We start from the raw sequence: 57,671 nt of genomic DNA on the forward strand, positions 1-57,671 counted from the left end.
GATCCACGTGCCCACCCGGTGGGTGGCAACTGATACCTCGGCTTCTTGTTCGCCGTGTTTTTCCACCTCCACCACCAGGGCGTTTCCGGAGTTATTCTCGCCGCCGTTGGTGTGTAAGACGTGGTAATCAGTAGGCTCCGGTGATCCGGAGAACCACACTTTGCCACTGGACCCAACTGGCTGTGCGGAGTGCGTATCGCCTAAGGCCAGATAATCAATAACGCCCTGAGCAATGTTTTTCTCTACAAGATCCAAGGAGATCTGGTCGAGGCGGATCTCATTGCTGCGGCTTTCTGCCTGGCCGTGGCCAACGGCAATGCGGATATTGCCCGTGGGCTCCAAGGGCTCAATCGCCTCAGCCACGAGGTCACGATCGGAAGATTTCGCCATATATGGTGCTGCGACAATCTCTACACCGGGTAGCACCTCAAACGCTTGGTTATCCCGGGCAACGATCACATGCTCAATGGCTTCGATATGCGAATACATTGAGTCCGCCGTGAGTGGATCGTGGTTGCCTGCCACGAACACCGCGGGCATGCTCAGCTTTTCTAATTCGGCTTTTACCCGGTTAATGGTCTGCAGGGATAAGGAATTTGCGTCGAAGAAGTCCCCGGCGACCACGATAAATTCGCAGCCTTGGGCTTTTGCCAGTTCATGCACGCGCCTAATGGCCAGAATGCGGTCTAAAGCAAAGCGAGGGCTTGCTTCTTCACCTAAGCGCCAGCGGCTCATGCCTATCTGGAAATCGGAGGTATGAAGGAATGTTGTTTTCATACCTTTAACAGGTAGCAAACAACCTCCGATCGCGGGGCTATCTTCCCATCAGATGATCGAACATTTCTTCGAGATCTGCTACTGCGCGGAGTTCTTCCACCGAGGAATACGACACTAATCGCATGGCCTTGTAGAGCAATTGCAGGTCTGAATCTTCTAAGGCAGAGGCCGGCTCCGGATCGGGCAAATCTGGCAGCTCGCCACCTTGCCAAAACGCCTCGGAAGATCCCTGGGATTGCTGCTCGCTATGTTGCTTGGCTTGGCTCAGCACCGCCTGTTCCAACGCCACGATGTTGAGTCCACGCAGCTCAAATACCTCGGTGGGGTATTTTTGCAGCCGCTGCGCGGCCTCAATGGCCACCGCGATCACGTGCTTACAGGTGTAGTTCGGATCAGGGCAGCTACAGCGCAAGCGAAGGTCATCTGCGTGTTCTGCAAGCAGCAGTGCCAGCACTTGCGGGCTTAAATCCCCTTCGCGCGCCCGCTTGATGCCTCCGCGCTCTTGCACCAGAAGCTGAGAAATCTGGGCGATTTCATCGGTGCTGCGGTAGGGAAGGATCAGCGCGACGTCGAAAGGCTCAAGTTGAGAACCAGAAACCTCGGCGAGGATCTGACCGTCGCGAAGCTGCAGGTTCATCACCTTGTTCTGGCGAGCATATTCCTGGCCGCGCTGGATGCGACCGTGATCGGCCAACGCAAGGATGAATTGCTGCAGCATGCCTCCGGCACCGGCGAGGTGGGATTGCACCAATGGTTCTTGGGCAGGCTGCTGGGAACGTGCGCCAAAGTTGGCGTAGATGACGTTGTCTTTTCTCGCCCTGACCATCTATTCCTCCCTGCCTCGAAAGCGCATGAGCTCAATAAGCTGCTCGGGTTCGAGCTCTGTAAGCCAGCCTTCCCCGGCGCCAACGACCGCGTTTGCCAGGTGGATCTTGCCAATAATCACATCATTAATGGCTTCTTCGAGTGTGCCTTGGGCAAGCAACTTGTGCACGCGCACATTGCGGCCTTGTCCAATGCGATAGGCGCGGTCGGTGGCTTGGTTTTCCACTGCCGGGTTCCACCAGCGGTCCATGTGCACCACCACATTAGCTGCGGTGAGGTTTAAGCCGGTGCCTCCGGCTCGTAGCGAAAGAATCATCACCGGCGGGCCATCGGGCGATTGGAACTGCTCAACCATCCGGTCGCGACCCGCTTTCGACACTCCCCCGTGCAAAAAGGGGATCGTCTCTCCATAGAACTCCTCTAAGTAGGGCACGAGCATCTCGCCAAAGGTGGTGTACTGGGTAAAGATCAGCGCCTTTTCCTCAGCCATGCGTGCCTCGGAGAGGATCTCCATGAGTTTTTCCACCTTGCCGGAGCGGTGCCGCCCCCGGTAGGTAATGGCGGAGTGATCGCCCAGGAAGTGGGCAGGGTGATTGCAGATCTGCTTGATTTTGGTAATCGCCGCTAGCACTTTGCCGCGGTCTTCGATGGAAGAGCCGCCGGAAAGTTGGCCTTCTACCCCATGCACGAAGGCCTCGTAGAGCGCGGCCTGTTCTGCGCTGAGGCGCACCGTGATGACTTCTTCGTGCTTCTCAGGTAGATCATCGATGATGCTGGGATCGGATTTGAGGCGCCGCAAAATAAAGGGAGCGCTTAAACCGCGAAGCCGCTCGGCTGTCTCATCGTCGTTATAGCGCTCGATGGCCCTTGCAAAGTGGTTGCGGAAAAAGGAGGCGCTTCCGAGCACACCGGGGTTTGCAAAATCGAGGATGGAATGAAGCTCCGCCAATTTATTCTCAATGGGCGTGCCCGTCAGCGCGATGCGGTGGTCCGCCGGCAACGCGCGCGCTGAGCGTGAGGCTTTGGTGCTGGCGTTTTTAATTGCCTGTGCCTCGTCGAGCACCACTCTGCCCCAGCGCACCTTGGCTAAGTCGGTGGCCTCGCGCTGCAACACCCCATAGCTGGTAATCACCACATCAGCTTGCTCTACTGCTTTAAAGAGCGCATCTGCCCTAGGTCGGCTGGAACCGTGCAGTACCAGTACCTTTATGCTGGGGACAAAGCGATGCGCCTCCTTGGCCCAGTTGCCCACCACCGAGGTAGGTGCTACCACCAGCGTTGGTTTGCGCGTACCCGCTACATCCTTGGACTGCGCAATTTCAATGGCCTCCAGGCTGAGTAATTGCAGCGTTTTACCAAGCCCCATATCATCAGCGAGCACCGCACCAATGCGGTTGCTTGCCATCCAATACAGCCAATCCACGCCACGGCGTTGATATTCGCGCAGTGTGGCATGCACGGTATCGGGCAGCGCGACGCGCTGTGGGGCCGGTGCTTTCTCACCATCGACAACGCCTAGCAGTTCCTGATACCAGGGGTCCCCTCGGAACTCCACCAGTTGATCCTGCTGCTGCATGGCGATTTTGCGCAGTTCTTGGATATCTGATGCTTCAAGTCCGGCGTTGGGATTTTGGGCTAGCTCTTCAAGCTCTGCAGCCTCTGCTGCCAATTCCTCCCAATCGGGATCCTGGTGCAGCTTGGCCAGCTCGGCTTTCATCCGTGCTTCATCAGCACGCCTGCGCAGCATCCGCTTGGAGTTTTCTTGCAAATCGGTGATGTACTGCTGGATGCGCGCCACCTGGGCGGTATCGGCAACCACCCACTGGCCGTCGATACGCAAGAGGCCAGACTTGGAGCGCACCAGTTCACGCATCTGTGCCTCGTCGAGCTCGGTATCGCCTACCGATACTTTCCAGTCATAAGAAACGATCTGCTCAAAGCCGAATTTAGAAATCAGCGGCCCGCCGGCAACACGCACACTGGCTTTGGCTTGTTCCTTGCGGGCAGTCCACGCCTTTGGCAGCAGCACCGTAATGCCGGCGCGTGAGAGCTTTTCTACGTCGTGTTGCACAAAGCGTGCCAATTCATCGGTGGTGATCGCCGAATCCCAATCCCCGACAGTGCTTTGGCTATACACCATGTGCGTGCCCGCCGGCAGCTCTCGGCGGTAGTCCAATACGGGGCTGAGTTTGAGCATCTTTTGGTACTGCTCGCGCAAAAAGGCCACAACTTCGCGGTCGTGTTCTCGAAGCAGCAATGGTTGCGGGCTATCAACTCCAGAACGCACCATAATTTTGATCGGCCACAGCGCCAAACCAAGATCGCTGGATTCCTGGGCTTCTTCTTCCGGCTCTTCAATCAGCACCACCAATTCCAGCTTGGAATTGAGCACGGAATTGCGCCAATCACCAATGGCATGGAGTAATTGGGGGTTCGCACGGTGGAGGGACTCGGAGCGCAGGAGTGCGCGGCTAAAGGCGTGCCACTCGTGCGGGCGTGGGCGCTTGTCTAGATCTTTGAGCAGCGCGTGTGCGATCCAATGGGGCAGGATATCGGCCATATCTTCGGCCACCGTGCTCCCGGCGTTGCGCACCAGCACCCCAGGGGCCGCGGCGGTCATCTGCGCGATCCAACCCCGCTCATTCAAACCGGTAGCCAAGGTCCATTGAGGCCACCAGCGCTTTTCTCTAAAGGCTAATTTGATGCTCAGGCGCCCGGCTCGCACAAATTGTTCGAGGCCTTCAAAGCATCGCACCATCCACCACAGATCGGGTGCGATGGTGGCGCGTTCCTCCTCGCTGGATGCGGTAGAGCGCAAGCCGGCAATAGTGGCAAGTGCCTTGACTGTTTGCTCGGGGGTAAAAGCCACGGTGGGCAACTTGGCAATATTTACACTTCTGCCCTTGGGCGTCATCAACGTCACGGGGTGAAGGTGCGCGCGCCTTCCTTTGATTAAGGCATAGACAGACGGCGGAAAGGCATCCTCTGGCACGGCATCGGCGCTGAGAATTTTATGGCCTTCGACCTGTTCGATCCACAGCATGAGGCCGACGTCATTCGACCACAGTCCGTGCAACAGATACTCAGGCATAGGATCAGTTCTACCAGTTGGGTACCGATTCCACCCAAGCAGCAATAGAACAGGCGTTCTACCTTGGTGTTTGTGCGCCTCCCCCACTAATTGCACCGATCACTGCCTACATGGAAACCTTGGAACGCACCCTCTGTCTATCTCATACCAAGGAGGCGCGATGACGGATACCACGTGGTTTATCATCGCCATCATCATCTACATGGGCGTGATGCTCGCCATCGGTTATTGGAGTTTCCAAAACACCGATGAATATGACGATTATGTTCTGGCAGGCCGCGGCTTGAACCCCTTCGTGGCCGCGCTATCTGCGGGCGCATCGGATATGTCCGGCTGGCTGCTGATGGGCCTGCCCGGCGCGCTCTTCGTCTCAGGCATGTCGGAACTATGGATTGCCATTGGTCTACTCATTGGCTGCTGGGCAAACTGGCGCTGGGTGGCACCGCGGCTTCGTTCCTATTCGGAGGTCGCCGGAGATTCCATTACGTTGCCTTCCTTCTTTGAAAACCGCCTGGCGGATAAATCCCGTGTGCTGCGCGTGGTGAGCTCACTGATCATCATCGTGTTCTTCACCTTCTACGTCTCCTCCGGCATGGTCTCTGGCGGACGCTATTTCGAGTCCACCTTCGGTTCCGGCTACCTCGACGGCATGCTGATCGTTGCCGGCATTACCGTTGCCTATACCTTCATTGGTGGTTTCCTTGCGGTGAGCTACACCGACGCGGTGCAGGGCACCATCATGTTCCTATCGCTGGTCATTGTGCCGGTGATGGCATTGCTGAGCCTGGATGATCCCTCAAGCATCTGGACCTGGGCCACCTCCCATGATTACGGCCCTTATACCAGCGGCATTGGCAACCCTGATTACTTCTCCATGTTCAGTGGCGTATCGGCTGCTGCCATCATCGGCAACCTGGCATGGGGCCTTGGCTATTTCGGCCAGCCCCACATCATCGTTCGCTTCATGGCGCTGCGCTCACCCAGCGATGCGCGCCAGGGTCGCTATATCGGTATGACGTGGATGCTGCTTTCTATCGTGGGCGCCACCTTTGTGGCGATTATCGGCACCGCCTACTTTGGTCAGAACCCCGATGTTGCCGTGGTGGATCGCAATGCGTTCGAGACCATCTTCTTGGATATGGGCCGTGTGCTTTTCCATCCCTTGATCGCCGGCCTGATCCTCACCGCCGTGCTCGCGGCGATTATGTCCACGATCTCTTCGCAGCTTCTGGTTACATCCACCTCGCTGATCGAGGATCTGTTTAAGATCTTCCGCAAGAATGAGCCCTCCCAGCGGTTGATGATTTACCTGTCCCGTTCTGCTGTGGTGGCCGTTGCCATCGTCGCTGGGGTGCTGGCGATTAACCCCTCCGCCTCGATCCTGGAGCTCGTGGGCTTTGCCTGGGCAGGGTTCGGATCGGCCTTCGGCCCGCTGGTGCTGTTGATGCTGTACTGGCGTCGCCTGAGCACCATTGGCGCCATCGCCGGTATGAGCACCGGCGCGATCGTCTCCTTCGCCTGGGGCATGTCGAGCCTCAGCAGCTCCTTGTATGAGATGGTGCCGGGCTTTATCAGCGGCCTGGTGGTCACCGTCGTGGTCTCGCTGCTAACAAAGCAGCCGGATCAGAAGGTACTCCAAGAATTCGACGATGCGGTTCGCCTATCCAAGGTTTCGGCCGCCCATCCCGATATGGATATCGCCCAGGCCAACAACCTCCAGCAGGCAGGCAAGCTCTAATGCGCTAAGGCCGGGAACCCCACGGGCGCGTTTTACGTCAAATATTGATGTGAAACGCGTCTTTTTCTTCCTCCTTGTAGCCACGGCTGTTGTCACGGCCCTGAGTCTGCCTCCTTTCGAGCGGCTCGATCCGGCCATTCACCACATCCCTTTGGTGGCTTCGCGCAGCAAGATCCAAGGTTATGAGCGCGAAAAGTTCGGCCACGGTTGGGCCAGGGCACCGCAGGCCTCATGTGACACTCGCCAGCGGCTTTTAGCCGAGCAGCTTTTCGACGTCCAACGAGGCCCATCGTGCACGCTGCACAGCGGTTGGGGCGATGATCCATATTCAGGCATACGCATTGGCGTTGGCTTGGAGGACGCAGAGCCGATCGAATTAGATCACGTATTTCCTCTAGCAGCGGCATGGGATTTGGGTGCTGCGAGCTGGTCACAGCAGCAGCGGGAGAACTTTGCCAATGATCCACTCAATTTGGTCATTGCCAGCAGAAAGGCAAATCAGGAGAAATCAGATGCCTTGCCGTCGGCATGGTTGCCGCCGAAGCGAAGCGCACGGTGTTGGTATGTCAATCGGCTCGCTTTGGTGGCAGCGCGTTATCAGCTTGCTCTCCCCCGCCAAGATGTGGCGGTGATGCAAAGACAGTGTCTTCTGCGTTAGGGTGCATAAGCTGACATCTTTTATGTCAAACACGCGAAAATTAGAAAGGTTGTAGTGCTTTGAGCTCTCTCCTCGTCATCTTGCACGTGCTTGCTGCCGTGTTGTTCCTCGGTCCTGTAACCGTGGCTGTATCCATGTTTGGCCCTCGTGCCCTTGCTGCTTCCCGCGGTGATGAGCACGCCAAGGGCTCGGTGAAGACCCTGCACCGCATTACCAGCGTCTACGGCATCCTCTCGCTGTTTGTCCCCATGATTGGTATTGCCCTGATGTTCACCGGCGATTACTGGTCTGAGGGTCGTTTCCACGCCTCGATTTTGCTTTCCTTGATCGCTTGGGCAGTACTGTTCTTCCTCATCCTGCCGCGCCAAACCAATATGGCTGGCGCTTTGGGCGCTCTTCCTGCCGATGAGCAGGCAGAAAAGACCTACAGCGTCAACAACTGGCAGAAGGCGAAAAGCCAGGTTGCCATGTACGGCGGTATCTTCAGCGCACTCTGGGTAATCGTGTTCATCTTGATGATGCTCTAACCCAGCAGATACAAAAACACCGGCCAGCGTTACTCGCTTGGCCGGTTTTTTGTTGGCTCCTTTAAGAAGATCCGATGAGCACCCAGGGTGACTTCTTATTCTCTCGGCGAAACTCCAACTCGCTCACAGCCTTCAGGTGTGCGTTTTGGTAGCCGCGGCACCAGTCCACGTCGCTTCGTTCATAGGTCTTAGATTCAAAGCGACCGTCCTCATCCATCATCACCACGATATTTTCGCCCTCATCGGGGCCATACTCAGGTGTGTCGAGGCCTTCGATGCCGATGGCATCTTCTGCCAAAGAGCGCTGATCATAGGGGCAGATCACCGCCACCGTGGTCCACTCGTCGCCATAGCCCTCGGCGACGCTAAAGCGCGCTACTCGCGGATACTCTTGGCCCTTGGAGTGCTCTTTGAGCGCATCTTTTAAAGGGTCGTGCGCGATTAACCAGATGGTGAAAATTGAAAACATCACCGTAAAGACGGCTAGGCCAGCCATGCCGAGGTTGGTGCGACGCACGGTGCCTCCTTTGTACTCACGTTTATGCCATCCGCCTTCGATGCTAGATGCGCTGCACACAAATGCCTAACCCCCAACCCTGCGTTTTGAGAAACTGGATTGGGGGTTTAAAGCCACATGTGGTGCTAGTCGCGCCAGCGGCCACGACCGCCACGGCGGTCATCGCGATCACCACGGTTACCGCGGAAGCCACCGCGTCCACCACGACGATCATCACGCTCGCCCCTGAAGCCACCGCGGTTATCGCGCGGAGGGCGACCATTATCGCGCTCGATGTTGATCAACTGGCCAGAGATCCTGGTATCACGCAGGTTGTCAAGCACATCGCGCGACATGTTCTTCGGCAGTTCCACCAGGGTGTGGTCTGCAAAGATGCTGATTCGACCGAAGTCCTTGTTGCTCAAGCCGCCCTCGTTGGCCAGGGCGCCAACGATGGAACCGGGGCGCACATGTTGGCGCTTACCCACGGCGAGGCGATAGAGCTGCATATCCTGGCTGCGCTCAAAACGGCTGCCACGGTCGCCACGATCACGGCGCTCACCACGGTCGAAGTCGCGGCCACGACGATCCCCACGGTCACGGCGATCAAAGTCACGATCGCGGCGATCACGGCGACGCTCCGGCGGAGCCTCCTTCATCAAGAACTCATCACCTGCACGAGCCTGGGTGGCCAGTGCTGCGGCAATGTCTTCCAAAGGAACATCGTGTTCTTCGGCGTATTGCTTGATCAGACCGCGGAATACTGCCACCTGATCGTCTTCGAGCGACTCGGTGATCGAATCGGCGAACTTCGCCTTACGCGAATCATTCACCTCATCGACGGTGGGCAGATCCATCTCGGTCAAAGGCGCATTGGTGGCGCGCTCAATCGAGCGCAGCATGCGGCGTTCACGCGGGGTAACAAACAGGATTGCCTCGCCGGAGCGGCCAGCGCGTCCCGTGCGACCAATGCGGTGCACATAGCTTTCGGTGTCGTTGGGGATGTCGTAGTTAAAGACGTGGGTGATGCGTTCAACGTCCAAACCACGAGCAGCAACGTCGGTGGCCACGAGGATGTCGAGGCGGCCGTCTTTGAGCTGGTCCACGGTGCGCTCACGCTGCGCCTGTGCAATATCGCCATTGATGGCGGCAGCGGAGAATCCGCGGGCACGGAGCTTTTCTGCGAGCTCTTCAGTCTCGTGCTTGGTGCGCACGAACATGATCATGGCTTCAAACTCGGTCACTTCGAGGATGCGGGTCAAAGCATCGAGTTTGTTGCGGTGCGCCACAGAAAGGTAGCGCTGCGTGATGTTGGTGTTGGTGCGAGTCTCGCTCTTGACCTGAATTTCACGCGGGTCGTTCATGTACTGCTTGCTCAAACGGCGAATACCGTTGGGCATGGTGGCAGAAAACAGGGCCACCTGCTTTTCTTCTGGAGTATCGGCGAGGATGCGCTCCACGTCTTCTTGGAAGCCCATGTTGAGCATCTCGTCTGCCTCATCCAAGACGAGGTACTTCAGCTCGGAGATATCCAGTGAGCCCTTTTCCAGGTGGTCGATCACACGACCGGGAGTACCCACGATGATCTGCGCGCCGCGGCGAAGACCAGAAAGCTGAATGCCGTAGGCCTGGCCACCGTAGATGGGCAGGACGTGGATATCGCCCAGGTGATCGGCAAAGCTTTGGAATGAATCGGCCACTTGGAGTGCCAATTCGCGGGTTGGTGCCAGCACCAGTGCCTGTGGGTGGCGCTTCTTTGCGTCGATACGCGAAAGAATTGGCAAGGCAAATGCGGCAGTTTTACCTGTACCCGTTTGGGCCAGACCCATGACGTCGTTGCCTTCCATCAGCAACGGGATGGTCTGCGCCTGGATGGCTGAGGGAACCTCAAAGCCAACCTTTTGCACGGCCTTTAATACGGCCTTTGGCAAGCCCAGGTTTTCAAACCCGGCTTCTTTTTTACCCTCTTGCTCACGTTCCGCTTCAGCGGCTTTCTCATTGTCCGCTGCAGCGGAGTCGTTGTTCTCAGAAGTATTCGCGCCCTTGTCGCCATCAACATCTTGGATGGCGTTTCCTTGCGATTGATCCTGAGATTCCGACACAAAATTCTCTTCCGGCACGTTCTCGCCGCCGGTGGCGTTATCGGTAATGCTCATTGCTCATCAACGCTACGCTATTGTTCGCAGGATTGCCGAAAAGGAGACACAACCCTCTGAGCCCCAAGTATGAGACGAAGGCCATAGCAAACAGGCTTCAGCGCCAAAACAGCGCCGCAGTGGCAACCGTGCTTGCTGGCCACTGTGGCGCTGCTGGAGATCCCGGCATTTTAAGCGATGCGGCGCGCACCGTTTCCAGGCGTAGCCACCATGAAGGTGGGTTCCGGGAAGTCCTTGTCTAAGGCGGCCTGGACAATGCGTTCAGCTACTGCCGGCACCTCGTCTTCGGCCACAAGGGTGATCACACTGCCACCGAAGCCACCGCCGGTCATGCGCGAGCCGCGTTGCCCCACTGCTTGGAATACGGATTCCAATTCGGGGGTGACGACTTCGTATTGATCCCGCAGTGATTCGTGGGAATCGCGCATGAGCTGTGCAAAGCGGGTGAGATCATCTGCCTCTAGGGCTTTGGCGGCCTCAGCGGTGCGATCGGTTTCCTCTACAACGTGCTTGACGCGCTTGCAGGTCACCTCGGCATCGCGGCCTTCTTCCTCGGCCCACGCCGCGGCACGGACCACGGCATTGTCCACCTCACGCAGGGTGTTCGCACCCATGGCAGCGGTAACATCGTCGATCACGCCGCGCCTAGAGGCGTATTGGCCGTCGTTGAGCGCGTGTGGGGCGTTGGTATCGGCGATCAGCAGCACCAGGCCATGGCCGGAGAGATCGAAAGGCACAAGGGTGGTTTCGCCTTCTTGGAAGTCAATCACCAGTGCTTTTCCTTCTTGGCCGAACAGCGAGGCACGCTGATCCAAGCCGCCGGTAGAAGCACCGACCACTTCGTTTTCGGCGCGGATGCAGGCATCCACGAGCGCGGTGCGTTCGGGTTGCGTGGCGCTGCGGCCGGTGGCCAATTCGAGCGCACCTAGGGCTGCAGAGCATTCCAGGGCCGCTGAGCTGGATAGCCCAGAGCCCACCGGCACATCAGAAACGATGGCCATATCCAAGCCCTCGGCGCAGGGAATCACTCCTGCCTCGATGGCTGCCCAAATGGCGCCAACGACGTAGCCTGCCCAGTTATCTGGGTTGCCGGGGCCTACCTCGTTGATGGGGATTTCAACTTTGGCGGCTTCACTTTGGCCAGGGGCCAGTGAGACTACGCGGTAGGTGGGTTGGCCGGAACGTCGAATCGCGATGGCGGTATTGGCTTGCAGCGCGAAGGGGATGGAGATGCCTCCTGCGTAATCAACGTGATCGCCGATCACGTTGACACGCCCCGGTGCTGCCCACACCCCTTCTGGTTCTTGGGAGAAGTGAGCCTGAAACAGCCTGCTGGCAGCCTGCGCGAGCTCGGCGTCGTCACGAGCGCTCATCCAACGTGCCATGATCACCAAACCTCCTTGAATTTCTTGGCAATGGTTTCTGGGGTGGTGTCATTGATCCATACCCCCTGGGATGATTCCGAACCGGCCAGGAACTTCATGCGGTTCGGGCTGCGCATGAGAGAGAACATCTGCAGGTGCAGGCGTCCATAGGTGCGAAGCTCGGGATCCACGGGAGCCTGGGTCCATCCGGCGATATAGGGGGTTTTGTCTACGCCTTCAAAGAACTGGTCAAAGACGGTGTAGAGCCGCTTGAGCAGTCCGGCGAGCTCTTCGCGTTCTTCTGCCTCAAGCTCGCTGAAATCAGCCACGTGGCGTTTAGGCATCACCATGACTTCTACCGGCCACTTCGCGGCGGCGGGAACGAAGGTAAGGAAGTGTTCGCCTTCCTCAATCACGCGGGTGCCGGCTGCCTTTTCGGCTTGGACAATCGCGTCGAAGAGGTTATCGCCGCGGTTGAGGGCATGGTGTTTGGCCTGCTCGACTACCTGTTGCAACCGTGGGCTTAAAAATGGGTAGGAGTAGATCTGCCCATGAGGATGCTGCAGGGTAACGCCGATTTCCTCACCGCGGTTTTCAAAGGGGAACACCTGCTGCACGCCAGGAATCTTGGACAGTTCGGCGGTTCGGTGTGCCCAGGCCTCGATCACGGTGCGGATTCGCTCCACGCTGAGGTCTTTGAAGGATTGTTGAACATCCTCGGTAAAGCACACCACCTCGCAGCGCGCTAGCGCTGGTTCTTTGGGGAAAAGCTCATCGCCATCAACAAAGTGTTCCCAGTTGCTGGTATCCATGTGCTGAGTAAATGACGGGAAGCGGTTTTCAAATACCACTACGTCATAAGAAGGCGATGGAATCTCCGTGGGCAGCTCCCCCGGCTTGGTTGGCGCCAGGGGGTTCTCATTTGCCGGTGGCATGAAGGTGCGGTTCATCCTGTGTGAGGCGTAGGCAACCCACGCCCCGGTCAAAGGATCACGGCGAATCTCCGAGGAAGTATTGGCGTGTGGCAGGTCGCGGGTATCCTCCAGCACACGGTCGCTGTGTTCGCGATCGTCGAAGTAGATAATCTCGCGGCCGTCGGCAAGCTTGGCTTTGGTAATCGCGACCTGATGCATTACTGGCCTCCGGGAAGTGCGCTCTCGTCGATCTTGGATTCATCCACCACGATGGGCTTCATCTTTGCCCACAGCATGAACGCTGCGCCAACGAGCAGCATGGCGACGCCAGCGTAGAGGTTATCGGCGCTATTTTTCAGCGCTCCGGTGTCGGGATTCGTGCCGGGGTCGAGCACAAAGCTGCAGATCACGAGGACGATGCCGTAGATCCCGATGAGCAGTCCAATGAAGTTGCGGATATCGAAGGCACCCGCAGCATGCTTTTTGTTGTTTGCCATGATTACGCTCCTTTTAGGCGAAGATGACGTTCAAAGCGATGACGAGCACCATGCACAGCACGCCAAGGGGGACGGTACGGCGGTACCAAGGAAGGGCGGCTTCGTTTGCGTCGACAAGCGATTCCTTGGGAGTAACCGAACGGACAAAGCCGACGAGCTCACTATCGGGCTTTGGCTTCGTTGCCATGGATACCACGATGGAGATGATGATGTCGGTAGCGAAAGCGATCGAGGCCGCCACGAAGGCAGTACCTTGACCAGGAAGGTTGACCACGGGGTTTTCGCCAAGTGAGAGCACCCAGAAACCGATGGCGGCGAGGGTACCGGAGACGAGGCCGACCCAACCTGCGGTAGGTGTCATGCGCTTCCAGAACATACCCAGAATGAAGGTGGCAAACAGCGGGGCGTTGAAGAAGCCGAAGAGTGTTTGCAGGTAGTCCATCACGTTGCCGAAGTTCTTGGCCAACAGCGCGGTGAACACGGCGATCACGGTGGCGCAGACGGTGGCCAGGCGGCCGAACTTGAGGTAGTAATCGTCTTCGCGATCCTTGACCACATAGGTTTGCCAGATGTCGTAGCTCATCACCGTGTTAAAGGCGGAGATGTTAGCAGCCATACCGGCCATGAAGGAGGCCAGCAGACCAGCGATAGCCACGCCAAGCAGACCATTCGGCAGCAGGTCACGCATGAGCAGCAGCACTGCGTCGTTGGGGGCGGCCTCGGGGTTCGGGCCGATCAGTTCAGCCACGAGCACGGAGGCGATCATGCCGGGTAGCACCACCAAGAAGGGGATGAACATCTTGGGGAAGGCACCGATGATCGGGGTCTTGCGAGCCGCAGACAGCGACTCGGAGGCCATGGCGCGCTGCACCTCAACGAAGTTGGTGGTCCAGTAACCGAAGGAGAGCACGAAGCCAAGGCCGAAGGTAATGCCGATGATGGAGAGCACCGGGGAATCAAATCCGGAGATCTGCATGCCGGGCCAGGTGTGGAAGTGGGAGGAATCGGCTACTTGTTCTTTGAGTCCAGACCAACCACCAACACGGTTCAAGCCGATCAGGGTCAGCGGCAGCAGGGCTGCGATGATGACAAAGAACTGCAGCACCTCGTTGTAAATTGCAGCCGAAAGGCCACCCAAGGTGATGTAGGACAGCACGATCACAGCGGCCACGATCAAGGTGACCCACAGCGGCCAGCCCAAGAGTGCGTTGACGATCTTAGCCAGCAGGAAGAGGTTCACACCTGCGATGAGCAACTGGGCTAGGGCAAAGGAGATGGCATTGACCAAGTGTGCGCCCGGACCGAAGCGTCGCAGCATGAATTCCGGCACCGAACGAACTTTGGAGCCGTAGTAGAAGGGCATCATCACAATGCCCAAGAACACCATGGCCGGCACGGCACCAATCCAGAAGTAGTGCATGGTTTGGAAGCCATATTGCACACCATTGGCGGACATGCCGATGATCTCCACCGCGCCCAGGTTGGCGGAGATAAACGCCAAGCCCGTCACCCACGCGGGAAGGCCGCGGCCGGAGAGGAAGAAGTCGATAGAGGAAGAGACACGTGCCTTCGCGGCCCAGCCAATGCCGAGCACAAACACGAAGTACAACGCGACCAATAGATAGTCGACCCAACTGGCGTCGAGCCGCAGTGCGGTATCCATACCTGGTCACCTTTACTTTCAACTGTTAATGAGGGGGATATTCAGTTGTGCGTATTTCCTACGCAAGCTAGTTCAGCCGTTGATGCATTACCTGCAGTTTCACTGTGCTGCAGAACAGGCCCGGGTGTTTGAGCGTGGCCAGATCCGTTGCGCTTTTCAGTGCATTTGGCGGTGCGGTCATAGGTTCAACAGCCACTGCCCTACCCCGCCCTGGGTACGTCACACCGAAGGATTCGTCTGGAGTGAAAATCTGGGCCCAATGAAATGCGTCTTCACAGACCATGCGCACTCCTCCATCATCGGAGGTGAGCTCGGCTACCAAGCCACGATCAACGCGGAAGCAATCATCCATGACTACGCCTTGAAGGCTCGTGCCCTGGCGAAGCTTCTTGGCTAAGTCAGACTCTTGAAGGTCGCCACATGGCAGGTTGCGATTGGCATCCAATGGCAATTGCTTTTCGACGTTCACCCTCAAGGTAGATCGATCCGTTTCGGCACCTTTGGCGCTGAGGTAGGTATGCCAGCCAAGAGCGAAGGGGGCTTCGGGGGCTTCAGTTTGGGCAATCACCGTGGCGGTGAGTTCGAAGGGGCTGAGCTGATAGTTCACGCTCAAGGTGATGGGCCACGGCCAACCCTGGGTCGGTGCGATCTCGCAACTCAGCGACGCAACGTTTTCGTAGTGTTGGACTACGTCCCACACTTGCTTATGCACGAAGCCGTGAATGGCGTTATTGCGCTCTGGTTCTGTGATGTCGAGCTGGTGCTCTTGGCCTTCGAATTCAAATGTGCCGTCTTCTGTACGGTTTGGCCAAGGTGCAAGCCACAAACCCGCGGCAAGGGGAGGCTCGTTTGGAGATGTGTAGGTTTCAACCAGAGGGTCACCGTTATAGGTCAGAGACTTCAGCCCTGCCCCTAAGGTGTTGATTTCTGCTGCCATATCGCCGCACTTCAGGTGCACGACATGTGGTTCACACTTCCCCATCGCCTAACCTTTCAATCGCTGGTTCTAGCGGCAGTTCGGCGGAGAGAAGGCTGTGACCTTCCTTTTAGGCCAGCCCTCAGACGTCGGACAACCTCAACACCACCCATGGTAGCGGGACCGCTACAGAGGGTGCAAGGTCTATCTCATTCGAGACCAACTATGCTCTAGATTACTTCCTACCTATCAAGCTGCGAGCTTGGTAATTATCACAACGAAAGCTGATCAAGTTGAAAAAACGGATTCAAGTTACCGGCGCCGTATTCCTGCAAGATAACCGCGTTATGGCTGCTCAACGCGGTGGCGGAAAAGCTCTTGACGGATATTGGGAATTTCCTGGTGGGAAAATCGAGGCTGGCGAAACCCCCGAGGAGGCTTTAGCGCGAGAACTGCGCGAAGAGCTCAAAGTTGAAGCCGAAGTTGGTGAACATCTCACCACAACTGAACATGAATACGATTTTGGCATTGTTGTGCTCTCGACGTATTTTTGCACCTTGCACGGTGAGGAACCCGTGCTCACTGAGCACAAAGAGGTGCGATGGCTTAGGCCGGACGAACTCGAACTGCTCCCCTGGGCGCCAGCGGATATCCCGGCAGTCAATCTGATCAAGCAGCGACTGACCTCGAAGGGCTAGCGCCTTGTTTCCGCTTTCCACAACACTTGAAGATGATCTCACGTTCGGTTTCTTAAACCACACTCATCCAAGCGAGCAGATCTACCACCCGAGGCTGATCGCCAACGAGCAGGACAACACCATGGCTGCAGCGATCAGGCAGGAGCTTCTGCATTGCAAGAGCTTCACGTTCTCGGTCGCGTTTATTACATCTTCGGCGCTAGCCCTGCTGAAGACTGCGCTGCTGAACTTCCAAGGCCGAGGCACGATCATCACTTCCAGGTACTTGGACTTTAACGACCCAGTAACCTTCCGCGAGCTGCGTTTACTTAAAAACGTCGACGTCTATATTCATGACGATTTAGACGCCGGATTCCACGCGAAGGGGTACGTTTTTGAAAAAGCGGACGGGGTCACCGCTATCGTCGGAAGCTCCAACCTCACGGATAAGGCACTGCTTCAAAACCGTGAGTGGAATCTGAAATTTTCCGCGCTGCCCGATGGTGATATCGCGCTGCAGTTGCAGCGCCTTTTAAAGCATCAAGTAGAAAAGTGCATTCCGCTGAGCGAGGAATGGATCCGCCAATACGAAGCTGAACGGCAACCTCCAAAATTCCCGGATCCGACCCGCGACCCCTTGCCACCCCGTGGACGCATTCTGCCAAACCCGATGCAAAGCGAGGCACTCGACAATATTGAAAAGATCCGGGCAGCCGGCAACCGCCGCGCTCTAGTTATCTCGGCTACCGGTACAGGTAAGACGATCTTGGCCGCGTTGGCCGTTCGCGCGGCCAAGCCGAAACGTATGCTCTTTATCGCTCACCGCCAGCAGATTTTGGAAAAGGCACAATCTGAATTTCAGCGGGTCTTGGGCTGCAAAGACAACGAACTCGGGCTGTTTGTGGGCAAGTACAAAGAACTTGATCGCCGTTATGTGTTCGCCTCAGTCCAGTCGCTGAATAGTGCCGGGGTGCTCGAATCTATTGATCCTGAGGCGTTCGATTACGTCATCGTCGACGAAGTGCACCGTTCAGGAGCAAAGAGTTACGTCAAGCTCATCGAAACACTTCAACCAAAATTTTTACTTGGCCTCACGGCAACCCCTGAACGTACCGACGGCTTCAATGTGTTCGAGTTATTCGATTACAACGTTGCCTACGAGATTCGTCTGACAAAGGCCCTGGAAGCTCGAATGCTCGTGCCGTTCCACTACTACGGCGTAACCGACTACAGCTTTTCCGGTACAGACTCCGTCGACGAACACACCGATCTATCACGTCTCGTGGCTGAAGAACGCGTCAAATATGTGCTCCAAATGCTAAGGACCTACGGACACGCCGACGGCGTATGCGGTCTGATGTTTTGCAGTAGAAAAGAAGAAGCAGCCAAACTTTCGGAAATCCTCAACGGTTCAGAACTGAATGGGCGAAAACTTCGCACTGCAACGCTCAGCGGCGACGATTCAATTGAACACCGCAACCGCACCGTTCAACGACTCGAAGATGGGGAACTCGATTACATCTTGACAGTCGATATCTTCAACGAAGGTGTCGACATTCCCGCGGTCAATCAGATCGTGATGCTTCGGCCTACTCAGTCGGCCATTATTTTCATCCAACAACTCGGGCGTGGTCTAAGGAAAGCTAAAAACAAAGACCACCTTCGAGTCATCGACTTCATTGGCAATTACAAAAACAACTACCTCATCCCACTGGCGTTAATGGGAGAGCAAGGCCGAAAAACTGGACGCATAAAACGAGGTGTGGTTGCGACCAAGGGCGATAATTCCATCGCCGGACTTTCCAGCATCAATTTCGATCAGATTGCTGAAGAAAGAATTCTGAAGTCAATCGACAGTGCCCCGCTGCATCATTTAAAAGAGGTAAAGAAGGAAATCCTCGCGATGCAAGATCGGCTCAATCGCGTGCCAAAACTCATCGATTTTGCGTTGAGAGACAGCATCGATCCCGTCACGCTCGCAAACACAACCGGCAGCCTCAAGAATTACTGGGACGTTTTGTACAAAATTGGGCTTCGCCCCACCCCACCGAATGAGGCTCAGGCTAACTTCCTGTATTTCTTTTCCAAGGAATTACTTCCGGGCAAGCGCCCACACGAGTTGCTATTGATGCAAGGCTTGCTCGATCACGGTGAGCTCAGTTCCGTCGAATTTGAGACTCTGCTAGCGAGAAAATCTCTCTCCCAAAATCCTCAACTTCTCGAAAGCACCTACAGGGTTCTGGACTTTAGTTTCTACGCAAAGCCGATTTTTGGCGATACTCCACCCGTCCAACGCGACAGGGACATGCTTCGTCTCAACGACTTATTCATCACCTGCATGGAAGACGAGACCTTCGCACAAGACATCAGAGATATCGTCGAAACGGGATTACTCATCTCCGAGCAATCCTTCAACAACGCCGATACATTGATCTACGAAGAGCGCTATTCTCGCAGAGAAATCGCTCGTCTGCTGAACTACTCAAAAGACAAAAGTGAGACGTTCTTTGGGTATGCCGCGGACCAGGAAACCATGACGATTCCGATCTTTGTCACCTACCGCAAAGACCATCGATTCAGCGAAGAAACGTCCTATGGGGATGAATTCTTATCTCATGACTTACTCAAGTGGTACACCAGGTCTAGACGCCGCATCTCTACACCGGAGGTGAAAAGGATCCTGTCCGGAGATTATCGGCTTCTCCTTTTTGCCCAAAGAAGTAAGGACGATAAGGAAGAGTTTTATTACCTAGGAGACGTGTTTACTCAATCCGCCCGACAGGAAAAACAAGCCTCCGGCCAAGGTGGAGTCGATATTGTGCAAATCGATCTATCGCTTGAAGTTCCCTTAAGCGATGAAATGTTCCGTTACTTCACAGCCAACGGAGAGATGATTGATGCATAGTCAGCCAGGACGCCCCTAGCTTTCCAGCGTTTCTCTTGCGAAGATCCAGTACACCAGGGCGATTGCTGTGATCACGCCGCACAGGATGAAGGCCGCGGGGAAACCGAAGTGTTGAGCGGTCAAGCCCACGGCAATGGGCGAGAGAATCGAGCCGAAGTCTTGAGACATCTGGAAATTCGCCAGCACCTTGCCGCCGGACTTGTCATTGCCCACCACATCGGCCAAGACGGCCTGCTGGGCTGGGTTCAAAAAGCCTGCGCCCGCGCCGGTGAGCGCTGAAAGCAGCAACAGCACCCATACTTCACCGCTAAAGCCCAAAGCGGCGGTGAAGGCACCATTGATGGCAAGCCCGGCCATGAGCACCGGCTTCCTGCCAATCGAGTCGGCAAGTTTCCCGGAAAACTGCAGGGCGAAGGCGTTGCCCGCAGCAAAAGCGGTGAGCGCGAAACCTGCGATGGCAGCGCCATTGCTAAAGGTGGCGGCACAAAACAGCGGCACAACGGCGATGCGGGCGCCGAAATTCGACCAGCCATTGGCAAAGCCGCTGATTAAGGTGCCGCGATAAGCAGAATCTGCGAAGGCCTGCGCAAAGCGCATGGTGGGCAGTTTCTTCTCGCCTTTTGGTACTGCCCCGATATTCGAGGGCATGCGCCACCACACCACGCAGGCCGCCAGGATCACGGTCACGGCATAAATGATGAAGGGGATGCGCATGCCGAGCGAGGCGAGGGCACCGCCGATGACCGGGCCGAGGATATTGCCGAAGAGGAAGCCCGATGCATAGGCCGAGGATGCTCGCCCACGGATTTCAGGTGGCGAGAGTTTAATAATCAACCCCATGGCAGACACCGTGAACATGGTGGAGCCGAAACCTGCGATGGCTCTTAGGACGATGATCTGCCAATAGGCTTGCGCTACGGCAACAAAGCCAGTGGCGATGGCGACGGTAAATAACCCTGTGAGGTAGACCTTGCGCGAGCCGATGGCGTCGACAAGCGAACCCGACACTGGGGCAAAGATGAGGCGAGTGGCGGCGAATACCGATACCACCGCGCCGGCGAGCGCCATGCCAACACCGAAGCTCGCAGCGAATTGCGGGATGATTGGGGCGATAATGCCGAAGCCGATGGCGATGATAAAGGCGGCCATCACCAGAATCCAGATTTCGTGGGGGATTTTGGTGCGCGGAGTATTGGCTTGGCGTATCACTCGACTCAGGATACCCATACTAAGAACTGAAGCTCTGCAGGTGCCCAACCCTACAGCACAGAATAGAACATGTGTTCTATGTATAGCCCGGCGAATCGGAGGGTGCTGGCTATATTCACCACCATGCACAGCATGAACAATCAACACCACAGCAGTACCTTCACCACCGACATCGCCACCGCATGCGCGGTGATTGAACAGCAACACACCGATACGCTGGCCAAGATCCGAAGCATTATCCGCCACCCAAGATCTTTAGCGCGCCCCCAGGCCTCTTGGCGGCCACCGATTATCGCCCTTGATCCACCAACGTCTGCCCACGGACTTCGCGTTGCCATAACCCGAAGAAGAGTTGGCCCAAATGTTCAAGCCAGAGTGCGAGGCTACGGCGAACATCGCCGACCGGCCTATGTACTGGCCTTAAGGTTTTCTTGCCGCCAAGGCCAGGAAGTATCTCCTGTTCTAGCCGAGGCATGGGTGCGCGGAATCGTCGGCGAAGCCAACGCAGGCTGCGTCCACGCACTCAGCGATGAATACACCCCCACATTTTTGTGGATCACCGATGCCCAAGGCCAAGCCCTGCACTCCCCTGCCTCGCTGTTTGCCGCTTTTGCCCAAGCGGCATAACACCACCTAAAAAGCCCCCATCGCCTTTGGGCTTAAGACCAAAAGCGCGGGGGCGCACACACTGCGTGTGAAGGGGTTGTCGCGTGGCGGGGTTGTTAAGACTCTTCTTCGAGGTCGTCTTCGTCTTCGAGATCGTCCTCGAAATCTTCATCATCTTCGCCAAAGATGTCATAGACCTCGGGCTCATCATCGAGATCATCAAGCGGTATAAGCTGCGACTCCCAATCCTCGGCATGATCCGCGGCCAAAGAGAGCACATCAAAGAGTCGATCGGGATCGCTAAAGCTACCAAGCTCGAGCACTTCCTCCGTCATGGCGCCGATTTCTGCGGCGGCCTCGTAGAAGATGCGTTCGCGCTCCTCGTCGGTGATATCTTCAGGATCTTCCAGATCCCACAGGTTATCCACCGCCTCGCCAACCATCTCTTCGAACTCCGCGCCCAAAGTAACAAAACTGACGTGCGCTACCGCCTCGGCATCTTCAACGCTAACTTCCACGATCAACTGGGAGTTATCCGCCACCTCAGCGATCACCACACTCGGATCCATCGGATCCTGCAGGAAGGTCAGATCAGCGATGCGCTCATCGGTAGATTCCAGCAAATCGCGAAGAATCGTCACCACTTGATCGGTGGCGACGTGCTCAGCCACCGTGCGCACAGCGTCTTCCAAAGAAAAGACCACCGAGACCAACGCGGCCTCAAAATCCACATCTTCTTCCGGGCCAGTCGATGCAGCAATATAGACATTGGCCGCGGGCATGATCGGGTCGATCTCTACAAACTGAATTTCCACATCAGAGGTAATAGGTACAAACATCACCTCGTCGTTTACGCGGGACTCAATCCCCTCCGCATCCAGCGCAGCAGCGATGTCTTCAAAGAAACTCATGTTTTGCCCTTCCACGAAGAAGTTAGACCAAAGGCCTGGTTTACCTATTGAAACCATCACCTTGGCCTAAGCCTAGCCTTTTGCTCAGCGGAATGCTTTAGAACAATCAAGCCGCCATGAGCAGCGGGCACTACCAGGGTTGTAGCGCCGCCAACTGCCCCGCGATGCGCTGTTCGCGGTCTTGATGCGGGCAGGAAGTACACACCCCAGCATTCGGCGAATGATAAATCATGCAACAAGAACTGCGGTGGGCAAGCAAATACTCCGGCTCCTCACCGGAAGCAAGCAACTCAGGCACTGCCGTTTGGATAAGTTGGCCGTCTTCTACAGCATCCACGCGAAGCGGCGGCAGGGTCACTTGCTGGCGTGCAGCATCACCGTCGCCATTGCCCGCTGCAGATTCAGCTTCAAGCTCGCTCAATGCAACAGCACCCTCATTGGCTCCCTGCAATAATCCTTCGCGCAACTGCTGGGCCACCTCGAAGGCACGGGCAGTTTCAAACGCCTGATTGCCAGCGCCAATCGCCGGTTGAATCAACCCATCTGCAATGACAGACCATAACGGCGCAGGCCGAAGATCTAGTTGCGAACATAGTGCAGCCACCAATCCTGCAAGGCTAAGACCAAGGCCTTTAGCCGAGGCTTCCACACTGCTGGCCTGGCGGGTAGGGCGGTAACCGAACCAGAAATCGCCGTCTCTGCGAAACAACTCCCCGCTGCGAAGATCCAAGTCCGGCACCACGTCTTCTTCCACCATCAAATGCACCGAAGGGGCTGCGAGATCTCCAAGCAATGTATAAAGCCAAAGCTGGGCAGTGTGCTTTGGCTTCTCCAAGCTAAAGATGGCTCGGCACTGGGCGATCGCTGCATCAACGCAGGTCTTCTCCCCTAGCTGCGCGCTATCAATAGCCACGACGCCGGCGGGATCGCTCGCATCCGGATTGATACTCGGGCTGAAGCGTTCATGCTGTGCAAGCAGCCGACCAATGGCTCGCTCAAGGCGCTCATCACTAACAGTAGAGGTACTCATTGCTTTCGGTCTTTCTTCTTGCGATGCTTCTTCTTCGCCGGCAGCACCTGAGGCTGTGCTTTCACCCTCAAAGGTATCGCACTTCCATGGTGCGCAAGCACCTTGCGCTTTTGTTTCTGCGCTTCGCGCTGGGCCTTTTTAGCTTTACGTTTTGCCTTTTCGGCCTTGCGTTCAGCTTTCGCAGCTTTACGCTCAGCTTTTGCCGCTTTGCGCTCCGCCTTCTTTGCCGCTGCCTCGGCTTTTCTCAACTCCGCTATGTTCGCCTCAGCCTCGGCTTCAAGCCCGTCTTGCGGGCCGGGCACCTCGCTGTGGCTGTTCGGCACCTCACTGTGGCTGTTGGGCACCTCGCTGTGGTTGCTTGGTGCTTCGCCGTGCGGCTTTGTTGCCTGGCTGTGCCGCACCTTGGCTAGGCGCTGTCGGCTGGCAAAAGATCTGGCCTGGAGTTTTGGTGCCTGCGCGGAATCTTCCGGCGAAGCCTTGTCATGGGAGCTTTGGTCCTGCTGCGTGCCGTCTGCCGTCGAAGCAAGGGCCTGGGACGTAGCACTAATGGCGAGTGGCTCAAGTGGTTCCACGGGCTCAAGGCCGAGGGCTTGCATAATCTCAGGTCTACCGATGCCCCACTGCGTCATGTCGTAGCGTTCCCACACCCGGCGAAACGCCGCCCGAGGGTCATAGCTGACGTGGAGTTCGCGGTCGAAAATCAACGTGGCTCGCCCAGGGTGCAGATCATCTGGGCTGCGGTAGCGCGGCCACTCACGTCCCGGGTTGCCATAGTGGATAAAGCGTGACCATAGCCGCTGCATGCTCTGGCTTAACAGCTCTAAATCGGCACGCCCACCAATGTGCAGCTTGGAAGTCTTGGCTGCTTTGAGGTCTCCAAACAGCGGCGTTAATTCCATGGAGTGCCAGGCACCAAGCCCTAGCCAGCGCATGGTCGGTGGGGTGAAATCAAAGCGATACATCCACGTATTTGCTGCCTGCGCGTGCGCTCCTGCGGCATGGACTGCCGGAGCCCAGAAGATGGCGTCGGATAATAGATCGGCAAAGTCGCTGCGGCGTTGGGCGTTTTGATACATATGCAGCACAAGGTCGGTGCCGGCTGGATCGAAGGACTCCAACATGCGCCTGGCTGCTCTGGTGCGGGCAGCAGAGCGTAAATAGAAGGCCTTAGTAAAGGAAGTCTCATCCCCATTGGTGCCGATTAACAGGGGCAACTTGTGCTGCAAGCCTTGGGCAAATACCTCCAGGGGGTGTTCGAATATTACCCGCTGATCTACGGTCGGGCCAAAGCAGGTATTCATCTGGATCAGCTCGCCGGTGCGCCACAGCATCTTTTGCCCGGCGCGCACCAAGTCGGCTGCGTCCACCTGTCTGAGTTGATCGAGCCCGGCATCTTCCAACCCGAGCCTTCGTTGTAATTCAGAGGCCCAAAACTGTGCCTGCACCGAGGAGTGAATGGCTGCAAGCGGTGGTGATTGGGCAATGGCTTTGGCAAAAAGCCCGGCGGCTGCGGGCACGCACATCAAGGTAAGCACTGCGGCACCGCCGGCGGATTCTCCCATGATGGTGACGTTGTCGGGATCTCCGCCGAAGGCTGCGATATTGCGTTGCACCCATTTCAGCGCCAAGAGCTGATCCAGCACCGCCGGGTTGGCCTCACAATCCTGGCCAAGGGAGCGCATATCCAGATAGCCCAGCACGCCGAGGCGGAAATTAATGGATACATACACCACGTCCATGGCCTCTGCTAAGGCATGGCCGCGCAGGATTTGTTCGTGGGAGGATCCGAAAATAAAAGAGCCGCCGTGGAAGTAAACCACTACCGGCAAGGTGGTGTCGGTATCGGGGCGCACAACGTCGAGGTGCAGGCAGTCTTCGCTGCCGCGGACCTTATCGCTTGGTCCGAGTGAAGGCTGTGCCGCCACCGGCCCGTATTCGCTGCAATCGCGCACACCGTCCCAGGGCACTACGGGGTGTGGTGCGCGAAAACGTCTGCTGCCGCCGGTATCTCCCCCATAAGGAATGCCCCGCCACGTTTGTACTGTGACCCCAGATGTTTCGTCGGCAAGCCGAATACCCCCTACAAGCCCCGAGGTCGTAGAGACAACGAGGTCGGGGTGTGCTTCATTGCTTGTCGACGCACCCATGTGTTCTACAGTAGGGCACATGGTGAACATCGTCGACCGTGAAACAGTCCTGTGCATCTCGCTTGCCGCGCGCCCCTCAAACCACGGCGTGCGCTTTCATAATTGGCTTTTTGATCACTACCAGCTCAACTACCTGTATAAAGCCGTAGCGCCCGTGGATATCACCGCCGCTATCGCCGGTGTTCGAGGCCTCGATATTCGCGGGGCTGCCGTGTCGATGCCATATAAACAAGACGTGATCCCGTTGATTGACGCACTCGATCCATCTGCGGAAAGGATTAACGCAGTCAATACCATCGTCAATGATGATGGCCTCTTAAGTGGCTATAACACCGACTACATTGCCGTTGCCTCATTGCTGCGTTCCCATGACGTTGATCCTGGGCTTCGCGTGGCTGTTCGAGGCTCCGGCGGCATGGCCAACGCGGTGGTTGCAGCGCTTGCCGATCACGGGATGCGCGGTGTTGTGGTTGCCCGCAATGAAGAAACCGGCCAAGCCCTTGCGCAACGATACGGCTGGGAGCACAGCCTTGAGGTGCCAGAAGATGCACAGCTTCTGGTAAACGTCACGCCCCTTGGCATGCACGGCGAGCATGAGAACGTTCAAGCCTTTAGCGATGAAGCCGTAGAACGCGCGAGCGTCATCTTCGATGTGGTGGCCTACCCTGTTCACACACCACTGATCCGTGCCGCCGAACGAGCCGGCAAGGCAATCATCCACGGCGGAGAAGTCGTGGCCTTGCAGGCAGCGGAGCAATTCAAGCTCTACACCGGGGTGGAGCCTTCTGCGGAGGCGGTGGATCAGGCTGAGGCCTACGCGCAGCAATAGAGGCGGGGCAGGAAAAGCGGGGCAGTAACGGCGCGGAAGGAATGGCGCGTGCAGTCCGCGCGTGCAGTCTGTGGGGTGAACGCTTGGGGTGACAGGGGCGGTGTGGCGCTGCATTGTGGCTCGCGATGTAGCGATGCGGGGGTGCGTCGAGCCAGTCGGCCTGGGCATCAAAGCTCAGGCCACTGATAACAGTTTGACTACAGTTTCCGCCCAAAGCACTTTTGGGTTGCTCAGCAACGGACTAATTAATATACATTTATATCTCGTGCGAAGCGCCCTGTGATACCGCCCGCAATATCCCCGTTGCTCAGCTTGAACATCCAAAGACGGCAACGCCGACCAATTGCCACTGGTATCCACACACTGCGCACTGAAAGCTACAACGAACAGTTAAAGAGATAAAGGAAAACCCATGGGCATTTTTAAAAAAGCCGCCTCTAAAGTAGGCGACCGCTTCTTGTTTAGTAAGAAAGACAACACGGCCGACGCTGATCTCGATAACGCCGATCTGGACACCCTGGCCGAGAACTCCGGCGCTACCGGCAAGGCCTTGCTGCGCACCCTCGATCGCGCTGCCAAGATGCAGTCTTCTGCCATCGTCAATTATGTGGAGTGGCTGCGTTCGAAGAACCAAGACGCCACGCCTGAGCAGATCCAGCAGAAGATGGACAAGCACTTCAAGATGCTCGTCACCGGCACTGGTGCCGGCGCAGGTGGTGCCGCTGCCGTACCCGGTGTTGGCTTCTTCACCGGTGCAGCCGCCATTGCCGCGGAATCCCTGGCCTTCTTGGATGCGGCCGCCTTCTACACCATGGCCTCCGGCTACCTGCGTGGCGGCGATGTGCGCGATCCCGAGCGCAGGAAGTCGTTGATCCTCATCGCCATTTTGGGTTCCGAAGGCTCCGCGCTTGTCGACGCTTCCATCGGCGCCACCAGCTCCGTTGCTGCCCTTTCTCGTATGTCTGCCCGCAACGTCACCAAGGTCAATAACCGCATGACCAAGCTGGCACTCAAGCAAGTTACCAAGCGCCTGAAGTACTCCTGGATGGGCAAGATCATGCCGCTGGGTATCGGTGTGGTCATCGGTACTGTGGCAAACCGCAAGATTGCCAAGCGCGTCATTGAAAACACTCAGCAGGCGCTAGGCCCTGCCCCTGAGCAATTCGATACCCCAGCACCTGCCGAAGGTTCCATCGAAGAGCCCAAGGCAACCATCAGCAGCAACGAATCCGAGACTGAGCAAGATTCCTAGTCCGAGTGTCGTAGTGTCAGCGCCCTAGTGTTGGTGACTCAGTGTCGGTACCCCAGTGCCGGCGTCTGAGCATCGCTGTCCTGGTATCGCCCGGCGTTCATGCTGCGTTTAAACCCCACCAGGGCTAGGGCAAGGGCTCTAGGGCTAGGGCTCTAGGGCTAGGGCTCGGACTATTTGCACCCCGCATTGCTTCCAAGGCAGTACTGGAACATGCGGGGCTTTTGCTGCTTATACGGCGTATCTTTAGAGAATCTCGGCTCAAGCACTAGCCTCGAACATATAGCGTCTTCAAGCATTCGAGGCCTGAAGCCACAGCACACACGGCGTTGGGAGAACCGTGAACACACAGCCACACACCACGGCCAAGCCGCCACAAAGGCCACAGGGCAAACCCCACGGCAGCCCGCATGATCGCCGCTCACGCAGCGGTACACAACGTGCACGCATGCTGTGGCACAAGCTCAGGCAACAACCAACCACACTGGCGATCGCCATCGCCGCAACCTTCTTGGTCACGGCCTTCGATGTGAGCATCCCGCTGATCACCGGTTCCGCCGTGGATGCCGCCACCGGCGCCATCGACGCGGAAGTCCACACGGTGGTCTGGCTGCTAGTTGCCGTTGCCCTCGGGCGTTACCTCTTCCAATTCAGCCGCCGCTTCATTGCCGGGGTGATGTCGAATACCTTCCAGCACCAGCTTCGCGTTGATATCCTCGACACCCTTCAGCGGCTTGACGGCCCACGCCAAGACGAATTGCGCACCGGCCAGGTGGTGTCGCGCTCTATTTCTGATCTCAACCTCGTCCAGGCCATGGTGGCCATGCTGCCCTTGGTGGCAGGCCACATGCTCAAAGTGCTGATTACCTTAGGCATCATCGCTTGGATCTCCCCGCTGCTGCTCTTGATCGCCGTTCCGATCATCCCCTTGCTGATCTGGCTTTCGCTTCGCTCCCGCAAAACGCTGTTTGCTGCCACCTGGTCTGCCCAACAACAGGTAGCCAACCTTGCCACCCACATCGAAGAAACCGTCAGCGGTATCCGCGTAGTCAAGGCCTTCGCCCAGGAAGAGCGCGAAGTAGCCAAGCTAGAAAAGCTCAGCACCCGCGTCTATAGCGAACAAATTCGAGCAGCAAGGCTCACGGCTCGCTTTAAGCCCTTGGTCCAGCAGCTTCCCACCGTGGCCTTGGTCATCGGCATTGGTGTGGGCGGTTGGCTTGCCATGCAAGGCACCATCACCATCGGTATTTTCCTGGCGTTTTCCGCCTACCTCACCTCCCTGACAGCCGTGGTGTCCATGCTGGCGGGCATGATGGTGCAGATCCAATTGGGTTTGAGTTCTTTGGATCGCGTCTTCGACATTCTTGAATTGCGCCCCGCCAACCCAGATCCCAGCCCTGCGCAAGCAGTGCCCGAAGGCCCGCTTGGTATCAGCATGGACAATGTGGAGTTTTCTTTAGGCTCCCAGCAGATCCTTCAGGGCTTTTCTTTGGATGTGGCACCCGGTAGCACCCAGGTGCTGGTAGGCCCTGCCGGTTCGGGAAAGTCCATGGCAATGCAGTTGCTCAGCGCCTTTTATGCCCCAGATGCCGGGCGCATCACGCTTCGCGGTGACAGCGAGGTGGATATGCGCGATTGTCGCCGCCAGGACATTCGCAAGGTGATCACCTGCGTCTTTGACGAACCATTCCTCTACTCCGCCTCGGTTCGCCACAACATCACCATGGGCAAGCAGGTCAGCGAGCAGCAGCTTCGTCGCGCAGCACGTCTTGCTCAGGCAGAAGACTTCATCCTGGATCTACCCGATGGTTTTGACCAGGTCATTGGCGAACGCGGCCTCACCTTATCCGGCGGGCAGCGCCAACGCATCGCCATTGCCCGCGCACTGCTCGAAGAGCCGAAAATTCTGCTGCTTGACGACGCCACCTCAGCCATCGACGCGAGCACCGAGCGCGCAATTTTCCGCGGCCTCCAAGAAGCCCTGGAAGATGTCACCGTCATCGCCGTGGCGCACCGTCACTCCACCCTCGCGCTCGCCGATGAAGTTTCGCTTGTCGACGAAGGCCGCGTCATCGCCACCGGCAACGAGGCCGATATGCGGCGCAATGCGCGTTTTGCACACCTGATGGATGTGGCCTGCCAAGCCCCGGTGGATGAATCCAATCCCCTGCCCTTCGACGATGGCGAAGAACCCCCAACGTCACAGTTGTGGCCAAAAGTTCAGCACCAAGATGCCCGCTTGAGTATTTCTCGGGCCACCACGCGCGCAGCCTCCCAGCAAGCCGGCGCCAATCCCGCGGCCGGCGGTAGGGGCGGTCGTGGCGGCGGAGGTGGCGCTGCGGCATCCATGCCAGCAACACCGGCGCTGCTCGCCCGCGTCGATGCGCTGCCTGCAGCAACAGAAACCCCACCGAATGCCGGACCGCACTTGCGCGAGCCGCTGCCAAAGATGAGCGCGCATCAGCTCTTTGCTTCCGTGCGCTGGTTGGTGTTGTTCGTGATTGGCCTTTATGTCGTAGGTGTTGCAGCAGGCCTTGCCATCCCCACCCTGGTGCGCGCTGCCATCGACCGTGGCGTGAACCATCAAGACGCCGGGGTGCTGTGGAAGATCACCGTGATCGGCTTGGTGGTCGTACTCATTGCCTGGATCGCCGACATTGCTACCACCGTGCTCACAGCGCGCACCGGTGAACGCTTGCTCTATGAGCTGCGCGTGCGTTCCTATGCTCATCTGCAGCGTCTTTCCATGAACTACTTTGAAACCACCATGTCGGGCACGATCATGACGCGCATGACCACCGACATCGAGGCGCTCAATACCTTCTTACAAACGGGTCTTGCAGCCTCAGTGGTGGCGCTGAGCACCATCGTCGGCATCTTGGTGCTCCTTGGCATCACCAGCCCCACCCTGGCGCTGATCGCGCTGCTTGGTGTGCCCATCATCGTGATCGCCACGGTGATCTTCCGCAGGATTTCTTCCAGGCTCTATACCCGCGCACGCGAGGAAATCAGCCAAGTCAATGCCTTGTTCCAAGAATCCATGGCGGGGCTTCGCACCGCTCAGCTTCACAGGATCGAAGCCGATACCCTCGATCGCTTTGCCACCCAGGCAGATGCCTACCGGCGCACAAGGATCCGCACACAAATGGCCGTGGCCTTGTACTTCCCTGGCATCAATGCGTTAAGCGAAATCGCCCAAGCAGGCGTGCTCTTTGTTGGCGCCGGCATGGTCGCCTCCGGCAACTTACCTGCCGGCGTGTTGGTTGCGTTCTTGCTCTACCTCGACCGTCTCTACCAACCCATCCAGCACCTCTCCCAGGTCTTCGATGCCTACCAGCAAGCCCAAGTCGGTTTCCGCCGCATCTCCGCGCTGCTTGCCACCAAGGTGAAGGTGGCAGATCGGGGCACCACAGACCCGGTGGGCGCACACCAGCGCGATATCCACTTAGATCACGTCGATTTTGCCTACAGCGATCAAGGCCCGACGGTAAGTAAGGATCTCGACTTGCACATCAACGCCGGTAGCACCGTTGCGGTGGTAGGACCTACCGGTGCGGGCAAATCGACCCTGGTGAAGCTGATCGAGCGCTTCTACGACCCCACCGCCGGTGCGGTGCGCGCTGGTGAGACGGATATCCGCGAATTCCAACTTCGACCCTGGCGCCAAGGCATTGGCTTTGTGCCCCAAGAAGCGCACCTGTTTGCCACCACCGTGGGAGACAACATCGCTTATGGCATGCCAGGAGCAAGCCGCGAAGCCATCACCGATGCTGCACGCAGAGTCGGCGCGCTCAATGCCATAGCCGCGATTCCAGGTGGCTTTGAGGCCAGGGTGGGTGAACGTGGCCGCGGCCTTTCTTCTGGCCAACGCCAACTGATTGCCCTTGCCCGTGCAGAGATGTGTGCGCCTCATATGCTGCTGCTGGATGAAGCCACCGCTACCTTGGATCCGGCCAGTGAGGCCACCATTTTGTCGGCTTCGCAGCGGCTTACTCAGCAGCGAACCTCAGTGATTGTCGCCCACCGCTTGGCTACTGCTGAACGCGCAGACCGCATCATCGTGATGGATCATGGCCGCATCGTAGAAGACGGCACACATGAGCAGCTCCTATCTTTCGGGGGTATCTATGCGGGCATGTGGGGTGATCAGCGTGCTCAAAATGAGCGCGCATAGCCACAGCGCACAACCCCTCAAACCCCTGGAAAACAACTTGTTGGGCAAGTTTCTGACCTCAACACAAAAAACCGCTAGCCTGTAGTAAGCAAAGTGCTATTACAGTGTGATTAGACGTTAGAAAACTCACAAAGAAATGAGGCGAGCATCTGCCGTGAGCAGCGCTAGTACGTTCGGCCAAAACCAGTGGCTGGTAGATGAGATGTACCAGCAGTTCCAAAAAGACCCCAATTCCGTCGACGCGGAGTGGCGCAAGCTTTTTGAGACTCAAGGTGCACCGAAGTCCGCAACCTCTCAGGCCACGACCATGGCCAATGCCAACGCCCCGAAGGCAAGCGAAGAAAAGGCCAACCTCACCCAGCCGAAGAAGCTGGAAGAAGTAGCCCAAAACGCGGATCTCAATACCCGCGCAGCCAAAGAAGAAGAGCGTCGCTCCTCCGAGAAGGCAGCAAAACGCAAGGCATCTCCGCTTGATCGCGCAGGCGAACTCCCCGAGGCAGGTTCCACCGCCTTAAAGGGTGTGTTTAAGGCAATCGCAAAGAACATGGATGAGTCGCTGGAGATTCCAACCGCGACCTCCGTGCGCGATATGCCGGTGAAGTTGATGTTTGAAAACCGCGCCATCATCAACGAGCACCTGCAGCGCACCCATGGTGGCAAGGTATCGTTCACCCACATCATTGGCTACGCCATGGTCAAGGCCGTGATGGCCCACCCGGTGATGAATGCCAACTACTCGGTGGAAAACAACAAGCCCACCGTGAACAACCCTGAGCACATCAACCTGGGTCTTGCTATCGACCTGGTGCAAAAAGATGGCTCCCGCGCCCTCGTGGTGGCTGCCATTAAGCAGTGCGAGACGCTTTCCTTTAGCGAATTCGTAGAGAAGTACGAAGACATCGTGGCTCGCTCGCGCAAGGGCAAGCTCACCATGGATGACTTTTCCGGCGTGACCATTTCGCTTACCAACCCCGGTGGCATTGGTACCCGCCACTCCGTGCCTCGCCTGACCAAGGGCCAAGGCGCCATCATCGGTGTTGGCTCCATGGATTACCCGGCAGAGTTTGCTGGTGCTTCTACCGACCGCCTGGCACAGCTTGGCGTGGGCAAGCTCGTTACCATCACCTCCACCTATGATCACCGCATCATCCAGGGTGCTGAGTCGGGTGAGTTCCTGCGCACCATGAGCCAGCTCTTTATCGACGATGCATTCTGGGATGAGATCTTCGAATCGCTGGAGATCCCCTACTCCCCGATGCGTTGGGCTCAGGATCTTCCCAACACCGGCATTGATAAGAACACCCGCGTGATGCAGCTCATCGAGGCATACCGCTCGCGTGGTCACCTCATTGCCGATACCAACCCGCTGAAGTGGCAGCAGCCCGGCATGCCGGTACCGGACCACGGCGACCTTGAAATTGGCGCCCACGGCCTGACCCTCTGGGACCTCGACCGCACCTTCAACGTCGGTGGTTTCGGTGGCAAGGAAACCATGACGCTGCGCGAGGTGCTCTCGCGTCTGCGCGCCGCCTACACGCTCAAGGTCGGCTCCGAGTACATGCATATTCTCGACCGCGACGAGCGCACCTGGCTGCAGGATCGCCTTGAGGCCGGTATGCCCAAGCCCACCCAGGCAGAGCAGAAGTACATTCTGCAGCAGCTCAACGCCGCCGAGGCCTTCGAGAACTTCCTGCAAACCAAGTACGTGGGTCAAAAGCGCTTCTCGCTCGAGGGTGCTGAATCGCTGATCCCGCTGATGGACTCCGCCATCGACACCGCCGCAGGCCAAGGCCTCGACGAAGTCGTCATCGGTATGCCCCACCGTGGTCGCCTGAACGTGCTGTTCAACATCGTGGGCAAGCCGCTGGCTACCATCTTCACCGAGTTCGAGGGCCACATTGAGGCCAAGGCTGCCGGTGGCTCCGGTGACGTGAAGTACCACCTTGGTGCAGAAGGCACCCACCTGCAGATGTTCGGCGATGGCGAGATCAAGGTGTCGCTCACCGCGAACCCCTCGCACCTTGAGGCCGTGAACCCGGTCATGGAAGGTATCGCTCGCGCCAAGCAAGACATCTTGGACAAGGGCGACAATGGCTTCACCGTCATGCCGCTGTTGCTGCACGGCGACGCCGCCTTCGCAGGCCTGGGCATCGTGCCGGAAACCATCAACTTGGCGCAGCTTCGCGGCTACACCGTTGGTGGCACCGTGCACATCGTGGTGAACAACCAGATTGGCTTTACCACCACCCCTGATTCCGGTCGTTCGAGCCACTACGCCACCGACTTTGCCAAGACCTTCGGTTGCCCCGTCTTCCACGTCAATGGTGATGATCCTGAGGCTGTGGTGTGGGTTGGCCGCCTGGCTACCGAGTACCGTCGCCGCTTTGGCAAGGACGTCTTCATCGACCTGATCTCCTACCGTCGTCGTGGCCACAACGAGGCCGACGATCCTTCCATGACCCAGCCTTTGATGTACGAGCAGATCGACGGCCGCAAGACCGTGCGTGAGCAGTACAACGACGACCTGCTTGGTCGTGGCGAGCTGAGCAAGGAAGATGCTGAGCGCGTTGCACAGGACTTCCACGATCAGATGGAGTCGGTGTTCAACGAGGTCAAGGAAGCCGAGAAGAAGAGCTTCGAAACCCAAGAAGGCATCACCGCTTCTCAGGAGCTGCCGCATGGTCTGGAAACCAACATCACCCGCGAAGAGCTGGTGGAGATTGGTCAGGCCTACTCCTCAGCACCCGAGGACTTCAACTTCCACCCACGCGTGGCACCGGTGGCCAAGAAGCGCCTCGAAGCTGTCAAGGAAGGCGGCATCGACTGGGGTTGGGGCGAATTGATTGCCTTCTCCTCCCTGGCAAACTCCGGTCGCCTCGTGCGCCTGGCTGGTGAGGATTCCCGTCGCGGTACCTTCACCCAGCGCCACGCCGTGGTGTACGATCCCCAAACCGGCGCGGAATTCAATGGCCTCAATGAGCTTGCCCAGTCCAAGGGCGATGGCAAGTTCCTGGTGTACAACTCCGCACTGACCGAGTACGCAGGCATGGGCTTCGAATACGGCTACTCCGTCGGTAACCCGGATGCCGTCGTTGCTTGGGAGGCACAGTTCGGTGACTTCGCCAATGGTGCACAGACCATCATCGATGAGTATGTCTCCTCCGGTGAAGCCAAGTGGGGTCAGACCTCCTCGGTGATCTTGCTGCTGCCGCACGGCTACGAGGGCCAAGGCCCCGACCACTCCTCGGCACGCATCGAGCGTTACCTGCAGCTTTGCGCCGAAGGCACCATGACCGTGGCTCAGCCGACCACCCCGGCGAACTACTTCCACCTGCTGCGTCGCCATGCGCTTGGCAACCTCAAGCGCCCCTTGGTGGTATTCACCCCGAAGTCGATGCTGCGCATGAAGGCCGCCACCTCCTCGGTGGAGGACTTCACCAAGGTCAAAAAGTTCCAGTCGGTGATCAACGATCCTCGCTTCGTCGACCGCGATGGCAACGTCGTCGGCGATGTAGACAAGGTGAAGAAGATCATGCTGGTCTCCGGCAAGCTCTACTACGAGCTGGCAAAGCGCGCCCAGAAGGATAAGCGTGACGATGTTGCGATCGTGCGCATCGAAATGCTGCACCCGATCCCCTTCAACCGCCTCAAGGATGCCTTCGATTCCTACCCGAATGCCGAAGAGATCCGCTTCTGCCAGGACGAGCCAGCCAACCAAGGTCCTTGGCCGTTCCTGAACGAGCACCTGCCTAACCTCATCCCGGATATGCTGCCGATGAAGCGCATCTCGCGTCGCGCACAGGCATCCACAGCCACCGGTTTGTCCAAGGTGCACCAGCTTGAGCAGCAACAGCTTCTCGACGAAGCCTTTGCAGACTAAGCGCTAGCAACACAAAAAGGCGGCGGGCAAAAGCCCGCCGCCTTTTTTCGGCCCCAATAACTCAGTGCAACCCCACATCATCAAGGAACTCAGCGGCAACATCACCGCGTTCGCGCTGTTTCGCCTGAGCAACCAATGAGGCAAGGGTGGCGTCGTCAAGCGCTCCTGACACCCAATTCAACCCCACACGCTGTTGCCTGCTAATTACATCGGCACGGTAAATCGGCACAATGCTTTTTGGCAGATCCAAAGATTTCTCCGCCGCGCAAGCATTCGCGCGCGAAGGGTCGGCTGCATCCACATCGCCAGCGAGCGTACCCACCATCGCTTCGTAGGTGGTATCGCGCCAATCCTGCTGCACAGAGGGAGAAAAATCCTTTTGCTTGGCTGCCGCTAGATCATCGGCAAGTTCCTTCGCCAGCGGCTCATCCTGGGCAAACAGCACCGAACCGGTGCACGCAGCCACGAGATCCAGGCGAGATTGGGAGACAAGATCCCAAGGCTCTGCCACACTTCCCTCGGCTGCCTGATCCAGCGCCACCAACTCAGTGGCACGCCCTTTACGGTTGAGCGCCTGGGCATAGAGCTCGGCCAGCATCGCCTGGGTGGGGTTGGTGTGATCAATGCCAACGCGAATCTGCCTGGTGGCAGCATCCGGCACCACCGGGTTCGGCTCCTGGGAACTACACGCCACCACCAGGGGGCCACACAGCAGCACGGCTGCACTACAACCGCCCAGTGTTCGAGCATTCAGGTGCACCTTCAGCAACAGCGCCTCCCTTGAGATATGTGACTATGCGCTGTTTTAGTGTAGCTGCAAGCCGCAGCCACACCTTCAGGGTGCTTGGGCTGCCTTTAGTGCTGCTCGGTAGTGCCGTGGCGGTGCTTGGCGGCAGAACCTTGGTGCTTGCTGCCACCTTGGCTCAGGAATGCTGCAATCTGATCGCGTGCCTCATGCGCTTTGCCGGGGCTGCACAACACGTCATAGCGGCCGGCGACGATCTGGGTGGAGCTGGCAAAGTCGCGCTTACCGCGGCTTGCGGCATAGGGCACGGCGGTGAGCACGAGGCCGAAGATCACGCCCATGAAAATGCCCGTGCCAATGGCAGAAAGCCAATCGGTGCTCATCAATCCGAGCAATAAACCGAAAAACAGGCCAAGCCAGGCGCCGGAGGCTGCACCGCTTAAGAGCACCCTTCCCCAGCTCAGCTTGCCAATCACCTTTTCTACCTGCATGAGGTCTACACCGACGATGGTGAGTTCTTCTACAGCGAAGTTGCGATCAGAAAGCATATCTACTGCCTCTTGGGCCTGGGCGTAGGTGTCAAATGAGCCTACTGGCCAGCCCTCGGGGCGCTGGGGGTCACGCTGGAAGCCTCGCTGTTGTTGCGGCAGAGTCATGGTGAGAAACGTCCTTTATTGCTTTCTTCTTGAAGTATCTACACTTTTCCAACGTCGCAGGCCCTGCCGTTGTTCCTCTTCTCATCTCTTTTCAGCCCGCGTGCTCCTGATGCCCTGCCCTGATGCGCGGGCTCCAGGTGAGGTGTTGCGGGCTGCGGTGCACGCGTGACGCGTTGTGCCCGATGCTTGGGGTTTCTTGGGATTCTTGGCGGCTTGAGCCTGAAACAATCGCTGGTAGAGGCTTACTTCGGCATGGCCAACTAAAGCACGTAGACTGTGTTTTCATGAGTGAAGTGACGCGTGTGTACGCCGGGCGCCTGGCCGGCATGGTGGTCCGTGGCCCAGACACCGACGTGATTGGCAGGGTGCGTGACGTCATTGTCAATGTTCGCCCGATAGGCCAGATGTCCCGGGTGATGGGGCTGGTAGTAGAGATGGTGAACAAGCGTCGCATCTTTTTGCCCATGCTTCGCATCGCTGCCATTGAACCCCAAGAAATCACCCTGGTATCGGGGTCGGTGTCGCTTCGCGCCTTTAAAGCACGCACCGGCGAAATGTCGGTGCTCTCCGACATTATTGGTTCGCGCGTCCACGTTGATGACCCAGACCTAGATCAACTTCACGGCAAGGCGGTCGAGGTTGCAGACGTTGAACTGGAACGCACCCGCTCCCGCGATTGGGTCATTGCCAGGGTAGCCGGTATTACCAGTCGCCCGAAATTCGGCCGCCGCCCCGAGCTGCACACCATCCCCTGGAATTATGTGCACGGCATTGCCCCGGCCGGAACCGAAGCCGAGTACGCCAATGCTGAGATGATCTCGGACTTTAAAGAGATGCGCCCAGCCGACGTGGCAAGCACCCTTTACCAACTCCCCGAGCGCCAACGCCTCCAGGTCGCAGGCGAGCTGGACGATGAATTGCTTGCCGACGTCCTCCAGGAGCTCTCCGAGGAGCGCCAGGCAGAGTTGCTTGAGACCCTGGATATTGAGCGCGCAGCCGACGTGCTCGAAGAGATGGACCCGGATGACGCAGCCGACCTGCTGGGCGAATTGCCCGATGATAAAGCCGATGTGCTGCTGGAATTGATGGATCCCGAAGAATCCGCCCCGGTGCGTCGCTTGATGAGCTTTAGCCCCGATACCGTGGGTGCGCTGATGACGCCCGAGCCGTTGATTCTTCCGCCGCAGACCACGGTGGCAGAGGCCTTGGCGCATGCCCGGAACCCCGATCTACCCAGCTCGCTTGCCAGCATGGTGTTTGTGGTTCGCCCGCCCACAGCGACCCCGACGGGTAAGTATCTTGGCTGCGTGCACCTGCAAAAGCTTTTGCGCGAGCCGCCGAGTGAGTTGATTTCTGGCATTCTCGATCCGGACTTGCCACCGCTGTATGCCAACGACTCCCAGGAAACTGCTGCGCGTTATTTCGCCACCTATAACCTGGTGTGCGGCCCGGTGATTGATGAAGACGATCACCTCCTTGGCGCCGTGGCGGTGGATGACTTGATCGACCACCTCCTGCCGGAAAACTGGCGCGATGGTGGCATCAGGCCAGAGGCAACGACCGCAATGAAGGAGGCCTAAGCCATGGCAGAGTACAACCGCTCCGACCTGGATACTCCCTACGTCAAGCAACGTCGGAATCCTTTTAAGATCGACGACGATGCCGTGGGCGCCTATGCAGAAAAAGTCGCGCGCTTTTTCGGCACCGGCTCCTACCTGATGTGGCAGACGGTCTTTGTGGTGCTGTGGATCATTTTGAACATGGGCGTGTTCGCCTTCCAGTGGGATCCCTACCCCTTTATCTTGCTGAACCTGGCGTTTTCTACACAGGCCGCCTATGCCGCTCCGCTGATTTTGTTGGCGCAGAACCGCCAAGAAGACCGCGACCGCATCTCGCTGAATGAGGATCGCCGGCGTGCCTTCGAAACGAAGGCGGATACGGAATTCACCACCCGTGAGCTTGCCGGTTTGCGTCTGGCTATCGGCGAGCTGGTCACCCGCGATTACCTGCGCCATGAGTTAGAAGATGTGCAAAACATGCTTGAGCGCCTTGAGGCCAAGCTTGACGACGAAGCCGCTGCTCGCATTGCCTTGATGCACGCTTTGAACGACACTGGCCACGAAGATCTCTCCGACCCCATCCAGGGCGATTTGGCCGAAGAGCACAAACACGATCACTAATTAGAGAAGAACACTGATGAGTACCTCTTTAAGCGAAGCTGACATCCGCGCAGCACTAGCAACCGTTGAAGATCCCGAGATCGGCAAACCACTGACCGAGCTTGGGATGGTCAAGTCCATCGACATTGACGGCGATAGCGTGCACGCGGTGATTTACCTGACCATCGCCGGCTGCCCGATGAAGTCCACGCTGGTCAATGACTCCCGCGAGGCCATCGCAGCCGTTGAAGGCGTGGGCTCTGTGGAGGTCAGCACCGATGTGATGAGCGATGAGCAGCGCAAGCAGTTGCGCCAGCAGCTCCGCGGCGGCGTGGATGAGCCCGTGATTCCCTTCGCACAACCCGATTCCACCACCCGCGTATTTGCCGTGGCATCGGGCAAAGGTGGCGTGGGCAAGTCCTCCATGACGGTCAATCTCGCTGCCGCCCTTGCTGCCAAGGGACTTTCCGTGGGCGTGTTAGACGCCGATATTTATGGTCACTCGGTCCCGGGCATGCTCGGATCTGAGGATCGCCCCCACGCCGTGGACGATATGATCATGCCGCCGCAGGCTCATGGGGTAAAGCTGATCTCTATTGCGCACTTTGTAGAAGGCAACGCGCCTGTTGTGTGGCGCGGCCCGATGCTGCACCGCGCGATCCAGCAATTCCTTGGCGATGTGTTCTGGGGCGAGCTCGATATCTTACTGCTCGATCTGCCACCCGGCACCGGCGACATTGCCATTTCGGTAGCACAACTGGTGCCCAATGCTGAGCTTCTGGTGGTCACCACCCCGCAATCGGCTGCCGCAGAGGTGGCAGAGCGTGCGGGATCGATCAGCATGCAAACCCAGCAAAAGGTCGCTGGTGTGATTGAGAATATGGCGGCCATGGTCATGCCTGATGGCTCGCTCATGGAAGTCTTTGGCTCCGGTGGCGGCCAGATGCTCAGTGAGCGCCTCCAGCGCCTCACCGGCACTGAGGTGCCGCTTTTGGGCAGCGTGCCGCTGGATCCTCAATTGCGCGAAGGCGGCGATGCCGGCACCCCAATCGTGCTCTCGCAGCCCGAGAGCCCCACCGCTCAAGCAATCCAGGCCATCGCCGATGCTTTGCAGGTTCGTAAAGATTCCCTGGCGGGTAAGTCCCTCAACCTAGGCGTGAACCGCAAATAATCAACGCGGCAGCGTTTAGGTAATATCGTCCCAGCTAAACGTCGGTTTTTGTACCGGTGGCTGGGGCGATTGTTCTTGTGGCTGGCTCTGCTGTTGCTGTTGCGGTGCTGGTGCAGGCTGCCCCTGTGTTGCCTGGTTATTTCCCTGTTGCTGGCGATAGGCCTGCCCAACCGTGGGTTCCGACATGATCTTTTTTGGATCGAAGCTATCCATGAAGGACTCGTCTTCGTCGAAAAGCACCTTGGCAATAGCGCCTTTGGGGCCCATGCTGCGAAGTCTGGTGATTTGCCCAATAGGCTTTTGCAGTTCCTGGAATTCTTGGCCAAATTCGCCGTTAAGCTCGGCTTTTGCGTTGTTGATGGCCTTGCGCGCAGCGTAAATTGCCGCTTTGACGTCCTCAATCAGCCCAGGCAGACGCTCTGGGCCGACGATGATGAGTCCGAGTACCAGGAGAAAGAGAATCTCTCCCCAACCAATGTTGGAAAACACAGCAACTACTGTACTTCCCCATCACGCGTTCCGCTGCCCTGGGGTACGCCAAGGCTTGCCGCAAATTATTGCCCGCGGTGCTCTTGGCGCAAATGCTTGAGTTTCTTACTTGCGTGCTCAAACCTGGCGCGCAAAGAAATGCGCTCTTGGATCAACTCTTCGGCACCGGGGCCTTCTGGGCAGCTTGTAGCAATGGACTGCAAGCGATCAAGCAGACGAGCCGGAGCCTGAACATCGTCTTGTTTGCAGCTTCTTAAACGCTGCGAGGCAAGCCTTTGGCGCTCGACTTCCGCGCGGCAATCCTGGCAGTGCACCAGGTGCACATGTACCCGATGCTTGGCCACGGAGCTGAGTTCTTCATCCACAAACGCCGCCACGGCCTCGGGGCTTGGATGATCGGTGGAGGAAAACTGCCGCTTATTCGGAGTGTGCTCCAAAAATGCCACGAGATATTCCTCCTTTGCCTTTCATCTCAGGGACCACTTAGGTTCAAAGCGGTGTGCAACGCGATGCACCGTGTGGCACCCATCGTAGCGATGATGCAGCGAAGCTGCCGTGGCGAAGTCATCCACCAGCACTTGCGCCTGATCTTCTGGGCAATGCCCCTGCTAGAAGTACTAAACTATCGGGTTTAGCTTGCGGGGATGAGCAGTTGGGCTTCTTCGTTTTCTTCAGCCGCGCGCTCAAGGGAGGCACGCAGTTGGCTTCGGCCGCGGTGAATGCGTGAACGCACCGTGCCCATTTTCACCCCGAGGGTGGCGGCGATTTCTTCGTAGCTCAAACCGACCACATCACACAGCACGACAGCCACGCGGAAGTCGGGGCCGAGCTCGTCGAGTGCCTGCTGGAGCACCGGGTCGAGGTTGGCCACGCTAAAGGCTTGCTCCGGGGTCATCTCCGTGCCGGGGACGCGCTCGTAGTCTTCCGGGAGAGCTTCCATGCGGATGCGGGCGCGGTGGCGAACCATATCCAAAAACAGGTTGGTGGTGATTCGGTGTAACCAGCCTTCGAAGGTGCCTGGCTGATAGTTCTTGAGCGAGCGAAATACTCGCATGAATGTCTCTTGGGTGAGATCTTCTGCGTCTTGTTGATTACCCGAAAGGCGGAAGGCGAGGCGATAGACGCTATCGGCGTGCTCTGCTACTAGCTCTGCCCAGGTTGGCATGGCGCCTTCACCAGCATCGAAGGCTGCTGTTCCACTGAGCGTTTCTGCTTCAGTGTGTTCAGCATCCCAGGATTCAATGATGGCGGCCGAGTCGTTTCGGGTTGCTCGCATGTGCAAGATTGTGCCGGAGTTGTTTAGAGAAAACCAACCAAGAAACTGCATTTTCCCTGTGAATCTCACAATCGTTGTACAAGCGTTATATTTTGCCCCTAAAACTGCCACCGATCAAGCGCTTGGACGGCCTCTGCGCCACTCAGCACGGCATGGCACAGGCCAAAATAGTGTCACAATTTTCCCAATAATCACTTTGGTGCCGAACCGGCCTGCTACCCAGCAGGTCTACCCCACAACAACGCGATAAGCACCTAGAATTCGCAACTGTGAATGCCATGCTCCGCGAGTACATCGAATCGACAAACCCAAGCTCGGAGGCGCTGGATCAAGCCATCGCCGAGGCCAAAGAAGTAGGGCTTAATACCCCCGACGCGATGACAGGCCAGCTCCTTCAAACCCTTGCTGCCACCACCGCAGCCCAGGGGTTAGTTGCCATTACCCCGGCTGCTGATGTTGCCGGGTTGTATATGCTCGCCGGCGCTAGCGATAAGTCGGTGCTTACCTGCATCGACCCGGAACCAGAGCACCAGCAACGCGCCAAGGCCATCTTCCGCAGCGCAGGCTACCCCGGCCAGCGCGTTCGCTTCTTGCCTTCGCGCCCGCTGGAAGTACTGGGCAGGCTCGCCAAAAACAGCTACCAAGTCATCTATGCCGAAGTCTCCCCCATCGACCTCAGCGCCTTAGTGGATGCAGCACTGCCCCTGTTGAGCGAAGGTGGCGTGCTCTTGCTTGCCGACGCCCTCCTCGACGGCACCATTAGCGACTCAAGCCGGATCGACCGAGACACACTCGCAGCCCGCGAAGCCGATGAGCACATTTTGGCTCTCGAAGGCGTCGTGGTTGCCCGTCTGCCCCTGGGTGCGGGCCTGACCATGATCACCAAGTGCCACAAGTCTTAAGCTAGGAAAACTTCAAGGCTCCAGCGGTTTCCCGCTGGAGCCTTTGAGGTGTATCGAGGCGCTAGGTTATTGGTGCTCGACTACTTGGTTCTTGCCCACCACCACAACGCCGCCGGGGCTTACTGCAAAGCGCTGGGCGTCGCGCTCGGGCTCAACACCAATGAGCGTGCCATCGGAGATCACCACGTTCTTATCCAAGATGGCGTGGCGGACCACCGCGCCCTTGCCAATGCGCACACCGGGCATGAGCACGGAGCCTTCCACGGTGGCGCCTTCTTCTACCACCACGTCCGTAGAGAGCACGGAGTTGCGCACGGTGGCAGCAGAGATGATCGAACCCTGGCCCACCATGGAGCTTTGGGCGATGCCACCTTGGATGAACTTTGCCGGCGGCAACTCATCGGTGTCGGTGGAACGGATCGGCCACTTGCGGTTGTAGAGGTTGAAGATGGGGTGCACGGAGATGAGGTCCATGTGCGCCTCATAGAAGGCGTCGATGGTACCCACGTCGCGCCAGTAGGCACGATCGCGTTCGGTGGAACCCGGCACCACGTTCTTGTTGAAGTCGTAGACGTTGGCTTCACCCTTTTCAACGAAATACGGGATGATGTCGCCGCCCATATCGTGGGTGGAATCCGGGTTGGATTCATCTTCCTTGAGCGCCTTGATCAACGCATCGGTGCTGAAAACGTAGTTACCCATCGAGGCATAGGTCATCTCTGGGTCATCGGGTGTACCGGGGGGATCCGAGGGCTTTTCCAAGAACTCGGTGATGTTGTTGTCATCATTGGCCTGGATGCAACCAAAGGCCGATGCTTCAGAGCGCGGCACGCGGATGCCGGCAACAGTCACGGACTTGCCCGATGCAATGTGGTCTTCCACCATCTGCGAGGGATCCATGCGGTAGACGTGATCGGCGCCGAAGACGATGACGTAGTCGGGCTTTTCGTCATAGATCAGGTTCAGCGACTGCAAAATTGCATCTGCAGAACCTTGGTACCAACGCTTACCCAGACGCTGCTGGGCGGGCACGGAGGCAATGTACTGGCTGGTAGGGCCGGTGAACTGCCAGGATTGAGAGATATGGCGATCCAGTGAGTGCGACTTGTATTGCGTCAGCACGCAGATCTTCATATAACCGGCATTCACCATATTCGACAGCACGAAATCAATGAGGCGATACACGCCGCCAAAAGGCACGGCGGGCTTCGCGCGGTCTTCGGTCAGGGGGAACAGGCGCTTGCCTTCGCCACCGGCAAGCACGATTGCTAGGACGTTTGGTTGGCTCTTCACGTTCCCCAATTTAGGCGTTAAAAGTAATTCCTGCTCAAGAAACGATAAATTGCGACTTAAACCATAGATAGGACGCCCCACGATCGGCATAACCCGTTTAGGCTTGCTAACTATGAAGGTTGCAATGCTCACCAAGGAATATCCCCCGGAGATCTATGGCGGAGCCGGTGTTCACGTCACCGAGCTCACCCGCTACATGCGCAAGCTCGCCCACGTCGACGTGCACTGCATGGGCGGCCCTCGCGATGAACAAGACGTGTACGTCTACGGCGTCGATGAAGCACTCAAAGATGCCAATCCGGCAATCAAAACCCTCTCCACCGGCCTGAGGATGGCAGAAGGCTTAGGCGATGCCGAGGTGGCTCACTCCCACACTTGGTACGCAGGCCTTGGTGGTCACGTTGGTGGTTTGCTGCGCGGCATCCCGCATGTGGCTACTGCCCACTCCCTGGAACCGGATCGCCCCTGGAAGCGCGAGCAGCTTGGTGGTGGCTACGACATCTCTTCTTGGTCCGAGAAGAACACCATGGAGTATGCCGATGCCGTGATCGCTGTGTCTGCGAAGATGAAAGAGGCGATTCTCAAGGCCTACCCGCGCATTGAAGAAGACCGCGTGAAGGTCGTGCTCAACGGCATCGACACCAAGCTGTGGCAACCGCGCCCCACCTTCGATGATGCCGAGGATTCCGTCCTGCGTGAGCTGGGTGTGCGCCAAGACCAGCCGATTGTGAGCTTTGTTGGCCGCATCACCCGCCAAAAGGGTGTTGAGCACCTGGTTAAGGCCGCACGCCACTTCGATCCTGGCGTGCAGCTTGTGCTGTGTGCCGGTGCTCCCGATACCCCGGAGATTGCCAAGCGCACCACTGAGCTCGTGCACCAACTGCAGGCCGAACGCGATGGCATCGTGTGGGTCCAAGAGATGCTGCCGAAGGAAAAGATTCAAGAAATCCTCACAGCCTCCGATGCCTTTGTCTGCCCCTCGATTTATGAGCCACTGGGCATTGTCAATCTTGAGGCAATGGCCTGCGCTACCGCCGTGGTGGCCTCTGATGTGGGCGGTATCCCTGAGGTGGTTGCCGACGGCCAGACCGGCACCTTGGTCCACTATGACGCCGATGACGCTGCTGCTTTTGAGCACGACTTGGCCGAGGCCGTCAACGCCATGGTGGCTGATCGTAAGCGTGCTGAGGCCTTTGGCGTTGCCGGTCGCGAGCGCGCCGTTGATACCTTCTCGTGGGCGAATATCGCTGAGCAGACCATCGAGGTATATAAGTCGGTGATGTAGTAAGCCGGCTGCAGTCTGACTGCAAGATTTCTTTGGCGCGACTATCCTCGGGCGGCATGAGTGACAACCATCCGCTCAGGATTTCGCGCCACACGATTTTTCAGAGTTCATTGATGACCGCCCTACTCGACGGCATCTACGACGGCGAGCTCAGCATCGGCGAGCTTTTAGGCCACGGCAATTTTGGCATTGGCACCTTCAATGCCCTCGATGGCGAAATGATGATCATTGATGGGGTGTGCTACCAACTTCGCGGTGATGGCTCCGCGCAAGTCGCCACACTCGATCAACTCAGCCCCTTTGCCATTGCCACCAACTTTGTGCCTCGCCTCAAACTCGAAGCACCCCGCAATCTGCAGCGCAGCGAATTAAGTGAGTTCATCACCTCGCATCTACCCAGCGAGAACTTCATGTACGCGGTGCGTATTACCGGCCACTTCCAAGAGGTGAAGGTGCGCACCGTGAGTAAGCAACAGCGCCCATATCGCCCGATGACCGAGGCCACGATGGACGATAAAGAGCTTCAGTTCCACGATGTCCACGGCATCATCGGCGGTTTCCGCACCCCGGTGTACGAAAAAGGCATTGGTGTGCCTGGCTGCCATGTTCACTTTGTTGATGATGCGCGCAGCAAAGGCGGGCATGTACTCGACTTCACCCTTGCCGAGGGCACCATTGAGGTTTGCCCCGGCACCGACCTAGAACTGCGTTTGCCCCTGACTCAGGAGTTTTCCGAGGCCAGCTTGGCGCCCGAAGACCTCGACCAGCAAATCCACGACACCGAAGTGAAATCTTAAAAGAGGCTACAAACCATGGCTCATCGTCCCGAACTACACGTCACCCCAGAAATCGGCATTCTTGATGCTCCTGCCGGAGCGCTTTTCGACGGCACCCACTGGCATATCTTTGCCCAGTTCAGACCCACCGCTGACGCCGGTGCCCGGTGGTCCCACCAAATTGCAGAGGGCTCCCCGCTGAACTGGGAGATCTGCGATGATGTGCTAGCACCCGAAGGCGAAGAGATTAAGGTGCGCGCAGGTTCTGTGGTGCAGACAGGCGATGAGACGCTGCTGTATTACACCTCGGTCAGCCCCGACGGCGACGAGGTACACCTGGCTAGCATCGATGATCTTGCAGCAAGCACTGAGTTTGTCAGCGATGAAGGCTCGTCGCTGGATCAAAACGTGCGCCACCGTGGGGTGGTCTTAGATGACCGCGATGGGTTTTATAACTTCCGCTCCCCCAGCGTGCGGGCGGCATTTTTAGAAGGCGAAGAGCAATCCGGCTGGCTCATGCTTGCCGTCTCCGGCAGCATGGACGAACCCCAACTGGTGTTGTTGGATTCTCAAGACGGTGTGGACTGGAAGGTGCGCGGCCCGCTATCGCTCGAAGGCGATACCGGCTTAGAAGGTGAGCGATTGGTCGCCCCTCGCTTAATCCGCCTCAAAGACCAAGTAGATGGGCAGCTTTACGACGTCCTCATCCTCACCATCGAACGCCAGGGCATCGATATCTCTGGTTACCTTGTAGGCAAGCTAGAGCACACCACGTTCCAGGCATTTAGCCCGTTCCAGCGGATCGATTTTGGCCACGACTTCACCCGCCCGCGGATCACCTCGGTGCCTTCGGCAGTTGGAGAGCGCATGGGTGAGCGCTATAACTCCACCACGCTGTTTGGATTTATGAATGGCAGGGGCCGCAACGATACCCCCAAACAGCACCGCACCTTTAGCGAGGAGGGCTGGGCGAATTGCCTTGCCCTGCCACGAGCAGCAACGCTGCAACATCGTCGCCTCTACCAAACTCCGCCGGCAGGGCTATGGGAGGCCGTGGAATTAAGCGATCGAGCAGCGCTGTGGACAGCCGTGCTCGATGTGCCCCAGGGCGAATCCGTGTCCGTAGAGCTCGTCGATTCTCAAGGCGATGTCGCAGCCGTCATCACCCACCGAGGCGAACGACTCACACTGGATCGCTCCATGAATAAGGTGCATCAGGGTGATGCTGTGGCCGAAGCGGAACTTCACGAAGACGACACCGACGCCATCACCATCGTCGTTGATGGCCCTACCGTGGAAGTCTTTGCCGATGGCGGCCAGGTAGCCATGGCATCGCGGGTCTTCTTTGAAGGGGTCTGCAGCCAATTTAGGGTGCACAGCACCGAACGCGCCGAAGTGCAGCGCACCCACGAGCTCAGGCCAAAGTTCGCATAAAAAAAGCGGCGCCATTGCGGCGCCGCTTTTTGCTTGTTTAGGCGATCTTGCGAAGGCGAGTCACCATCGCTTTTGCACTCACGTCCATGGTGGTGGGCAGATCAGCGATCCTTTCTGCCAACACATCGGGGTGGATATGCCGCGCAGAGGGGCTCATACCAATCTGGGTGGCAATGGACTCCTGGTTGAGCTTCATGGTGAATTCCACCGGCTGCGAAGGGCCTACCGGTTCCAGGTGGCCCGAGGCCTGCTGGATCATGCGATCGACCTTGCCACGCTCGACGTCGATAATGCCCAAAGGCTCACGCAACTCAGCCAGGTGGCCGGCATCGGCGGTCAGCACGACCACCTCGCCCCTGGGCTTGAGCACACGCGCAAACTCAGCGGCGTTGCGCGGGGCAAACACCACGGCGATGGCATCCAGGGAGGAATCGGCCAGCGGCAGACGATTCCACGCATCAGCCACCACGGCACCAACACGGGAGTGGCACTTTGCCAACAGCTTGGCGGCCGGAACGGATACGTCGAGGCCTACGCCGCGGGCACCGTGAATGGAATCCAAAATATGCGAGAGGTAGTAGCCGGTACCAGCACCGACCTCACAGATCGCGGGATCTACCTCTTCAGGCACCTCGGCATCGTCGATGACTTCCTGCACGGCCTGGGTGACAGACTCGACAAAGGGGGCAAAGTGCCCATTTGAAAGGAAGGTTTCACGAGCCTTGATCATCTCGGTGCTATCGCCGGAATAGCGAAGCCCGGCGCCGCCGGCGAGGGTGACATAACCCTGGCGGGCTACATCGTAACTATGGCCAGATGCTGAAACCACCCTCGATCCTTCGTCGACAAGCTCTAAAGCAGAACCATCGATGGGGTCGGCGAGGACGTCAATAACGTGCGAAAGCACACACTCTCCTTGGATAGCTAAATAGTGAAAAAGGCGCTATGCCTGAGCAACCTCAGTAAGCAAAGAGCCCAGCTCGGCGGCTTCTTCTTTGTTCAACTCAATCACGAGGCGTCCACCGCCATCGGTGGGGATACGCATCACAATCTTGCGGCTTTCGATAACCGCTTCCATCGGACCATTGCCGGTACGAGGTTTCATCGCTGCCATAGGTGGTTCACCGTTCTTTCTCACTCGAAGGGGATTCGACGATCACGTCATGCGATCGTGCAGCTCCATCTAGTTTAGCGCCCGCACCGCGGTCTTGTTCCCGGAGCATGCCAATCAATTGCTCCAACACCACATCCACCTGGGCTGGATCATAACCGCGACCGACCTGAGTAAAACGAATCTGCTCAAAATCACCCTGCGCTACAAGCAAGGCATTACGCTGCTGAGCTGCATCACTTGGTCCTGGATCCGGCTTGGCTTGGGAAAAAGAGAAGATCACCCGCCCAAGCAGCATGCCCGCGAGCACCAACGCCACTGCCCCAATAATCCACGGCACTACTGCGAACATGCTGCTCCTTTATCCTTGCCAAACCCCGCGGCATCGGGGCGAAAATCTGTGCTTTGATCCGGCGCCTCACCTTCGACGGGCTCGCGCTGCTCCAAGGCTATGCCAGGGTAACCAACACGGCCCAAGATGGTGGCAGCTACCTGCTCGGCGGTGTGCTCTAACTCTTTCACACTGCGGTTGCGGTGGGTACGAACCCCAGCTTCTACCTCCGCGATCGCCTCGGGGCCAAAGGCGCGGGCGACGTCGATAAGCAAACCAACCTCAACGCCATAATCGCTGATAAACGCAAGCCTGAGGGCAGTTTCTCTGCGGATGGCGTACTCGCCCCCAAGCGGTTGGCGCACATGGGCTAATTCAGGAACGCACAGTTTGAGCAACGGGCGCGCAAGCAAGGCCGTGACCCTGCCGCCTTCCGAGCCATCAGCCATCGGCCTGGAATAATTCGCCTTGACCAACTGGACCTTCGGATCGGCAAAAGGTTGCGTCAAAATCTCGACGATCTCGGGGTGCACCTGCGAAAGATCGGCATCTAAAAACACCACCACATCACCGCGGGCAACCTGCACACCACGCCACAAGGATTCGCCCTTGCCCTTCTTCGGTGGCAAGGGGTGAGCATCACGCCAATTCACCACACGGGCACCGGCCTGCGAGGCCCGCTGCGCAGTGGCATCCGTGGAATCGGCATCAATCACAATGACTTCTTCTGCGGATGAGCGAAGCGCTAAGGCCACCACGTCGGCAACGGTGTCTTGTTCATTCAGCGCCGGAATCACCACTGAAATCATGCCAACCCCCTGGTCGTGGCCAACGCAGCCATGTGGCCTTGAATCGCAGCCGTCATCCGGATGGTATCGAGCGTTTCTGCAACCTCATGGGCACGAAACGCAGCGACTCCCCTGGCGGCTGCAAAACTGGTGCAAGCAAGGGTTCCCGCCACTCGATCCCCCACCGCGCGATCAAGGGTTTCTCCCACGAAATCCTTATTAGACAAGGCCATGAGCACCGGCAGCCCGGTAGCAACCACCTCGTCTATCCTGCGCAAAAGCTCAAGGCCGTGGAAGGTGTTTTTGCCAAAGTCATGGGTGGGGTCAATCAGAATCTTCTCCTCCGGCACACCGCAGGCCACCGCTTTCTTAGCCAAGGCCGTGGTTTCTTCGATCACATCGGCAACGACGTCATCGAAATGCACCCGATACGGCCTCGTTCTTGGCTGCACACCGCCGGTATGCGAGCACACATACCCCACCCGGAAATGGCCTGCTACCTCCACTAACTCCGGGTCGTGGCCTGCCCAGGTGTCATTGACCAGATCCGCGCCGGCGGCAATGGCATCGGCAGCAACTTGTGCACGCCAGGTATCCACCGAGATATGCACTTGCGGAAAACGTTCGTGGACTGCCTGGATTAAGGGCACCACACGCTCAATTTCTTCTTCCACGCCCACATACTGGCCAGGGCCTGCCTTGACGCCACCAATATCAACGATGCCTGCCCCTTGCTCAATCACATCCGCTGCGCGCTTGAGCGCTGCCTCGAACTGCGCGGTAGCGCCTTGATCATAAAAAGAGTCTGGAGTGCGGTTGATGATGGCCATCACGGTGGCCAGACCGGACTGGTCGCTATAAAAACTCTGCACCTGTGATGCCCTCACGGCCTTTGTTAAGAATCTGAGCCAAACAGTGGCATTTGCTGGTGTACTCGTTGGATATGCGCCACCGCATCCTCAATCGAATCGGTGACCAGGAACAAGTCCATGTCGCCTTCGCTAATCATGCCTTCTGCCACCAAGGTCTGCTTGAGCCACTGCACCATCGGAGCCCAGAAGCTCGTGCCCAGCAACACGATGGGATAGTTGGTCACCTTGCCGGTTTGGACCATGCAGAGCACCTCGAAAAGCTCATCGAGTGTGCCGAGCCCGCCAGGCAAGCACACAAAAGCCTGGGAGTACTTCAAGAACATGGTTTTACGGGCGAAGAAGTAACGGAAGTTCAAGCCCATATCCACGTAATCATTGATGCCTTGCTCATGGGGCAACTCGATACCTAAACCAATCGAACGCCCGCCAGCTTCCAGAGCGCCTTTATTGGTGGCCTCCATCAAGCCAGGCCCGCCACCAGTGATCACCGCGTAGCCCGCCTGGCTAATGGCGGCGCCGAGCTGCTCGCCCAGGGCGTAGTAGGGCTCTTCGGGTTTGGTGCGAGCAGAACCAAAGACAGTGACAGCCGGCGGGAGCTCGGCAAGAGCGTCGAACCCGGCTACGAATTCGCTTTGGATACGCAACACGCGCCAAGGATCGGCATGCAGCCAGTCGTGGTCTGCACCGAGTTCCAGGAGGCGCTGATCATAGGTGCCTTCGCCTTTCGCTGCCTGCTTATCGCGAACCAGCATCGGGCCTAGAAGGGTGCGGCGAGCGTCATTGTTATTCATGTTCTTCGACATCCAATCGGTGTTGTGGTTTTTAGTTTTTTAAGTGTTGAGTTTTTAGTATCAAGCCCTCGGCCGCGAGCATCCAGCGGGCCTTGAGGTGCTCGCGAGATCCGGCGAGGCCTCGGGATCAAGCTCCGGGGTGAGGGTTCGGAGTGAGCGGTCGGGGTGAGGCTCCCGGGATCGAACTCAGCGCAGCCCGAGGCTTTGCCGCTTGATGCTGGCTTCGTGTTGGCACGAAGCCAGCACGCCGTCACCGCCGGTTGTGTACCAACGTGATCCCGAAGGCCATACCACCCGGGAGTGTACTGGCAGCGTGAACGTCCTGCTGGCTAAGCATCTGGCTAGGACTGGCGAACCGCTTGCCTGGTTAGCCCTTAACCCGGCGCCTGGTTGGCCTTAGCCCAGCACCTGGTTGGCTCAGTCTTGCTTTGCTCAGCGCGAGCCTGAGCGCCAGTGGGCCTGAGCGCCAGTGAGCCTGTGCGCAAGCCTTAGGCAGCGCCGGTGAGGTACTGCAGAAGTTGCTCCGATACTTCGCTAATCATCTCCACCGGGCACTGCTCGTCTTTTTTGTGCGCATAGGAGGGATCCCCTGGCCCGAAGTTCACAGCGGGCACTCCCAGGGCTGCAAAGCGAGACACGTCGGTCCAACCGTATTTGGCGCGGAATTGGCCGCCGGTTGCCTTGAGTAGATCTGCCGCCGCCGGTTGATCAAGCCCCGGTCGTGCACCTGGTACTGCATCGGAGACTTCATAGTGCACGCCCTCGGGCAAATCGAGGACGGCGAGCATGTGCTCCATTGCATCATCCACGTCGCGATCAGGTGCAAAGCGGAAATTCACGTACATCCAGGCCTCGTCGGGAACGGTGTTGGTGGCCACGCCGGATTCGCAGTGCACGATGTTTAAGCCCTCGTGATACATGCAACCATCCACTTCCACCTCACGCGCCTCATAGGCGGCGATGCGGCTAATGACGGGGGCGAGCTTATGCATGGCGTTATCGCCGAGCCAGGAGCGTGCTGCATGTGCGCGCGTTCCTTCAGCGATCACTTTGAGGCGAATAGAGCCTTGGCATCCCGCCTCGATCATCGCTCCCGATGGTTCACCCAATAGGGCCAGATCACCTTGGAGCAATTCGGGGTGGCTTTCTTGAAGGTGGGCCAAACCATTGAAGGTGGCGGCAACTTCTTCAGCTTCGTAGCACACCAAGGTGAGGTCGTGGCGCAAATCTGGGTGATTGGCCAGGGTGGCAAATGCATGCAGGTAGCAGGCCATGCCCGACTTCATGTCGACGCTGCCGCAGCCATGCAGCACGCCATCTTGGATATGGCCTGGAACATTATCGGCTAGCGGCACAGTATCAATATGTCCGGCGAGGATAATGCGAGATCCCAAACCACGATCGGTGGTGGCCACCAGCGTGTGGTTCATTCTTTGCACCTTCACATTGTCAATGGCGCGCAGGGCTTGCTCGATGGCATCAGCGATTGGGCCTTCTTCATGCGAGGGGCTAGGAATATCGACGAGTGCGGAGGTCAAAGCAATTGGGTCAGCGTCAAGTTGGAGCATGCTTTCACTGTATAGCCCAAGTGGCTCATCGGTGCGATAGCAGCCTGTGCTGTGTAACTTCCCAAGCACGAGCCTGAAGCACGCCCCCAAAGCCAAGCCAGAAGCCAACCAGAAGCCAAGCCCCATGCCCAAACTCCTGCTCGGCACCTCCTGCGAATTGTGCTCTTTTTTGGGTGCACCCGAGCCAGTGATACTCGCAGGGCGCTGGTGCCAGCTACTGATGACCTGGGCGTTACAATGGGAAGCATTATGACAACTTTTGGCGCGCAGGCCGTAGGTATCGCCAACATTGCAATGGATGGGACGGTGCTCGACACCTGGTACCCCTCGCCATTGCTTTCCCACCACTTTGATCTCCCCACCGGCACGATCCGCCTTGGGGCTCAAGATCTACCCCGCAAGATGCTGAACCTGGTTCGCATCGATGAAGACCGCATGGTGGAGCAGGTTGCTGTTCGCACCACTATTGAAGATCTCGACCAGCCGCCTATCGACGCCCACGATGTCTACCTTCGACTGCACTTGCTTTCGCATCGCATGGTCAAACCGCACGAGATCAATCTCGAAGGTGCGCTGGAGCTGCTAGCGAATGTGGTGTGGACGAATAAAGGCCCGTGTTTGGCCCAGAATTTTGAAGAAGTCCGCGTTGCCTTGCGTTCTCGAGGCCTCATCCACGTCTACGGCATCGACAAGCTGCCCCGCATGGTGGATTATGTGGTTCCCTCCGATATCCAAATCACCGAGGCCGAGCGCGTTCGCCTCGGTGCATATCTTGCACCGGGAACTGAGGTGCTCCGCGAAGGCTATGTGGCCTATAACGCCGGCACTTTAGGCGCGGGCAGGATCGAGGGGCACCTCTACCCCGGTGCGGTGTTAGATGAAGGTTTCGATCTCGGTATCTCGGCCTCAATCGTCTCTGATAAAGCAAGCAATGCGGTGCGCATTGGCAAGCGCTGCAGCATCGGTTTGGGTTCGGCAATTGTAGGCATTGACCTCGGCGATGACGTCACCATCGGTACTAATCTCATCCTCGAACCTTCCACCATGGTTCACCGCGTTGAAGACGATGCACTGGTGCGCGCCGCCACCTTGGCCGGCATCTCCGGTGTGCACATCACCCACGTGGCCGACAGGGTCGAACCCGTGGTGATTCAGCAGCAACCCGATCCCGCCTAGGGGCAAAGCTGGCCTGCCACATTCGGGGGCAACCGTTGGGTATTCGTACCCTCCTGTATTGCATGAAATTCCATGTGTGAGGGAAATATCATATTGTTTTTGCTATGTCCCAAACAACACAAGACACCGCCCTCGGTGCGGGCCTGAAAACCCGCCACCTGACCATGATGGGCCTTGGCTCCGCAATTGGCGCGGGCCTGTTCCTTGGCACCGGCGTCGGCATCGCTGCTGCCGGCCCCGCGGTGCTCATTGCATATATCATCGCCGGCGCAATCGTCGTCTTTGTCATGCAGATGCTTGGCGAGATGGCCTCAGCACGCCCGGCCTCCGGTTCCTTTTCCATCTACGGCGAACAAGCCTTCGGCCACTGGGCCGGATTCTCCCTCGGCTGGCTGTACTGGTTCATGCTCACCATGGTGATGGGCGCAGAAATGACCGGTGCCGCCGCGATCATGTCCTCCTGGTTTGGCATCTCCCCTTGGATCCCGGCTCTAATCTGCGTGGCATTTTTCGCGGTGGTCAATCTGGCCAATGTGCGAGGCTTTGGCGAGTTTGAGTTCTGGTTCGCCTTTATCAAAGTCGCCGTGATCATCTTCTTCCTCATCGTCGGCGCACTGTTGATCTTCGGTGTGCTGCCCGGCCACGACTTTATTGGCACCGAGAACTTCCTCGATCACGGCTTCATGCCCAATGGCGTTTCCGGTGTTGCTGCCGGCCTTCTGGCCGTGGCCTTCGCCTTCGGTGGCATCGAGATCGTGACCATCGCCGCTGCTGAATCCAAGGATCCTAAGACCGCTATTGGTGTGGCAGTGCGTTCGGTGATCTGGCGTATCTCGCTGTTCTACCTCGGTTCGGTGCTCGTTATCACCTTCCTCATGCCCTATGACCAGCTCGGCGGTGCCGACTCGGCTGCGGAATCTCCTTTCACCCGCATTCTGGCCATGGCTGATCTTCCTGGCGTGGTGGGCTTCATGGAGGCCGTGATCGTGCTGGCACTGCTTTCTGCCTTTAACGCTCAGATCTACGCCACCTCTCGTTTGGTGCACTCGCTGGCAGAACGCGGTGACGCCCCACGAGTGTTCGCCGCTACCAACAAGCAAGGCGTGCCGATTTCCTCCGTGCTGCTGTCGATGTTCTTCGCCTTCCTCTCCGTTGGTTTGCAGTACTGGAACCCTCCGGGACTGTTGTCCTTCCTGCTCAACGCCGTGGGCGGCTGCCTGCTGGTGATCTGGGTGATGATCGCCCTGTCGTATCTCAAGCTGCACCCGATCATGAAGAAGGCCGGCGAGCTGACCAAGGTTCGTATGTGGGGCTACCCCTGGCTGACCTGGCTTACCCTTGCAGCGATCGCAGGGCTGATCATCATGATGCTTTTCGACGAAAGCTCCCGTGGCCAAGTCACCTCCGTGGTAGTGATCTTCGGCGGCTTGATTGCGCTGTCTTTTGCAGTCAAGGGTGCAAAGAAATAACCGGAAGGTACACTTCAACACCATGACTTCTGCACACGCAATTGGTTTAGCAACAATTACCAACGATGGCGACGTTCTCGACGCCTGGTTCCCCTACCCGGAGCTCGGCGGTGCCGAAACCTCTGGCACGGAATTCCTGGAGGGCAAGGATGTGCCAGACGATTTCCGCGCCCTGGCCGTGGTCGACGGCGACCGCAAAGTTGAGCGCAAGGTCATCCGCACCACCATCGCCGATTTGGATCAGGCACCCGAAGATACCTACGAGGCATACCTTCGCCTGCACCTGCTTTCCCACCGTCTAGTCAAGCCCCACGGGCTCAACCTCGACGGCATTTTCGGCCTGCTCAATAACGTGGTGTGGACCAACTTCGGCCCCTGTTCCCCGAAGCACTTCGAAGTCACCCGCGCCCGCCTGCAGCGCCGCGGCCCCGTGACGGTCTTCTGCATGGACAAGTTCCCCCGCATGATCGACTACGTCATCCCCTCTGGTGTGCGCATTGGCGATGCCGACCGTGTTCGCCTTGGCGCCCACCTCGCAGAGGGCACCACCGTGATGCACGAGGGCTTTGTCAACTTCAACGCCGGCACCCTGGGTAGCTCCATGGTTGAAGGCCGCATCTCTGCTGGCGTGGTGGTAGGCGATGGCTCCGATATCGGTGGCGGCGCCTCCATCATGGGCACCCTGTCTGGTGGCGGCAAGCACGTGATCTCGATTGGCGAGCGCTGCCTGCTCGGCGCCAACGCCGGTTGCGGTATCCCGCTTGGCGACGACTGCGTGATCGAAGCTGGCCTGTACGTCACCGCCGGTTCTAGGGTGGTGACCCGCGGCGCGGTGTCTGAGGCCCTCGGGTTAGAAGAAGGCCAGGCAATCAAGGCTGCTGAGCTTTCCGGTGCCAATAACATCTTGTATCGCCGTAACTCCATCAACGGCGCTATCGAGGCTGTGCCGTGGAAGTCGCAGGCAGTAGAGCTCAACTCCGAACTGCACAAGAACTAAGCCGGCTCACAAAAACTCAAAGACCTGCCCTATTGCGGAGGGCAGGTCTTTTTTGGAGTCTTTAGCGGTGTTGCACCGGGGGTTGTTCCACCACGATGCGGGTGGGACGAAACGCCCAGAGGCGGTTGATCAGGAAGTTAATCGGCATCGCTGCAAGCACCGAGATGATATTGGCCCAGTAGACCTTCGTGCGGAAGCCGGTGGAGTTATCAAAAACATCGTCTGGCAAGGCGATGGGTGATTCTGGGTTCATCAGCAGCGTGGCAATGATCAGGCTTACGCCAAAGGCCAATAAGCCGGTGGTGAGGAAGGCAAAAAAGCCCTTCCACCACTTCGGGCTCACGGTGGTTTTAAAGGTCCACATGCGGTTGAGCTGGTAGTTCCAGGTATTGGCTACCAGGAAGGCCACTGTTTGGAAGACGTGATACCAACGAATGTGGAAGGCAGTGCCGAAGAGGTTATAAAAGGGATCGGCAGGGGTGATATCGGCTGACCACAGCATCAGCTTGTTCATCACCACCACAACGGCCATGTTCACCAGCACGCCGGAACCACCAACGACGCCAAATCTTAAGAATTGAACAATCGTGGTGGCGAATGTGGACGATTTGGCCACGCCTTCTCCCTCACTGAATATTGATTGCACTAACTAACCCGGGCTATCTTACGCTCAAGTAGCCGTGAGGTTAAGCAAGGTCTAGCTCAGCCGCTGCGCTACTTGTTCGCACTGCTCCAAGCTTGCAGTTAAGGCCACGCGCACGAAGCGCTCACCGGCAGGACCATAGAAAGCACCGGGAGCCACGAGGATGCCGCGCTTTGCAAACCACTGCACTGTGTCCCAGCAATCTTCATCGCGGGTGATCCACAAATACAGACCCGCCTCTGAGTGCTCGATGCGGAATCCTGCATCCACCAAAGCGCGCATTAACACCGCGCGTCGATTGGCATAGCGCAGCTTTTGGGCCTGTTCTTGGTCATCATCTTCGAGCGCTGCCACGGTGGCTGCCTGGATTGGTCCTGGCATCATCAACCCGGCGTGCTTACGTACCTCGGTAAGCTCTGCAATCAGCTCAGCATCGCCGGCGAAGAAGCCGGAGCGATAGGAGGCCAAGTTGGAGGTCTTGGAAAGGGAGTGGATGGCCA

48 protein-coding genes and 1 pseudogene (2 of these 49 running past the window's edge) are annotated in these 57,671 nt (G+C 57.8%); 20 read left to right on the forward strand and 29 right to left on the reverse strand.

Annotation, left to right across the window (positions count from 1 at the left end; genetic code table 11):
* The 3 genes in view from IEU99_RS07235 to IEU99_RS07245 are tightly spaced (at most 37 nt apart) and all read right to left on the reverse strand, a layout consistent with a single transcriptional unit that may run on beyond the window.
* On the reverse strand, positions 1–777 hold the 5' portion of the coding sequence (locus tag IEU99_RS07235) for a metallophosphoesterase family protein (RefSeq protein WP_128890043.1). Its footprint begins 360 nt before the window's first position; the window shows 777 of its 1,137 coding nt (coding positions 1–777); it begins with the start codon at positions 775–777; its stop codon lies off the left edge, out of view.
* 37 nt (positions 778–814) lie between these two features.
* Positions 815–1,603 (reverse strand): SWIM zinc finger family protein, encoded by a 789-nt coding sequence (locus IEU99_RS07240; protein ID WP_128890044.1) that lies wholly within the window; start codon positions 1,601–1,603, stop codon positions 815–817.
* Positions 1,604–4,693 (reverse strand): DEAD/DEAH box helicase, encoded by a 3,090-nt coding sequence (locus IEU99_RS07245; RefSeq protein ID WP_128890045.1) that lies wholly within the window; start codon positions 4,691–4,693, stop codon positions 1,604–1,606.
* A 160-nt stretch (positions 4,694–4,853) separates the two neighbouring features.
* Here IEU99_RS07245 and putP point away from each other — a divergent pair, with 160 nt between their 5' ends.
* The 3 genes from putP to IEU99_RS07260 are packed head-to-tail and all read left to right on the forward strand — an operon-like array spanning position 4,854 to position 7,616.
* Complete coding sequence (gene putP, locus IEU99_RS07250; protein ID WP_128890046.1) at positions 4,854–6,431, forward strand: sodium/proline symporter PutP; 1,578 nt, start codon at positions 4,854–4,856, stop codon at positions 6,429–6,431.
* 49 nt (positions 6,432–6,480) lie between these two features.
* Positions 6,481–7,089, forward strand: coding sequence for an HNH endonuclease family protein (locus IEU99_RS07255; RefSeq protein WP_229718423.1), 609 nt, complete (start codon positions 6,481–6,483; stop codon positions 7,087–7,089).
* 59 nt (positions 7,090–7,148) lie between these two features.
* Positions 7,149–7,616 (forward strand): DUF2269 domain-containing protein, encoded by a 468-nt coding sequence (locus tag IEU99_RS07260; protein ID WP_128890048.1) that lies wholly within the window; start codon positions 7,149–7,151, stop codon positions 7,614–7,616.
* Positions 7,617–7,677: 61 nt separating this feature from the next.
* On the opposite strand, the gene IEU99_RS07265 is transcribed toward IEU99_RS07260, so the two are convergent.
* From IEU99_RS07265 to IEU99_RS07295, 7 genes are all read right to left on the reverse strand, one after another.
* Positions 7,678–8,133, reverse strand: a complete 456-nt coding sequence (locus tag IEU99_RS07265; protein WP_128890049.1) for a hypothetical protein — start codon at positions 8,131–8,133, stop codon at positions 7,678–7,680.
* Positions 8,134–8,258: 125 nt separating this feature from the next.
* Complete coding sequence (locus IEU99_RS07270) at positions 8,259–10,268, reverse strand: DEAD/DEAH box helicase (RefSeq protein WP_128890050.1); 2,010 nt, start codon at positions 10,266–10,268, stop codon at positions 8,259–8,261.
* A gap of 170 nt (positions 10,269–10,438) precedes the next feature.
* A complete protein-coding gene (gene galK / locus IEU99_RS07275) occupies positions 10,439–11,653 on the reverse strand; it encodes a galactokinase (protein ID WP_128890051.1) in 1,215 nt (404 codons plus the stop codon).
* 2 nt (positions 11,654–11,655) lie between these two features.
* Entirely contained in the window at positions 11,656–12,765 is a 1,110-nt protein-coding gene (galT, locus tag IEU99_RS07280) for a galactose-1-phosphate uridylyltransferase (protein ID WP_128890052.1), read from the reverse strand.
* Positions 12,765–13,043, reverse strand: coding sequence for a hypothetical protein (locus IEU99_RS07285; RefSeq protein ID WP_128890053.1), 279 nt, complete (start codon positions 13,041–13,043; stop codon positions 12,765–12,767). Before IEU99_RS07285 ends, galT begins: the two co-directional genes overlap by 1 nt.
* 13 nt (positions 13,044–13,056) lie before the next feature.
* Positions 13,057–14,706 carry a sodium:solute symporter family protein gene (locus IEU99_RS07290; protein WP_128890054.1) on the reverse strand — a complete coding sequence of 550 codons (1,650 nt, stop codon included), beginning with the start codon at positions 14,704–14,706 and terminating at the stop codon, positions 13,057–13,059.
* Positions 14,707–14,773: 67 nt separating this feature from the next.
* Positions 14,774–15,688: an aldose epimerase family protein gene (locus IEU99_RS07295; protein ID WP_128890055.1), complete on the reverse strand. Its 915-nt coding sequence runs from the start codon at positions 15,686–15,688 to the stop codon at positions 14,774–14,776.
* Positions 15,689–15,915: 227 nt separating this feature from the next.
* On the opposite strand from IEU99_RS07295, the gene IEU99_RS07300 reads away from it, so the two are divergent.
* Positions 15,916–16,320, forward strand: a complete 405-nt coding sequence (locus IEU99_RS07300; protein ID WP_128890056.1) for a (deoxy)nucleoside triphosphate pyrophosphohydrolase — start codon at positions 15,916–15,918, stop codon at positions 16,318–16,320.
* A 4-nt stretch (positions 16,321–16,324) separates the two neighbouring features.
* Positions 16,325–19,204, forward strand: coding sequence for a DUF3427 domain-containing protein (locus IEU99_RS07305; protein WP_229718424.1), 2,880 nt, complete (start codon positions 16,325–16,327; stop codon positions 19,202–19,204).
* Positions 19,205–19,219: 15 nt separating this feature from the next.
* Here the strand turns inward: IEU99_RS07305 and IEU99_RS07310 are convergent, their stop codons facing one another.
* Positions 19,220–20,431 (reverse strand): MFS transporter, encoded by a 1,212-nt coding sequence (locus tag IEU99_RS07310; protein WP_128890057.1) that lies wholly within the window; start codon positions 20,429–20,431, stop codon positions 19,220–19,222.
* A gap of 114 nt (positions 20,432–20,545) precedes the next feature.
* Between IEU99_RS07310 and IEU99_RS07315 the strand changes: the two genes are divergently transcribed.
* The gene (locus IEU99_RS07315) at positions 20,546–21,040 is read left to right on the forward strand and encodes a hypothetical protein (protein WP_128890058.1); all 495 of its coding nucleotides are present in this window, start codon (positions 20,546–20,548) and stop codon (positions 21,038–21,040) included.
* 95 nt (positions 21,041–21,135) lie between these two features.
* Here the strand turns inward: IEU99_RS07315 and IEU99_RS07320 are convergent, their stop codons facing one another.
* From IEU99_RS07320 to IEU99_RS07330, 3 genes and pseudogenes are all read right to left on the reverse strand, one after another.
* Positions 21,136–21,930 carry a hypothetical protein gene (locus IEU99_RS07320; protein WP_128890059.1) on the reverse strand — a complete coding sequence of 265 codons (795 nt, stop codon included), beginning with the start codon at positions 21,928–21,930 and terminating at the stop codon, positions 21,136–21,138.
* 130 nt (positions 21,931–22,060) lie between these two features.
* Positions 22,061–22,960 (reverse strand): (2Fe-2S)-binding protein, encoded by a 900-nt coding sequence (locus IEU99_RS07325; RefSeq protein ID WP_128890060.1) that lies wholly within the window; start codon positions 22,958–22,960, stop codon positions 22,061–22,063.
* Positions 22,961–23,535: 575 nt separating this feature from the next.
* A pseudogene (locus IEU99_RS07330) lies at positions 23,536–25,128 on the reverse strand (carboxylesterase/lipase family protein); the annotation flags it as partial.
* Between IEU99_RS07330 and IEU99_RS07335 the strand changes: the two are divergent.
* From IEU99_RS07335 to IEU99_RS07350, 4 genes are all read left to right on the forward strand, one after another.
* Entirely contained in the window at positions 25,127–25,936 is an 810-nt protein-coding gene (locus tag IEU99_RS07335) for a shikimate 5-dehydrogenase (RefSeq protein WP_128890062.1), read from the forward strand. The pseudogene IEU99_RS07330 and the gene IEU99_RS07335 sit on opposite strands and share 2 nt — an antisense overlap.
* Before the next feature lie 412 nt (positions 25,937–26,348).
* Positions 26,349–27,188 carry a hypothetical protein gene (locus tag IEU99_RS07340; protein ID WP_128890063.1) on the forward strand — a complete coding sequence of 280 codons (840 nt, stop codon included), beginning with the start codon at positions 26,349–26,351 and terminating at the stop codon, positions 27,186–27,188.
* A 445-nt stretch (positions 27,189–27,633) separates the two neighbouring features.
* Positions 27,634–31,359: an ABC transporter ATP-binding protein gene (locus IEU99_RS07345; RefSeq protein ID WP_128890845.1), complete on the forward strand. Its 3,726-nt coding sequence runs from the start codon at positions 27,634–27,636 to the stop codon at positions 31,357–31,359.
* A gap of 202 nt (positions 31,360–31,561) precedes the next feature.
* A complete protein-coding gene (locus IEU99_RS07350; protein ID WP_371869481.1) occupies positions 31,562–35,239 on the forward strand; it encodes a multifunctional oxoglutarate decarboxylase/oxoglutarate dehydrogenase thiamine pyrophosphate-binding subunit/dihydrolipoyllysine-residue succinyltransferase subunit in 3,678 nt (1,225 codons plus the stop codon).
* Between the two features lie 61 nt (positions 35,240–35,300).
* Here the strand turns inward: IEU99_RS07350 and IEU99_RS07355 are convergent, their stop codons facing one another.
* Together IEU99_RS07355 and IEU99_RS07360 are read right to left on the reverse strand one after the other, a co-directional pair.
* Positions 35,301–36,008 (reverse strand): type 2 periplasmic-binding domain-containing protein, encoded by a 708-nt coding sequence (locus tag IEU99_RS07355; RefSeq protein WP_128890065.1) that lies wholly within the window; start codon positions 36,006–36,008, stop codon positions 35,301–35,303.
* 86 nt (positions 36,009–36,094) lie between these two features.
* Positions 36,095–36,640: a YflT domain-containing protein gene (locus IEU99_RS07360; protein ID WP_128890066.1), complete on the reverse strand. Its 546-nt coding sequence runs from the start codon at positions 36,638–36,640 to the stop codon at positions 36,095–36,097.
* A 284-nt stretch (positions 36,641–36,924) separates the two neighbouring features.
* Between IEU99_RS07360 and IEU99_RS07365 the strand changes: the two genes are divergently transcribed.
* The 3 genes from IEU99_RS07365 to IEU99_RS07375 are packed head-to-tail and all read left to right on the forward strand — an operon-like array spanning position 36,925 to position 39,970.
* Complete coding sequence (locus IEU99_RS07365; RefSeq protein WP_128890067.1) at positions 36,925–38,220, forward strand: magnesium transporter MgtE N-terminal domain-containing protein; 1,296 nt, start codon at positions 36,925–36,927, stop codon at positions 38,218–38,220.
* Positions 38,221–38,223: 3 nt separating this feature from the next.
* Positions 38,224–38,820, forward strand: a complete 597-nt coding sequence (locus tag IEU99_RS07370; protein ID WP_128890068.1) for a DUF1003 domain-containing protein — start codon at positions 38,224–38,226, stop codon at positions 38,818–38,820.
* Positions 38,821–38,836: 16 nt separating this feature from the next.
* A complete protein-coding gene (locus IEU99_RS07375) occupies positions 38,837–39,970 on the forward strand; it encodes an Mrp/NBP35 family ATP-binding protein (RefSeq protein WP_128890069.1) in 1,134 nt (377 codons plus the stop codon).
* Positions 39,971–39,985: 15 nt separating this feature from the next.
* Here IEU99_RS07375 and tatB read toward each other — a convergent pair whose 3' ends face one another.
* The 3 genes from tatB to sigE form a co-directional block, all read right to left on the reverse strand.
* Positions 39,986–40,459, reverse strand: a complete 474-nt coding sequence (gene tatB / locus IEU99_RS07380) for a Sec-independent protein translocase subunit TatB (RefSeq protein WP_128890070.1) — start codon at positions 40,457–40,459, stop codon at positions 39,986–39,988.
* 65 nt (positions 40,460–40,524) lie between these two features.
* Positions 40,525–40,905, reverse strand: coding sequence for an anti-sigma factor family protein (locus IEU99_RS07385; RefSeq protein WP_128890071.1), 381 nt, complete (start codon positions 40,903–40,905; stop codon positions 40,525–40,527).
* 185 nt (positions 40,906–41,090) lie between these two features.
* Positions 41,091–41,735 (reverse strand): RNA polymerase sigma factor SigE, encoded by a 645-nt coding sequence (gene sigE / locus IEU99_RS07390; RefSeq protein WP_128890072.1) that lies wholly within the window; start codon positions 41,733–41,735, stop codon positions 41,091–41,093.
* A 278-nt stretch (positions 41,736–42,013) separates the two neighbouring features.
* Between sigE and IEU99_RS07395 the strand changes: the two genes are divergently transcribed.
* Positions 42,014–42,637 (forward strand): O-methyltransferase, encoded by a 624-nt coding sequence (locus IEU99_RS07395; protein ID WP_128890846.1) that lies wholly within the window; start codon positions 42,014–42,016, stop codon positions 42,635–42,637.
* A 66-nt stretch (positions 42,638–42,703) separates the two neighbouring features.
* On the opposite strand, the gene glgC is transcribed toward IEU99_RS07395, so the two are convergent.
* The gene (gene glgC / locus IEU99_RS07400; protein ID WP_229718425.1) at positions 42,704–43,939 is read right to left on the reverse strand and encodes a glucose-1-phosphate adenylyltransferase; all 1,236 of its coding nucleotides are present in this window, start codon (positions 43,937–43,939) and stop codon (positions 42,704–42,706) included.
* 103 nt (positions 43,940–44,042) lie between these two features.
* On the opposite strand from glgC, the gene glgA reads away from it, so the two are divergent.
* From glgA to IEU99_RS07415, 3 genes are read left to right on the forward strand one after another with little or no spacing between them, the layout of a single operon-like run.
* Entirely contained in the window at positions 44,043–45,215 is a 1,173-nt protein-coding gene (gene glgA, locus IEU99_RS07405) for a glycogen synthase (protein WP_128890074.1), read from the forward strand.
* 56 nt (positions 45,216–45,271) lie between these two features.
* The gene (gene budA, locus IEU99_RS07410) at positions 45,272–46,012 is read left to right on the forward strand and encodes an acetolactate decarboxylase (protein WP_128890075.1); all 741 of its coding nucleotides are present in this window, start codon (positions 45,272–45,274) and stop codon (positions 46,010–46,012) included.
* A gap of 15 nt (positions 46,013–46,027) precedes the next feature.
* Positions 46,028–47,425, forward strand: a complete 1,398-nt coding sequence (locus IEU99_RS07415) for a GH32 C-terminal domain-containing protein (RefSeq protein ID WP_128890076.1) — start codon at positions 46,028–46,030, stop codon at positions 47,423–47,425.
* Positions 47,426–47,462: 37 nt separating this feature from the next.
* Here the strand turns inward: IEU99_RS07415 and IEU99_RS07420 are convergent, their stop codons facing one another.
* From IEU99_RS07420 to dapE, 7 genes are all read right to left on the reverse strand, one after another.
* Positions 47,463–48,332, reverse strand: coding sequence for a methyltransferase domain-containing protein (locus IEU99_RS07420; protein WP_128890077.1), 870 nt, complete (start codon positions 48,330–48,332; stop codon positions 47,463–47,465).
* 36 nt (positions 48,333–48,368) lie between these two features.
* Positions 48,369–48,539, reverse strand: a complete 171-nt coding sequence (locus IEU99_RS07425) for a DUF3117 domain-containing protein (protein ID WP_123960462.1) — start codon at positions 48,537–48,539, stop codon at positions 48,369–48,371.
* Between the two features lie 7 nt (positions 48,540–48,546).
* A complete protein-coding gene (locus tag IEU99_RS07430) occupies positions 48,547–48,888 on the reverse strand; it encodes a DivIVA domain-containing protein (protein ID WP_128890078.1) in 342 nt (113 codons plus the stop codon).
* Positions 48,876–49,676, reverse strand: a complete 801-nt coding sequence (locus IEU99_RS07435) for a glucosyl-3-phosphoglycerate synthase (protein WP_128890079.1) — start codon at positions 49,674–49,676, stop codon at positions 48,876–48,878. Before IEU99_RS07435 ends, IEU99_RS07430 begins: the two co-directional genes overlap by 13 nt.
* The gene (folP, locus tag IEU99_RS07440; RefSeq protein WP_128890847.1) at positions 49,673–50,485 is read right to left on the reverse strand and encodes a dihydropteroate synthase; all 813 of its coding nucleotides are present in this window, start codon (positions 50,483–50,485) and stop codon (positions 49,673–49,675) included. Before folP ends, IEU99_RS07435 begins: the two co-directional genes overlap by 4 nt.
* A gap of 65 nt (positions 50,486–50,550) precedes the next feature.
* Entirely contained in the window at positions 50,551–51,318 is a 768-nt protein-coding gene (locus IEU99_RS07445) for an LOG family protein (RefSeq protein WP_371869478.1), read from the reverse strand.
* Positions 51,319–51,806: 488 nt separating this feature from the next.
* Complete coding sequence (gene dapE, locus IEU99_RS07450; protein WP_128890081.1) at positions 51,807–52,886, reverse strand: succinyl-diaminopimelate desuccinylase; 1,080 nt, start codon at positions 52,884–52,886, stop codon at positions 51,807–51,809.
* 249 nt (positions 52,887–53,135) lie between these two features.
* Here dapE and IEU99_RS07455 point away from each other — a divergent pair, with 249 nt between their 5' ends.
* From IEU99_RS07455 to dapD, 3 genes are all read left to right on the forward strand, one after another.
* Positions 53,136–54,062 (forward strand): DapH/DapD/GlmU-related protein, encoded by a 927-nt coding sequence (locus tag IEU99_RS07455; protein WP_128890082.1) that lies wholly within the window; start codon positions 53,136–53,138, stop codon positions 54,060–54,062.
* A 104-nt stretch (positions 54,063–54,166) separates the two neighbouring features.
* Positions 54,167–55,531, forward strand: a complete 1,365-nt coding sequence (locus IEU99_RS07460; protein WP_128890083.1) for an amino acid permease — start codon at positions 54,167–54,169, stop codon at positions 55,529–55,531.
* A 22-nt stretch (positions 55,532–55,553) separates the two neighbouring features.
* Positions 55,554–56,528 (forward strand): 2,3,4,5-tetrahydropyridine-2,6-dicarboxylate N-succinyltransferase, encoded by a 975-nt coding sequence (gene dapD, locus IEU99_RS07465; RefSeq protein ID WP_128890084.1) that lies wholly within the window; start codon positions 55,554–55,556, stop codon positions 56,526–56,528.
* A 61-nt stretch (positions 56,529–56,589) separates the two neighbouring features.
* Here the strand turns inward: dapD and IEU99_RS07470 are convergent, their stop codons facing one another.
* Entirely contained in the window at positions 56,590–57,144 is a 555-nt protein-coding gene (locus IEU99_RS07470; protein WP_128890085.1) for a GtrA family protein, read from the reverse strand.
* Positions 57,145–57,225: 81 nt separating this feature from the next.
* On the reverse strand, positions 57,226–57,671 hold the 3' portion of the coding sequence (gene dapC / locus IEU99_RS07475) for a succinyldiaminopimelate transaminase (RefSeq protein WP_128890086.1). It continues 637 nt past the right edge of the window; the window shows 446 of its 1,083 coding nt (coding positions 638–1,083); its start codon lies beyond the right edge, outside the window; it ends in the stop codon at positions 57,226–57,228.

The sequence above is a fragment of the Corynebacterium pelargi genome, assembly GCF_014635485.1.
In the GTDB taxonomy this organism is placed as follows: domain Bacteria; phylum Actinomycetota; class Actinomycetes; order Mycobacteriales; family Mycobacteriaceae; genus Corynebacterium; species Corynebacterium pelargi.

Coding starts and splice junctions, on each gene's coding strand:
- glgA (WP_128890074.1), top strand. CDS start 44,043: ATGAAGGTTGCAATGCTCACCAAGGAATATCCCCCGGAGATCTATGGC.
- putP (WP_128890046.1), top strand. CDS start 4,854: ATGACGGATACCACGTGGTTTATCATCGCCATCATCATCTACATGGGC.
- IEU99_RS07360 (WP_128890066.1), bottom strand. CDS start 36,640: ATGACTCTGCCGCAACAACAGCGAGGCTTCCAGCGTGACCCCCAGCGC.
- IEU99_RS07295 (WP_128890055.1), bottom strand. CDS start 15,688: ATGGGGAAGTGTGAACCACATGTCGTGCACCTGAAGTGCGGCGATATG.
- IEU99_RS07375 (WP_128890069.1), top strand. CDS start 38,837: ATGAGTACCTCTTTAAGCGAAGCTGACATCCGCGCAGCACTAGCAACC.
- dapD (WP_128890084.1), top strand. CDS start 55,554: ATGACTTCTGCACACGCAATTGGTTTAGCAACAATTACCAACGATGGC.
- IEU99_RS07320 (WP_128890059.1), bottom strand. CDS start 21,930: ATGAGTTTCTTTGAAGACATCGCTGCTGCGCTGGATGCGGAGGGGATT.
- sigE (WP_128890072.1), bottom strand. CDS start 41,735: ATGCGAGCAACCCGAAACGACTCGGCCGCCATCATTGAATCCTGGGAT.
- IEU99_RS07310 (WP_128890057.1), bottom strand. CDS start 20,431: ATGGGTATCCTGAGTCGAGTGATACGCCAAGCCAATACTCCGCGCACC.
- budA (WP_128890075.1), top strand. CDS start 45,272: ATGAGTGACAACCATCCGCTCAGGATTTCGCGCCACACGATTTTTCAG.
- IEU99_RS07445 (WP_371869478.1), bottom strand. CDS start 51,318: ATGAATAACAATGACGCTCGCCGCACCCTTCTAGGCCCGATGCTGGTT.
- IEU99_RS07245 (WP_128890045.1), bottom strand. CDS start 4,693: ATGCCTGAGTATCTGTTGCACGGACTGTGGTCGAATGACGTCGGCCTC.
- IEU99_RS07290 (WP_128890054.1), bottom strand. CDS start 14,706: ATGGATACCGCACTGCGGCTCGACGCCAGTTGGGTCGACTATCTATTG.
- IEU99_RS07415 (WP_128890076.1), top strand. CDS start 46,028: ATGGCTCATCGTCCCGAACTACACGTCACCCCAGAAATCGGCATTCTT.
- dapE (WP_128890081.1), bottom strand. CDS start 52,886: ATGCTCCAACTTGACGCTGACCCAATTGCTTTGACCTCCGCACTCGTC.
- folP (WP_128890847.1), bottom strand. CDS start 50,485: ATGGCCATCATCAACCGCACTCCAGACTCTTTTTATGATCAAGGCGCT.
- IEU99_RS07430 (WP_128890078.1), bottom strand. CDS start 48,888: ATGTTCGCAGTAGTGCCGTGGATTATTGGGGCAGTGGCGTTGGTGCTC.
- IEU99_RS07455 (WP_128890082.1), top strand. CDS start 53,136: ATGACAACTTTTGGCGCGCAGGCCGTAGGTATCGCCAACATTGCAATG.
- IEU99_RS07350 (WP_371869481.1), top strand. CDS start 31,562: ATGTACCAGCAGTTCCAAAAAGACCCCAATTCCGTCGACGCGGAGTGG.
- IEU99_RS07340 (WP_128890063.1), top strand. CDS start 26,349: ATGGGCATTTTTAAAAAAGCCGCCTCTAAAGTAGGCGACCGCTTCTTG.
- IEU99_RS07395 (WP_128890846.1), top strand. CDS start 42,014: ATGCTCCGCGAGTACATCGAATCGACAAACCCAAGCTCGGAGGCGCTG.
- IEU99_RS07370 (WP_128890068.1), top strand. CDS start 38,224: ATGGCAGAGTACAACCGCTCCGACCTGGATACTCCCTACGTCAAGCAA.
- IEU99_RS07425 (WP_123960462.1), bottom strand. CDS start 48,539: ATGGCAGCGATGAAACCTCGTACCGGCAATGGTCCGATGGAAGCGGTT.
- IEU99_RS07345 (WP_128890845.1), top strand. CDS start 27,634: ATGCTGTGGCACAAGCTCAGGCAACAACCAACCACACTGGCGATCGCC.
- galT (WP_128890052.1), bottom strand. CDS start 12,765: ATGCATCAGGTCGCGATTACCAAAGCCAAGCTTGCCGACGGCCGCGAG.
- IEU99_RS07365 (WP_128890067.1), top strand. CDS start 36,925: ATGAGTGAAGTGACGCGTGTGTACGCCGGGCGCCTGGCCGGCATGGTG.
- IEU99_RS07315 (WP_128890058.1), top strand. CDS start 20,546: ATGAACAATCAACACCACAGCAGTACCTTCACCACCGACATCGCCACC.
- IEU99_RS07285 (WP_128890053.1), bottom strand. CDS start 13,043: ATGGCAAACAACAAAAAGCATGCTGCGGGTGCCTTCGATATCCGCAAC.
- IEU99_RS07335 (WP_128890062.1), top strand. CDS start 25,127: ATGGTGAACATCGTCGACCGTGAAACAGTCCTGTGCATCTCGCTTGCC.
- galK (WP_128890051.1), bottom strand. CDS start 11,653: ATGGCACGTTGGATGAGCGCTCGTGACGACGCCGAGCTCGCGCAGGCT.
- IEU99_RS07270 (WP_128890050.1), bottom strand. CDS start 10,268: ATGAGCATTACCGATAACGCCACCGGCGGCGAGAACGTGCCGGAAGAG.
- IEU99_RS07240 (WP_128890044.1), bottom strand. CDS start 1,603: ATGGTCAGGGCGAGAAAAGACAACGTCATCTACGCCAACTTTGGCGCA.
- IEU99_RS07460 (WP_128890083.1), top strand. CDS start 54,167: ATGTCCCAAACAACACAAGACACCGCCCTCGGTGCGGGCCTGAAAACC.
- IEU99_RS07435 (WP_128890079.1), bottom strand. CDS start 49,676: ATGATTTCAGTGGTGATTCCGGCGCTGAATGAACAAGACACCGTTGCC.
- IEU99_RS07325 (WP_128890060.1), bottom strand. CDS start 22,960: ATGAGTACCTCTACTGTTAGTGATGAGCGCCTTGAGCGAGCCATTGGT.